Consider the following 57,671-nt stretch of genomic DNA (forward strand, 5'->3'; position numbering starts at 1 on the left):
GTTGAAAAACCCAGCATCTAATCGATGCAATGAACCTTGAAAACTTAAGGTACGGGGTTCTTGCCAGGAATGCTTTGGCCATATAAAACCTTAAAGCACCAAGTACAGAGAATCAAGCATTTTTTTCTCAAGTACGGTAGGGCATACCGAAACTATCTCTGAAATGAGATGAACGACTGGGGAGACTCACCCCTCTGGAGTTGATTGGGAAACCAGTTGGCTTTAAGGGTTGTCAATGAATCAGTAATCCAAAGCCGTGAGGCTTGGAGAATCCCCTTTCTTTAGAAATGGGGAGTATGTCAATCAATGACAAGAGCAACAAAGGTCTTTTCAACAAGCACCCCAACCCCCTCGATCAATCTATTGCTTGTGGCTATACCCCGGTTTTTGACTTTTGACCCCCTCTTTTGACCTTCTGAAGCTGAGACTTCCTACAGGCAAGAATTTCTCAGACAGATGGTAGTCCGCTAAGTTATAGTGGAGTTAATCTGGCAACCTAGATCCGGGTTCTGGTTTCTGTGAGTTATTGCCTTAATCCCAACTGTCCAAGTCCGACTGATCCGTCGAATGCTAATCGACGTGTTTGTTGTCAGTGCGGTTCAGATTTGTTACTCCAAGGTCGGTATCGTGTTAGCAGACAGCTAGGTGGTGGTGGATTTGGTAAAACCTTTGAAATTACCGATGACCATACACGTACTGAGAAAGTTTTAAAAGTTTTGCTCAAAGAGCATCCAAAGGCTGTGGCTTTATTTAAGCAAGAAGCCAAAGTTTTGAGCCAGCTTAGACATCCCGGTATTCCGATGGTTGAAAAGGATGGTTATTTTACCTTTATGCCAAAAGGAGGCAAAGAACCGATTCATTGTCTGGTGATGGAAAAAATAGAAGGCTCTAATTTGCAAGACTGGATGAAAGGTCGCAAGAAAGAGCCGATTTCTCAAGAACAAGCGATTGAATGGTTAAAACAGCTTGCAGAAATTTTAGATAAAGTTCATAGCTTAAACTATTTCCATCGGGATATTAAACCGCAGAATATTATGCGAAAACCTGATGGGCAATTAGTCTTAATTGACTTTGGTACAGCTCGGGAAGTTACAGATACTTTTATTGCCAAGGTGGAGGGAGGACAAAACGTTACAGGTATTGTTTCTCCAGGCTATACTCCACCTGAACAAACCAACGGGAAAGCCGTTCCTCAGTCTGATTTTTTTGCTTTAGGACGAACGTTTATTTATCTTTTAACAGGTAAACCGCCAACAGCTTATCCAGAAAACCCTAGAACAGGAAAATTACTCTGGCGAAAAGGGGCCCCGAATATTTCTCAACAATTAGCAGATGTTTTGGATTATTTGATGGCACCGTTTCCGGGAAATCGGCCTCAAAGTCCTCAAATGGTTTTGAAGTGTCTCAAAGAAATCGATCTGACTCAACAAAAAGAATCGAAACCTGAACCCCCGAAACCGAAACCTGAGCCGCCACCTAAGCCCGTTCCTCAGAAAAAACAGAGAACAACAAAAATATCGGTTCCTTTATCCCGTCCTTTTCAATTTAATTTTCCGTTTAAGTTCCTCTGGATGATGGGAACTGTTTTGTTAATTGGAGGAGTGTTGTACACTCAAATTGACGGTTATTTACGCTACGGATTCATTCCGGCTAATCCGATTTTGATTCTTAAAAGTATACCGAGCAGTTTGTGGCTACAGGGATACAAAAGTGCTGTCGGTCAAGTTTATACTGTGGTGATTAGTCCAGACGGTCAAACACTCGTGGCGGGAAGTTTTGGAAATATAACGATTTGGAATTTAAAAACGGGGGAATTGCGGCATACAATTGCCGCCCATTCAAGTTGGGTTAAAACTCTGGCAATTAGTCCTGATGGTGAAACTTTAGCGAGTGGAAGTAACGACAAAACCATTCGGATGTGGGATCTCAAACAAGGAATTCGCCTGCGGACGATTGAAGGTCATACAGCCAGCGTCAATGCCCTCGAATTTAGCCCAGATGGTCGTACTCTCGCCAGTGGAAGTGATGATCAGACCATTCGGTTGTGGGATCTCAACACAGGGGTACGGATATTAACGATCTCAGCTCATGATGGCCCGGTCAATACGATTGCCTTCAGTCCAGATGGTCAAACCTTAGCCAGTGGAGGCACGGACAGAACCATTAAACTGTGGACTTTGACTCAAGGGACTCGAAAATTAACGATTTCTGGTCATGCAGGGGCAATCAATACGATTGCTTATACGACCGATGGTCAAAGTTTAGGGAGTGTCAGTGATGATGGTACAACCCGCTTGTGGAATCCGAATACGGGTGATCAAGAACGGTTGTTTTCCGGTGATGGGGGTGCAGTGAAATCGATGGTGATTAGTCCAGATGGTCAGACTTTAATGAGTGGTAGCGATCGGATTATGATTTGGGATCTAAAAACGGGAAAACCGATTGCGACGCTCTGGGGTCATGCACAAACGGTTAATGCTTTGGCTTTAAGTCCTAATGGTGAAGTTTTAGTGAGTGGCAGTGAAGATAAAACGATTAAGATTTGGCAAGTTCCAGTTAACAACTAAATGGAACTCCACCTGCTTTTGAAAGTCTGACTATAGCGCTTCGCGCTAGGGAACAGGGAACAGGGAACACCGGATCAGTAGACGGTGAAGGGGTTTTAGGATTTAGAAATGTCCTAATGTATTCGCTTACTGCTATATTTGTCTTAATTTTTGATAAAAAAAGAGGGGAAGTTAGGCGAATAATTCTCCTATTTCCCCTCAATTTAAACTTTTATAATTAAGCCTCACCCCAACGCTAAACGGGTTTGAGTGAGGCTAGGCATTCTCTATTTAGAATCGGAATTGAGTCCGGAATGTTGTCACGACCATCGTGTCGTTCTCATCCGTATGTTCGGGGTCTGTGACAATGTAAACACCAGGAATCAGAGCAACGTAGTCATTGACCTGATAGCGATAAAACGCTTCGATGTGAATTCCTGTTTTATCTTCTTCCAAACGCTCAAGGGTGTGATAAACCACTTTAGGCTGCATACCCACGATGATACCGCCTAAACTGCCTTCTCGGAATAAGTCAGGAAAGGCTAGGGTGATGGCGAAGTTCAGGATAGTCGCATCAAGGTCATCACCGTCGCCGCTACTCGCCTTGTCATCAGCCCAAGCCACACCCAACCAACCGCCTAACTCAAACTTATCTGCGATTCTCCAGTTGGTCTGGAAGCCTAAGTTGTCGGTTGTTGTGGCGGTATCTCCAAACGGACGGTTGGCGAGGAAACTTCCGGTTCCCCCACTAACGTTTACGTCATCTTCGCGGAAATAGCGGCGGTTGTAATCGATAGCGATCGCTAAATTATCCAAGGGTTCGTAGACGAATTGCAGGAAAGCCGAGTGACCGCCATTAAATAAACCTCGACCTTCAGACGGATCTGGTGAATCCCCATCATTGGCGAGATAACCCAAGTTCAGCCGCATTCTTTCATTAAGCTGATACTTGAGGGCCGCACCTGTACCTTCATTTCCCCGGAAGGTCGTGGGGTTATAGCGTCCAAAGCGGGAAGCCGCACCTGCACCTGTACTCTGGAAGGGGCTAAGAGGATCTTGAACGTCGTCTAAGTCCAAACTCTTCGCACCGAAGTAAACTTGACCTTTACCGTTCATAATCGGGAAGCGATAGTAGAGGTCATCGAGGATAAAGTCCCCATCTCCGCCATCCGTACCCAAACGGCTCATCAGCGTATTGGTTAAGTTTTCGCGGCTCAAGTTGGGAATGTCTCTGGCTTCCAAACGAGTTCGCAGTAAATCTTCCCCAGTGAAGCTGGTATCAAAGTTTAAACGCGCCCGATAACCGAAATAGCTTTGAGTCGGGTCTTCTTCTTCATCAACGTTCGGGCCACCTGCAACGGTATATTCAGAGCGATCGCCGAAGGTATCACCAATGAAGAAGATCACTTCCCCTCTCAACTTGGTCGTTGTGGAGAACTGATTGGCTTCCAATTCAGCCGTGCGTGCTTCTAAAGCTAACACCCGACCGCGTAAAGCTGCCAATTCCGCCGCAAATTCTTCTTGTAAGCGTTGCAAAACGGCTAAATCTTCTCGAGTGACCAAATTCGCAGTAGAGGCCGCAATCAACTCGTTAACCCGTTCTAAACAAGCGTTTAAACCAGCCGCAAACTCGTAACGAGTCATCGCCCGGTTTCCTTTATAGGTTCCATCGGGATAACCCGCAATACAACCGTAACGCTCAACTAAAGATTGCAGGGCTTGGAACGCCCAGTCTGTTGGTTGTACGTCTGAAAGCTGGGAAACCGATGTCACCTGATCCATGACATCTGTTTCTTGGCTGTAGAGTTCCATCTGTTCGATCTCTGAGATCCCCACTTGAGAACTCGCTGCTGGGTCTGCGGTTTCAACTTGAGCCAGTTCCAACTCAGCCGTTTCCGGGGTGGAAAGCGCTTCTGAAGTTGCGGTCTGAGCTGGAGCCTCACCCTGATCGCTTTCTGTGGCCGTGGCAACCTCAAGATTTTCAGATGCGTTTGCGTGATAGTCTAAGGATTGAATATCAGAAACGCTGAGTTCCTGAGTCGATAATTCTGAATGCTCTGTTTGCTGCCACTCCACTGAATGAATCGCTTCATTCCCTAAGTCAGAGGGTGAACCGAGCCTCATAGATGAGGTTTCGGTGGCTAGGGCGGCATTAGTTAAGACAAGGGCAGCACCCAGAATACCTGGACTCTGCTTAAGAGTGTTCCATAGAATTTTGTTCATCATCTCAAATCTCACACCGACTTAAAATACCAAAAGCAAGGGAGTCCCCAGCTCAGTTGAACCAATAGTATCACAATCTTAACAGGAGTTTTCTGACAGTCAAGCGGGTCTAACAGTGGCAGTTACTTCTGTGTGTTTAATCTCATTGGTTCATTTTGAGTCTGAGTTCCCCCATTCATCCTACACAATTTGTTTGGAATTGAGGCGACGAATTGCGACAACCCCAGGTAAAGGTGGACTGTTTGCTGTTTTACTCGGCCAGTTTGAACCAATTGGAACGAGCCGAGTTTGCATAAACTCCTGAGCGTCTGTGGTTCGCATCGCAAACTGACGCTCTTGTGAAGCCATGTTTTGACGAATTCCGTTGGCTTCTCCAGGGTGTTGGGCTGCGATAAACAAGGTCTGTTGATCCGGACTCAAACATGGCCCGGTCATCTCACATTCCATCGGCCCAATCGCAAATAGATAGGCATTTCCCGCATTCTCCCCCGAGGTGGGTAAAAACCAAACCGAATTATTGCCATACACCCCTAATAAATCTGTTTGACTCAGAGGTTGACCTTTTTCATCAACTCGACTGGAGGGTACGGGTTGATTCTGTTTACTGGTAGACATATCTGTGACCATCCAGACATTTCCCTTCCCATCAAATAGGAGGTTATCGGGGTTGGCAAAACCGGAACCTCCATCGGCGACTTCCCCCCCCGTAGCAAACATCTGCCAACTAAAGGTCATCGCATCAGGTTGATTGTCTTGTTCACTCAAGCGCATAATATTAAACTAAGCAAGAAAGTCACCTTTCCTACTCGTCTTCAGAACCGGACGTGAGACTTTCACCTCATCCGGCTCCTCAATGACTTGGCTCTTGTCACGAGTACCTCTTAAACTTCCGTCGAAACGGGTCTTTTCATCGTGGCAATGTCTATGTAATAGTTGCAGATTTTTATACTCATCCTTTCCGCCTTTCGACTTAGGAATGATATGGTCTACTTCCATCACATCATCCTCTCGGAAGTGTAAATTACAGTGAGCGCATATCCCTTTTTGTACCCTCAAAAGCCTTGCAACTTTTGTTGGCATTTCTGGATTTTTGCCCATTCGAGAACTCCAGTATATTAGATTACCGTCGTAGGGTGAAGCATCGCTTTTTACTTTCACATGGCGAACGATTGGTGTCGCATTATGTTTAAGTAATTGAGCCGTAATTTCTCCATCTTTTATGGAACAAAAGACCCAATTGGCGTTACCTACTCTGTGCCAATATTTATTGGCTACCCATTTTTTCCCTTTGTTGGAGTGACGACGGTTCGCCCAAGATTCTAGCTTTTGGTACATGAGGTGATCTAATTGTGAGTAAGCTTCTTTACTTACTTGTGACGCATAATAATTACTCCATCCTCGGATAATTGGGTTTAGATGTCTTATTAGTGCATCCTGACTGACCGATTTGTGAGAGTCTATTACTTTTGCGATTTGGTCGTAATGTACCTTTATGCTTTTCTTGCTTGGGGTGATGATGGTCTTAAAGCCTTGCTTCGAGTGATATTTTCCTACGTTAAACTGTCGGATGTTGAAACCGAGAAAATTAAACCCCGGTTCTTCTTGCCCGTAATTGTTTAGCGTGTGGGCTAACCTCGTTTTACTTGGCTTTAGTTCCAAACCCATGTCTTTTAACCACTCAGAGATTATCTCTTTACATCTTTGGACGGCATTTATGTCTTCGTGGAGAATCACGAAGTCATCAGCGTACCGGATGAGGGTCAATGATTGCACCTTCATTTGCCAACTTTTTTGACAGCCCTTATCATTTTTCATGTCAAGGGTTTTGGCAAACTCTTTTATCCGATATTCCATACCGTGAAGGGCAATGTTAGCCAGTAACGGAGAAATGACCCCGCCCTGTGGCGTACCCTCAGATGTAGGGAACAACTCTATCCCATCCATGACACCCGATTTTAACCAGGCTCGAACCTGTCTTCGTAGGGTTGGATAAGTATTTAATTTTGATAAGAGTCGTTTGTGGTCAATACAGTCGAAGCATTTTGCAATATCAGCATCTAGCACATATTTGGGCTTTCTGTTAATTGCTGTATGTATTGCTACGATTGCATCTTGACATGATCGGCCTGGTCTGAACCCGTATGAGTTAGGCTCAAATTTCGCTTCCCATTCTGGCTCTAAAGCCATTTTGACAAGCGATTGCAATGCGCGGTCATACATGGTAGGTATTCCCAAAGGTCGCTTCTCATTCTTCCCCGGTTTATCTATCCAGACTCTCCGGGTCGGGCTGACCTTTGAACCCAGTTTGAGTTTTCCAGTCAGGGCTATTCTTTGCTTTGGGGTCAGCGATTTAACGCCATCCACACCAGCAGTTTTTGCCCCCTGGTTATCCTGGGTAACTCTACGCACCGCTAAACATCTTGCAGACCAAGACCTCATCAGCGTTTTTTGGAGTCGGCGAACTGCTTTTACATCACCACGATTAGAGGCTTGATAGATACGTTTTTGGAGCTTATAAACGCGCTTTTCTAGCTTGCGCCAGTTAATCGCATTCCATTCCACCCTAGTGTCATTAATTGAACTGGTTTTAGACATTTGTACTCCTACTTAAGTCTCTATCTTCCAATTCATCGGATGTACGTCAGCTTATCTAGAAAATTACTTCTAGCATTTGCTTTTTACATCATCTTTCCTACTAGCAGCATACGGGAACGCACCTACTTGTAAATCGACCTTACAAGAGCATACTAGAGGTTACTTCGTTCCAAGTGTTCATATTTTATGTACCTTTAGAGTGATGCTTATACGCCGGGTTTATGGGAAGTGCTTGTTGGTCGCGGCTGGATTGCCAACTCCCTATCCTTTACCTTTTGGTTCCAGCTTATCAGCCTTATTTAGCTGGTTCGAGCTATCGACGTTTTAAACACATCTTTACTTTCGTTACTCATGGGTACTTTGCTCAGAGGGATTCCAGTTTTAGGCTACCAGTTACCTCCTTTTCATCCCGCTTTTCGGATTGATGGCTAGTCGCTACCGAAGGGATGATGCTGTCACCACTGCACCTGTGGGGCAGGACTGGGTAACAATCCTAATGATGTTACTTACACCTGCATAAACACTTAGTTGTCAAGGATTAACATCCTTGCTGGTAGTCCCCCTAACACATTAGATGTGTTGGTTTATACCAAACGAATCACACCCAACCATACTCATAGGCGGTTTCCCCAGTGGGACTTTTAAACACCCGTTGGTCTGGGCCTCCTGTTTTGTCATCCCCAGAACCCGAGGTAAAGGCAATAAATAAGGAACCATCCGGCGCAATGTCTGTATCTTCGGGACGGGCTGTACAAGTGGCTCCCACTGCACTGGCGGCTAAATGAGCATCGATTAAGATGGCACCCTGAACTTCTTCGGGATTTTCCCCTTCATATAAATCGGCTAAGGTTTTATACTGCTGTTTGAATGCGATCGCTTCGGAATCTTTTACCGCCACGACAGCGCCGCCTTCGGGTCGTTTGGGTAAACTGATCTTTCCCCCGACATGAACACTGGGTAAATCGGGATTAACGGGTGTATTCGCTTTTAAAGCAATCCAACGACCTGTCCCATCTTCATTAAATTTCGCTGCATAGAGCATTCCTTGTTCGAGTAAGCTAGAATTGGCTTGATCTTTGGGGTCTTTAACGCGATCTTGACTCACGTACTTATAAACGTGTCCGCCTCGGCGATCGCAGCCCGAATAAAATGCCAAGGGTTTACCCGCTTCTACCCGAATTCCTACGGCTTCGTGACGATAACGACCTAACCAGGTATGCTTCGTCCCATAATCATTACGATTTGCTGGATCAACTTCCACCATCCAACCATATTTATTTCCCGCTAATCCGAACACATTACCCAACCCATCTAAATTTCCTGAAAAGGGGTTCTTACTCGGATCAACAGACGTTCCATCGGGGTAGACGGGTTCAGGAACATGGGTTTGAAAGTTTTCTTCGGCACTAAACACTGTTCCCCAAGGGGTGGTTCCCCCTGCACAATTGCCAAAGCTGCCAATAATGCGATCGCCTAAGCGGTCATTATAACCTTTACCTTTTTTGCGAAATACGGCCGCGGCTGGCCCCGTTGACTTTAGGTAACGGCGATCTTTCCAACCCGAAATTCCGGTAATCCGTCGATCTTCGGCTGAGTAGGTGCGTTCCCATTTGCCTTCTGAGTTGCGACGAATGGAAATGACACCGATTCCCATGTCGATTAACCCTTGTTCGGATAGTTCTCGAATGGCTTGGCGCACGGGGTTATTGGCGGGCAGTGCAAAGGCATTTATTTTGGGTTTTTTCTCGGCTTTTAGAGCCGCTTCAATGCTTTTAAGCGGTAAGGTTTTGCCGATTACTTTTTCGTAGGTTTGCACCCAAGTTTCGGAACTAATATACTCAAAATTGACGGTTAAATATCCTTCATTTTCACTCGTTTCGATGAAGGATAAATAATCATTATTGTAGCCAAACCTAGAATCACCGACGGGATCACCCCAAGCCGCAATTAGGTCATAAGTAAACCCTTCGGGAAGAACGAGATCATCAACAATTTCATAGGTTTTATAGGCTTTAATTTGTTGTTCTGAAGCTGAAACTGTGCTAATAGGAACCCATTCTCCAACTTGAGTTTCTGCGTAATCTGTTGCTAACGGCATCGGCCCTTTTACGGGTTTAAAACTCAAGGGAGTTTTAGGGGGTTTGAGGGAAGATTTGGGGTCAAGGGGAAGATTTTTATCTTCACAAGAACTCAAGCTAGCTGTCGTTAAGCTAGCACCGAGGAATAGCAAAAATTCTCGTCGTTTGAGTCTCATAAAATATTAGAGGAAGGTAGAAGCTGGCAATCTAACCATTGATTATTTTAACGACGATCAATGAGTTTTTGCCACTCAAGGTTCTAGCCTATCCAAACCGATATCCAAAGCCGCGCACGGTTACAATATATTCAGGATTACTAGGGTCAATTTCTAGTTTTTCTCGCAACCAGCGAATATGAACATCAACGGTTTTGCTATCTCCAATAAAATCAGGTCCCCAAATCAAATCGAGTAACTGTTCACGAGACCAAACTCGCCGGGGATAACTCATAAATAGTTCTAACAAGCGGAATTGTTTGGGGGAAAGCTTCACTTCTTCACCCCGAGCCACAACCCGGCATTCTTCTTGATAGAGGATAATATCTTTGTATTGCAACATTACTGGTCCCGGAAGCTGACACAAGCGTTGACGACGCATGAGAGCGCGACATCTGGCGATAAATTCTCTCATTCCAAATGGTTTGCTTAGATAGTCATCTGCTCCCGCTTCCAGGTAAAAAGCACAGTTATTTGCTGTTTCTTTTGTTCCAATGATTAAAATGGGGACGGGGTTGCCTTGATGCCGTAACATTCGGCACAGATCAAGACCATTGACAGCATCTAGAATCAAAAGGTTGAATGGAAATTCACTCATCTTAGATGAGGGACTATGAACGGCTGGGAGAGCTTCGCGTCCGTCTAAAGCAATCACAACAGTATAGCCGTGTTCTTTGAGGGCTAAAGACAGGATATCCCGCCAGGGTTCTTCATGTTCAAGTAACAAGATTTGACCTGTATATCTTAGGTCAGAACGATGAGAACTCTTGCCTAAGTCGGGGGAAAACATAAATATCAGTTCCTACTGGTTGGATGGTGTGAAATTGTCATTTTAATCAGACTTAACTTTTAGGCTGAGTGACTTTTAAGGAAAGTTAATTCTTGACAATCCATCCAACGTAGATATGCTGCCATTGATCAATCGGCCCACATTGAGAGAACAGGGGTAAAACAGGTTGAAAATCCCCACTCACAAAAGTGAGCCATAAGCCTTTTACTCGCTCATCTACTAAGTGCGATGCGAGCTTTCTAAACATTATCTACTCCAAATAGGCTCGGTCGGATTAATAAAGGGGATATAGCTTTGATTGTATGGGTGGAAGGTTAAGGTTAGGTAAACTGTTGGTAATGATTAGGTTAAGTTATTATCAAGGGTTAAACCGTTCTGAGCTGGGCTTGGGGTTCAATCCAGCCGACTTGACTGTTGCACTCATCTGGTGTAAACCGAACTTAACACTTGAATTGACAGCCCACTGTTTAACCTCTTTAACTTCATATAATGTTACTCCATTTAAGTACCTGGCCCGAGGTCGAAACCTATTTATCCCACTCAACTGGGATTATTCTCCCCATTGGTTCGACTGAGCAACATGGGCCGACTGGACTGATTGGCACCGATGCGATTTGTGCTGAAGCGATCGCACGAGGAACAGCAGAAGCAACCCATGCTATCGTTAGCCCGACTCTCAATGTGGGAATGGCACTTCACCACATGGCTTTTCCTGGGACTATTAGCTTCCGACCTAGCACGTTAATTAACGTAATCACTGATTATATCACATCTTTGGCGAGACATGGTTTTAACAAATTTTTCTTCATCAACGGTCACGGGGGAAATATTGCCACGTTGAAAGCCGCTTTTGCTGAGACTTACGCCCATCTTGGGGACCTGCAACTCCCCAACGCGAATCTTGTACAATGTCAGGTGGGAAATTGGTTCATGTGTAGATCGGTTTACAAACTCGCCAAGGAACTTTACGGCGATCAAGAAGGGTCTCACGCAACCCCGAGTGAAGTGGCTGTGACCCAATATCTTTATCCTGAAGCCATCAAACAGGCGACCTTATCGGAAGAAGTGGCTAAAGGTTATCCAATTTACGGGGCGGCTGATTTTCGCCGTCATTATCCCGATGGTCGGATGGGATCAAACCCAGCATTAGCTACTCCAGAACATGGAAAACAACTCTATGAACTTGCTGTCAAAGACCTGAGTCAGAGCTATCTCGAATTCTTGAATCAGACTTAAAAACAGTTGAGATTAATTTTCAAGAATATCCACATCTGTGGGAGGTGGAACGTTAATTGGAGTCGATGCGGGTTCCGCCTTAAAAATATCTTCTAAGGCTTGTTGTAAACTCGGCCTCATAACAATTCTATTGTTATAAAAAACAATTACGCGGGCGAGAGTCGGGAGGCTATTTTCAGTCGCTTCTAGATAGATCGGTTCGACATAAAGCAATGATCTTTCAATCGGAATGACTAATAAATTCCCCTGTACGACTCGTGAACCCTGGCGATTCCACAGGGAAATTTGTTCAGAAATTTCGGGCGTTTGATTAATCAAGGCTTCCACTTGTTCGGGGCCGAAAATTAATTCTTGCTTGGGAAAACGATATAATAATAGTTTACCATATTGTTGAATATCGGAGCGAGCTGCCATCCAAGCGACTAAGTTAATTCGACTAGCAGGTGTAAACGGTTGTAGGAGAATAAATTCTTCACTGCTTTCTTCAGGAAGCCGCATAATTAGATAGTAGGGTTCTACCGATTGCGCTTCATTTGCATAAATTTCTTTGGGAATTCGCCATTGGTCTTCTCGATTATAAAAGACTCGCACATCATCCATATGATACGTCAATAATTGTTCGGATTGAACTTTGAATAAATCAAAGGGATAGCGAATATGTGCATAGAGGCTTCCCGGCATTTGTTGAATGGGCTTAAACAAATCCGGGAATATTTTTCGCCAAGTGGTTAAAATCGGATCTTCTGGGTTATCTAAATAGTAAAAGCGAACCGTACCATTGTAAGCATCAACGACGACTTTAACGGAGTTGCGAATATAGTTAAATTCACCGTTTCCAGGGTCAGAATAGGGATAGCGATCGCTTGTTGTATAAGCATCAATAATCCAATACAAATAGTTAGGGGGGGTTAATTCTTCTTGAGGTTGAGACTCGTTAAAATTGGCATCCGCAACCACTAAATAGGGATCGCTATCGTAGCGCAAAAAAGGCGCTAGCATTTTTACTCGTTCTTTGATGTTGCGACGAAAGAGTAACTTTGTATCCGGTAAAAAATTTCGGGTAAACAGCATTTGCCAGTTTTTCAAATGTTTAGCAAACAGTAACCGTCGCCATCCCTGACCAATTGTAATCCCACCCTGACCGTCGTAAGTATTATAAATATTCTCATTTCCGACGGGATAATCTAACTCCTCAACTAGGGTAGAAGTCATCACATCGGTTTCGGTGAGTTCACCATAATAAATACGTGGTTTTCCGATAGGGATACTATATTGAATTCGTGGATCTACAGCTAGGGTACTCTGCGGATCAAGTTTTGGATCGGCACCAATATCTCTAACAAAATAATTTGGAAGTCCTCCCTCGCCAACGGTATTGACAGGAGATAACGTGAAACCATAACCATGAGTGTAAACTAAATGTTTGTTCACCCAAGTTTGAGCTTCATCGGGTACGGCATCGTAGTTTAACTCCCGTGCTGAAATTAAAACTTGTTGTTTTTCTGTGCGACCGATTGGGGTTTGTTCGGCTTGGGCTTTGAGTAAGGTGTAGCGGTCAATATTGGCATCTGGAAATTCGTAGTATAAGCGAATTTGCTGTAACTGGCGGTTGGTTTGTAGAAGGGGACGTTGATCCCAAAGACGAATATTTTTGATGGTGAGATCATTTTTTTGAATGTCATTGTAAGTAAGTTCACCTTCGAGGGGAAAGATTTTTGAGTTAATGACATCGAGGTTAAAAGCTTGTCGGGTGTAGCTGATACTCCGTTCAATATAGGGGGCTTCTCGTGCTAGTTCGTTGGGTTGTACGATGAAGCGTTGTACGGTTTGGGGTAATAACCAACCTGCAATAAAAGCAATGGTTAAATACCATCCTAAAATTGCTCGGAGTGAATAGCTATCGGCAAATAATCGTGTCTGAGTCTTCGGAAAAAATTTGCGTCGGCGAATACGTCGCTTCAAGAGTTTTAAACTAAATAGCTTTAAACCCACTTCAATATAAGGTTCAATGGCTTTGACGGAGAAAAAGGCTTGCCATAATAGAAAAATTGCAATGATCACGGCGATAATACATAACATTAAGTCAGCCGGAGCTTGTACATTAATATCGGTATAGCCTGCACCAAAAATCACACCTCGTCTAGAATAAAGGAGTTCATATCGAGATAGCCAATGCTTTAAGGCAACACTCAGCATGAACATTCCACCCAGGGCGTGTAAGTGTCGCTGTTGAGGTTGGGAAAAACCAGGAAAACGTCCTTGGCTCATGCTGTTTCCAGAGTGAAGATAAATTAAACTACAAGAGACTAATCCACACAAACACAACCCAACGAGCCAGAATTCTAGGAGGTGTGCAGCAGGTAAGGTGAAGATATAAAAGCTAATTTCTTGTCCAAAAAGATCATCAGCTTTATTAAAAGAGGTTGGATGAAAATATTGCAGAATATTCGGCCAATGGCTGGATAAAACCAAACCAAATCCTAAACTCAGAAATACAGCGATCGCGATCAGGGTAAAATCAAGTTCAACGACTAATAATATTACAAGACCCGCGAAGAGTCCAAATAACCACCACTGAGAAAATAACTGTTGAGTAAGCTTCAATAAAGGTTCTACATCAAAGCGATTAGGGAGTTGAGGAGCGACTAGGGGTTGAGTAAAATCGGGTTGCCAATATTGACTGAATACTTGTCCATAATGTAAGACAACTAAAGCCAACAACAGGCATAAACTGATCACAAATCCGAGAAGCCAACCAAACTCTAATGCGGGAATAGAGGGCGGTTTTTCTAGGGAGAAAAAGGGGATTTTATCAGGCTTTAGGGTGGGGGAAGGAGGATATTTGTAGCGGTTGGCAATGAATTGATTTCCCAGGAGAAAACCTGCGGTTACACTCAAGCCGAAGAACCAAAGCATTGCTTGGGTTGTTAAGCGCAACCAATAGACTGATAAATAGTTCAATTCCTCAAACCAAAACCCTTCCGCTAGGATCTGACTGACTAAATCAGCGAATAGCCACAATCCAAATAGGATGAGAATTGCTTTGAGAATCGGGGATTTACTCACCATTGAGAGTCAAGGGGTAAAATGCTAAATTCCAGATGTTCTGCTCACTCAGCAGCCCGACTTTTGATTGTAGGGGGTCTGACAGCCAGAGTTAGCCTCAAGTTTACCATAATGTCTTATTTTACCGTAAAAGTTAGAAAAATGATATTAAGTTTTTTAAAAGGGGGAGATTTCCGTTCAATTTTTAAGCTGTTATGGTGAACTCAATTCAGCAAAATTACAACGACAATCTAGAGACAGCAGGACAATCTGCAATATACCATCGCAAAGGTAAATCCGTGCCTTTGGTAATACCAATCCGAGTCGTTTGTACAAACTCTATTTTCCCAGAGTTCACTGCTTGTTGAAAAGGTCGCTTTTTCAAAGGTCTTGCTGAATACCCGAAGTTCAAGAAAAAAGGCAAAAATGATAGCTTTACTTTAGATAATTGTGGCAAAGTAATGAGGTTTTCACCGAAGGAGGTTAAAACTTCCTTTCATTGGATGGGTTAACACTTACGAACCCCTTCCCGAAATCCAGACTAAACGAGTTACAATTAGTCGAGTAGTTTTTGCGCTATAGATTCTATCCGTCAACTAAGACCTGTTCAAGTTGCGGTCACGTTCAAGAAATGCCACTGAAAGAACGAGTTTTTAACTGTTTAAATTGCGGTGTAAGCGTTGAGCGTGATTTGAATGCCAGCCTGAATTTAGAAGGTTATGCCGAGGGCTTCTTGGTGAATTGCCTGTCTGACCGGGTGCTGCCGACAGTCCGGGGTGATGCAGGAAGTAAACGTTAACACGGTTTATACCGCGTTATATCAGTTTTATAAAGCAGTACAGCCCAATAATTCTAACGCTATGGTAGGAGATGGACGAGATAGCCAAGTCGCGTCTACAATCTCATTGAAAATTGTATTGATTACAGGAGGTTTAGTCATGGATGTCAAGTTAGTTTTAGCTGGATTAACTGTTTTGTTTACCATTTCCTGTTTGTTCTTCGGAACGAAAAACGGGTTCTATGATAGCGATGACTATCATGGTAATGGTTGCGCCCATTAGACAGTGATTAGGGGACAGTCACCCATCATGTAGGGGCGGGTTCGGTCAAAATGTATGTCTTCCCAGAAGGAACCTACATAAACCCGCCCTCAACAGTGACCAGTTATCAGTTATCAGTGACCAGTGGGGACAGTCACCCATCATGTAGGGGCGGGTTCGGTCAAAATGTATGTCTTCCCAGAAGGAACCTACATAAACCCGCCCTCAACAGTGACCAGTTATCAGTGACCAGTTATCAGTGGGGACAGTCACCGATGATGTAGGGGCGGGTTCGGTCAAAATGTATGTCTTCCCAGAAGGAACCTACATAAACCCGCCCTCAACAGTGACCAGTTATCAGTGACCAGTTATCAGTGGGGACAGTCACCCATCATGTAGGGGCGGGTTAGGTCAAAATGTATGTCTTCCCAGAAGGAACCTACATAAACCCGCCCTCAACAGTGACCAGTTATCAGTTATCAGTGACCAGTGGGGACAGTTATCAGTTATCAGTAAACAGTTTCTCCCCTGCTCCCCCCGCTCCCCCGCTTCCCTCTTGCCTATTGCCTGTTGCCTGTTGCCTGTTGCCTTCTGCCTTCTGCCTGTTGCCTTCTGCCTGTTGCCTAAAAAAAGTGATAGACACTTGACATTTTTCTGAAAATCCGTAACAATAGATACAGAAAGAAAAAATAAAACGTTCATCTCTCGGATCTAGAGAACGCTGATCTCAGTAAAGTCAGGAAAATCATCGAGATCAGAGAGACGGAAGTAGGGAAATCATCATTCCTGAAGGAACGCGCCTCACTTTGTCAACCATCGCATCAAAAAGGAGAGGCGATCAGATGAAACTAACCTATCGTGGTATCGATTATCAATACAATCCTCCACAAGTTGCCACTGCAACTGGAGAAGTAGCTGGAAAATATCGGGGACAAGATTGGCGTTTTTGCAACTTGAAGAAACCCCCAGTTTTACAACCCAGTTATAATCTCACCTATCGGGGGGTTAAATATAGCAATAATCCCGTTTCGGCGGTTAGCGGTACAGACAGTCCTTTAAGGATTTCTGAGAAAGCGCGAATTCTGATGTTGAAGCGGGAACGCTCAGAAATTCAACGGGATCAGTCTATGCTGAACCGTCTGGCCGATGAAGTCGGACTGAATCTCAACGATACAGGATTCTATAACCCAGCATAATAGCAGGATTGCGAAATCAACCTCTGTTGTAGAACTACGCACCCCCTTGTGGGGTGTTTTTTTGTGGACGATTACCCAGAAGTTGCCCTGATATGGCACACTTATAGACTAAGCCAAAATGCTGGTCGTTTTCCCTTTTAGCTGATTCCGGGTGTAAGCTCAAGGAACGGGTTTGAGGATAATCTAGTCGTGGTGTGTAGTGGACGAGGAAACAGAAATTGGTCAGATCTATGAAAAGCGTTGTCCTCCGCCGACAATTGCTAGAGAGTCAGTGGTCGATCAAACTGAACCTACTGATTACCCTAGTACGGCGAGATTTGGAAGCCCGCTATAAAGGTTCTATTTTGGGGAATTTATGGCCACTGCTTAATCAGCTTGTGCAATTGCTGATTTTTACCTATGTTTTTTCAATTGTCTTACAAGTTAAATTGAATATACAAGGGGTTCCGGCGGACAATAAACTGGCGTTTGGGTTGTGGTTGTTTGCAGGATTGTTACCCTGGTTAGCCTTTACCAATGGACTGACGCAAGCCGCGACTTGTGTTGTGGGACAGCCCAACTTAGTTAAAAAAGTCGTGTTTCCATTGGGCCTGCTTCCTCTGGTACCGATTTGTTCAGCGTTTATTGAAAGTACCTTTGGGCTAGTTGCTTTAATCACCTTGGTTTTGATTATTATTCCTGAACCTGCTGTTAGTCTCTGGCTGTTACCTTTTGTGTGGATTCCGCAACTTCTCCTCACCGCAGGTTTAGGATATTTAACCGCAGGTTTAACGGTCTTTTTGCGAGATATTCCTCAAAGTTTAGGCGTGATTCTCAATCTCTGGTTTTATGCGACTCCCATTGTTTATCCTGCCTTTAAAATTCCAGAAGCGTGGCAGGTTTGGGTGTTTTGGTTGAATCCGATTACAGCGATCGCTGAGACTTACCGTGATATTGTACTCAAGGGTCAGATTCAACACGGGGGAGAACTTGCTACAGCAACAATCGTCTCTATCATTATATTTTATGGAGGCGTGTGGGTCTACAAACGTTTGCGTCCAGCTTTTGCTGATGTTTTGTAGCAATGACTGTCTTCTTCCGACCTCACCTCACTGACGGATTACGATATCTCGGTAGCTAGTAAACGACGAATGTCCGAAATTGCAATTTCAGTTAATCACGTTTCCAAGTGTTTTAAGCGGTATCGACATCCGGTTGACCGACTTAAAGAGATTTTTTTGCCGCGTCAGCAACTCGCTGAGAATTTCTGGGCGTTACGAGAGATTAATCTACAAGTTTATCAAGGGCAAACGCTAGGAATTGTTGGTCGAAATGGTTCGGGAAAAAGTACGCTGTTGCAAATTATTGTAGGCACTCTCACTCCTACTAATGGCAACGTAGAAGTTCAGGGTCGAGTGTCGGCTTTGTTAGAACTCGGTAGTGGGTTTAACCCGGAATTTACGGGACGGCAAAATGTCTTTTTTAATGGTCAACTCCTGGGATTAAAACACCAGGAAATCGAACAAAAGTTTGAAGAAATTGTCGCGTTTGCCGATATTGGAGACTTTATCAATCAACCCGTTAAAACCTATTCTAGCGGAATGTATGTGCGGTTAGCGTTTGCGGTGGCAACCAGTTCTGAACCCGATATTTTAGTGGTGGATGAAGCCCTTTCTGTTGGGGATGAAGCCTTTCAACGCAAATGTTTTAGTCGTATCCATGAAATCCAAGATCGAGGCGGAACGATTTTATTTGTTTCTCATGCGGCTTCATCGGTTACTCAACTTTGTGACTCAGCAATTTTGATGGATCGGGGTGAAATACTGTTAGAACATAGCCCCAAAATGATTATATCAAAATATCAAAAAATGATCTACGCTGATGCGACAGAATCGGAACGATTGCGAGAGGAAATTCGCCATCTCAAAGCTTCATTTAAGCCCCAGGAAGTCTTTCAAAAGGTTGAGTGGAAAAAGTATCATCGCAGCCAAGCGAATCAACATCAAACTGAATCTAAACAAGCTGATTATTATGACTATTATGACCCGAAATTAGCACCCGATCATCCGATTCAATATCCCTCTCGTGGCGCAACCATTACTGATCCTCATATTGCCACCCCTAAAGGGGAACGAGTGAATCATATCATTGCTCGAAATGATTACATCTATTCCTACACTGTAGAATTTCAAAAAGCCGCTTCACACGTCCGCTTTGGAATGTTAGTCAAAACCATCAGTGGGTTTGAACTTGCAGGGGCTTCTTTCCTCGCGACCTCCCAATTTATTAAACACATTTCCCCCGGTACTCAACTCGTGTTAGAATTCAGGTTTAAATGTTTACTCGCACCGGATGTTTACTTTTTAAATGCTGGAGTTTCAGGAATTGTAGAGGGTGAATTTACTTATCTTGATCGATGTATTGATGTTGCCATGTTTAGAGTTCAACCTTGTGAGAGTTCTTGCGGTACTGGAGTTGTAGATTTGCTCGTTGAGCCAAAATTAACCGTCACTTCGGGTCAAATCGAACAGGAGCAAGAAATACAACAATATCTTTAAAATATCTTAACCTAAAATTCGGTTAATGTTGGGGCGGGTTCCGAACAAATATCTGTCTCTAACAAATAACCTTTATAAACCCGCACCTTTTTTCAGGAAACAGTGAACATGGAAGTCAATTGTTTTGTTGAAAATAATCCGATTGTTGAAACCTTAATTCAGCATTTTGCTCGATCTCCTCAAACATTTCAGCCTCAAATTGCCGCCGCAGATGAGATGTTTTTGTATCAGTTGGATGAATTAGAATATCAAAATTTTGATCTAGCTTTGGTTAATTATTATAGTTTAGGTCGGACATTATTTGATTCTATCCAACAGATTATTAACGTATATTTTGGCAGTTTTGAACAGATTTCATCCTTTTTGGATTTTGCTTGTGGATATGGTCGGTTTATGCGGTTTTTAGTTCAAGAAATGCCTGCACCAAAGATTTGGGCTTCTGATATTTATGCGGATGCGGTGAGGTTTCAAACTGAATATTTTGGGGTGAATGGTATTGTTTCTACGCTTGAACCTGAAGATTATCAAGTCGAACGAAAATTTGACTGCATCTATGCCGGGTCATTTTTTAGTCATATGCCGCCCCGAACGTTTAAAGCTTGGATGCAGCAACTCTATGATTTATTAAATCCTGAAGGATTGCTCATTTTTAGTGTATTAGATGAGGCAATTTTACCTGGGGCTATCGAGATGCCATCAGAGGGAATTCTTTTTTCTTCGGATAGTAGTGAAAGTCAATTTCTTGACCGAAATGACTATGGTACAACCTATGTTAAAGAAGCTTTTATTCGAGAGTTAATTCAGAAAGTTAGTCAAAATAAAGCTTCTATTTTTCGCATTCCTAAAGGACTCAGTAACTATCAAGATTTATATTTGGTGACGCCTCAGCAAAATCGAGACTTTACCGCCTTAGACTTTAAATATTATCCAGAAGGTTATCTAGATGGGTGTAATATTACTCCAACCGGAGACATTCAACTCGAAGGCTGGGCGGTAGATTATTGTAACCCTAAAGGTTGTGTTGAGACGATTCAAATGATTGTCAATAACCAAGTCATTCAACAGTGTAAACCCAGTCAAGAACGTCCTGATTTAGTTGAACATTTTAAAACCTCTCAAGCTTTAAATTCTGGATGGAATTGTTCGATAGATTCGGGTAAAATTTCACCCCAAGATATTATTATTATTAAAGCAGTTAACACAGTTGGACTAGAATGGATTATTGCTGTAGAAACTGTTAAAAATATGATGGTTAGAACTCGATGGCGAGATGATCTTTTAGAAACGCAGAATCAGTTAAAGCAGCGTGAAAGTAAACTCCAAGAAACACAATCTCAACTCGAATTAACAGAATATACCCTAGCCCAAGCGAGAGATAAATTAACACAACTAGAAGCTAAACTGGGTGACTGTCAGTTGGAACTTTCATCTAGTCAATTTCTGCTAGAACAATCAAAAAATCACATTCAAGCGATGGAAAGTAGCAAGTTTTGGCAACTGAGAACCCAATGGCTTAAACTCAAACAAACTTTAGGAATTATCCCAAAAAATCCAACTAAATAGAGCAATTATCCAACATTCAACATTACAACTATGGAAACTAATCGCTTTGTTAAAAACAACCCAATTGTTCAAACGGTAACACAACATTTAGCACATTCGCCGCAAACTTTTCAGCCGGAAATTGCAGCCGATGATGAAATGTATTTGTATCAGTTGGATGAGTCTGAAGACCGTAATAGCGATCACGCTTTAGTCTATTATTATCTATTAGGACGATCTATTATTGATTCGATTCGACAAATTATTAATGCACACTTTGGCAGTTTTGCTCAAGTTTCTTCTTTCCTCGATTTTGCCTGTGGTTATGGACGTTCGACGCGATTTTTAATTCAAGAAATCCCTCCCGAAAATGTTTGGGTGTCTGATATTTATGCCAATGCGGTTAAATTTCAGATGGAAATCTTTGGGGTGAATGGCATTATTTCCACTCGTGAACCGGAAGATTATCCAAGTGATCAAAAATTTGACTGTATTTATGCGGGGTCGTTTTTTAGCCATATGCCGCAGCGAACCTTTACCCGTTGGATGCAGCGACTTTATGACCTTTTAACGCCGGAAGGTTTGCTAATTTTCAGTGTATTAGATGAGGCAATTATGCCGTCCCATGTGCAGATGTTACCGTCAGGAATTGTCTTTTCAACTGAAAGTAGTGAGAGTCAATATCTTGACCGGAATGAGTACGGCACAACCTACGTTACAGCAACCTACATTCACGAATTAATCGATAAAGTCAGTCAAAATAAAGCGACGATTTATCGGGTAAAAAAAGGATTGAGTAACTATCAAGATTTGTATGCTGTTACTCCCAAAAAACATGATCAATTTACAGAATTAAACTTTAGTTATCATCCGCTTGGGTATTTGGATGCTTGCCAAATTCAACCGAATGGTAATCTTTATTTAGAAGGTTGGGCGGTTGATTTGAATCCGGGGAGTCAGGTCAAAACGATTCAAATGTTAGTGAATAATCAACTGATTCAACAGTGTCAACCGACAATCAAACGACCCGATTTAGTTGAACATTTTCACCAAGAAGAAGCGTTAAACTCAGGTTGGTGTTGTGAAATTAATAGTCATCAGATTTCACCGGAAGATATTCTTTTAATTCGAGCAGTTAATCCTGCGGGTTTGGAGTGGATTATTGAAACAGGTTTTGTCAAATCCCTCATTTCTCAAACGCAATGGCAAACCCATCTTATTTCATGGCGAACTCAACTGCAACATCTACAGGTACAATTCAATCAGTCTCAGAAACAATTAAACTTAACCCAAAATCAACTCGAACAGTCTGAGGCTAAACTAGCTGAAACTGATGGACAATTGGGGAAAACTCAAGCCCAACTTTTGCAAACGGAAGCAAAACTTGACTTTGTGCAGGCTCAACTTAGACAATGTGAAGCGAAACTCTCACAGACTGAAACGGAACTGGGTCAATGTCAATGGCAACTGGAATCAAAGCAAACTTTGTTAGAACAGGCACAAAACCGCATTCAGGCAATGGAAAGTAGTAAATTTTGGAAATTGAGGGCAAAATGGTTTAAACTGAGGCGTGCTATGGGTTTATCTCAAGATTAAGAGATCAAGATTTGAGGGAGAAAAAAGGATTATTAACTACTTTTGAAAAACCACCGACAAAACTATGGATAAATCAGACCGTAACTCACCGATTATTGTTGCTGGAATGCACCGTTCTGGAACTTCCCTAACGGCATCTTTACTAGAACGTTTGGGGGTGAATATTGGCAAACGGCTCGTTGGGGCGAACTATGGGAATGTGAAAGGACATTTTGAAAATATTGATTTTGTCGAATTTCACAAGGCGATTTTACATGACCATAATATTGATGAGTTGGGTTGTACCTTTCAGTCGAATATTTCCCTAAATTCCCGACAGATTGAACAAGCTCAGAGTTTAATTCAACACAACCAAGATTCTCAACATCCTTGGGGATGGAAAGACCCCAGAACCACTTTGTTTTTGGAGTTTTGGCAGGAAATTTTACCCGAAGCACATTTTGTTTTTGTTTATCGTTCCCCTTGGGAAGTTGTTGATTCCCTTTACCGTCGTTCTACCGATTTAACGCTAATTAAATCCCCCGAATTAGCCGTTAAGATGTGGATACATTATAACAAAAAAATTCTCAATTTTTATCGAGAAAATCCAGAAAATAGTTTATTAGTCAATGTCTATAAAGTTGGGACAAAACCGCAAGACTTTGTTCAAGCACTTAATTCTAAATTTAACCTGAATTTACCCTCCCCTCCTGAAGATAATTTTGATCCTTATTTATTAGTTGATAATATTTTAGCCACTCCGCGACCCCAACTGATTAAACATTGTTTTCCTGATTCTATTGACCTGTATCTACAAATCGAAGCCTTAGCAGAAAATCTCAGTCGCGGCTTAACTCCGGTAGAGTCACAAGTTTTAAACCAGTCTAGCTCATTAACTTGGGTCTTTAAAGATTGGTCACAGGTGCGGTTGTTAGAAAAAGACAAAAAAATATTAACCCAAGAAAACGACCAGTTAAAAATAGATATTGAACAATGGCAAGATAAATTTCAAGAAGCGGTTGATAAATTAGTAAAAACTGAAACCGAACTGGGTCAAACCCAACTGCAACTTGATGGCGTAGAAATTCGTTATCAAGAAACCCTCGATAAACTGATTACCACAGAAGAAGAACTCGGTCAAGCCCAACTGAAAGCGAACACCGCCGAAAATACTCGCAAAGAAGCCGTTAAAAAACTCACCACTGTCGAAGAAGAACTTGGCAAAACCCAACAACAACTCGAAGGAACACAAATTCAGTTACAGGGGACAGAAATACACGCCCAAAACTTAGAAAAAAACTTTCAAGAAGCGGCTGAGAAGTTGATGTTAACCGAGACGGAACTCGGCAAAACCCAAGGACAATTAGAACAAGTTCAAATTCAATACCAGGAAACCCTAAGCCAACTCGCCCATACCGAAACTCAACTCAATCAAAATAAATATCATTTGGCGACACTTCAGCAAAGTTTGTTAGCATCTCAAGCCCGTTTTCAAGAATCCCTAAACAAAATTTATAGCCTCGAAAATGAACTCGGTAAAACTCAACTCGAACTCGTGCAAACCCAAGGCGAAGTTAACGCGATAAAATCGTCTAAACTTTGGAAAATTCGAGAAAAATGGGTTGACTTTAAACGCTTTTCTCGTCGAACACTCAAAGCCGAATATATCCATTACATCGAGACTCCGACACAATGGGAATTTATCGGCAATGGTGACACATTTACCCAAATTGAAGGCTGGTGTTTCCACACGGGAAAACGTAATTTTACCGGAATTCGTGCTAAAATAGGATCAGAAACGTTTACCGGGGTTTATGGGATTGAACGCTTGGATGTTGCCCAACAATTTGATTGGATAGAAGCCGCTCAAAATTGCGGATTTCGCCTGGAAATTCCCCTGAAAGTTGGCAATCAAAAAGTCCATTTAGAACTGCAAAATCGCAACGGAAAATGGCAAAAATTTGCGACCTATTCCCTGCAAGTTTGCCCCATCCAAGCCTCCCTAGATGTTCCATCTCCTGGCGAACAACGACCCGGACAAATTCTATTTGCAGGCTGGTGTTGTCATCCCGAATATCGCATTACTCAACTCACTTTATATTGTGGCGAACGTTCGATGCAATGTGCCTATGGGTTGCAACGTCGGGACGTGGGCGAAGTCTTTCCCGACTGGCCCGGAAGTGCAAATAGTGGGTTTGAAGCGCTGATGGATGTTCCCGTTGGTCAGTGGCCTATGAGGTTAGAAGCCGAGTTAGAAACCGGAGAAACCGTTACTTATCCCTTCAGCCAGCCCTTGACGGTAAGGCGTTATGGACTCTCCGCCCAAAGTTCGGCCAAAATGCGACAATTATCAGAATTTGTTGCTGCTATTCGTCAACGGGCCGCCGAACGCAAGCAACGCCTCGGACGCCTGCTTCCCCTACCTGGCGAAATTCCTGCTATTATTCGCCAAGCGCGGCTGATGTACCGCAAAACCGAAGCGACGACAGACCTCGCCCTTCTGCCTCCCGGCTTTGAACTCCCCAAACCCATCGACCCCTACGACGCTTGGTTGAGTGCGAACCAATGGACACAACGCAGTTTAGACCATTTACAAACTCGACTGCAAACTTATTCGGCGCAAAAATTGCCAAAAATTTCGGTGGTGATGCCTGTATATAATCCCCCGATAGAATTTTTAGAAAAAGCCATTGAAAGTGTAATTAACCAAGTTTATTCTAACTGGGAATTGTGCATCGCTGATGATTGCAGTACCAACCCCCAAATCGCCCTAACGCTGAATAAATTTTCCCAAGAAGATGAACGAATCAGGGTGATTTTTCGCCCAGAAAATGGCAATATTAGTCGCGCGACCAACTCCGCCGCAGTTCTCGCCACTGGTGAATTTATCTTATTACTTGACCACGACGACGAACTCACGCCGAATGCGTTAGGAGAAATCGCGATTTACCTGGCTGAACATCCTGAAACCGACGTTCTCTATACCGATGACGACAAAATTGACACCCAAGGAAAACGATTTGCACCTCAATTTAAACCAGACTGGTCGCCGGAATTACTCCTATCTTATATGTATATGGGTCATGCGTTAGTTCTGCGACGCAAACTGTTTGAAGAAGTGTCAGGAATGCGATTAGGATTTGAAGGTTCGCAGGATTATGATTTAGCCCTGAGAATCACAGAAAATACTCGTCATATTGCTCATTTACCTTTGGTATTATATCACTGGCGAACGGCTCCCGGTTCAACGGCAATTTCAGGCGCCGCTAAACCTGCGAGTTTTGAAGCAGGTCGCCAAGCGGTTCAAGATGCGTTAAACCGTCGAGAAATTGAGTCAAATGTGTATCAACCTCGTTGGGCGGTTGAACAAAGTTTGGGGATTTTTTCCCATGAATTCCCCGATAATGGGCCGTCTGTTACCGTTATTATTCCCACGAAAAATCAGCTAAAATTATTGCAAGCTTGTTTAAAATCGTTGTTAGAAAAAACGACTTATCAAAACTATGAAGTTCTGATTATTGATAACGAAAGCGACGACCCGAAAACCCTTGAATATTTTGATTGGATTTCTCAGGCTGAAACTCAACCTAAAATATCGATTCTCAAAGTTGCCAATTCTAACGGTAAATTTAGCTTTGCAGCGATAAATAACCGGGCGGTTGAACAGGTTAAAACTGGATATGTTCTCTTTTTAAACAACGACACCGAGATACTTTCTCCCCAGTGGTTGAGTCAGATGATGGGGTATATTCAGCTAGAAAAAGTTGCGGCGGTAGGGGCGCGATTAATTTTCCCCGATGACCATATTCAACACGCCGGAATTATTCACGGGTTACACCACAAATTGGCGGGGCATGCGGTTAAACTCTCTCATCGAGACTATTTTGGATATTTGGCTTATTCTAAAGTTGTGCGGAACTATTCTGCGGTAACTGCGGCTTGTTTATTAACGCCTCGTCAACTGTTTTTAGACTTGGGTGGTTTTGATGAACAAAACTTCGCTGTTGCTTATAATGATGCGGACTACGGCTATCGTTTAACAGAAAATAATTATCGCTGCGTTTATTGTGCCGAAGCGGAATTATTACACAAAGAAGGAACCTCCCGAGGGTTTAAAGATGACCCGAAAGAAGTGGCGAATTTCCGTCAGAAATATGCCGATAAAATTGACCCTTATTACAGCCATCATTTATCCCTCGCTAACGAATGGTTCCACGTTCAACCCCGACGGTTTAATATACAAACTTCTCAGGTAAAAATTAAACCCCGAGTGTTGATGTGTAGCAACGCTTTAGAATATACAGGCGCACCCCTACATCAATATGAAATTGCTGTACAATTAGCCGCACAGGATAAAATAGAACCTGTTATTTTTTGTGTCAATGATGGGCCGTTGCGCGAAGCTTATGAACAAAAAGGTATTCCGGTTATTGTACAAGACCATCCTTTAATTAACATCTATCAACGGGAACAATATGACCTCGCCCTCCAAGATTTTGCTGAACAAATACAACTCAATTGTTATGATGTCGTTTATGCGAATACTTTAGAAAACTTCTTCATGGTAGACTGCGCCCAAAAAATGGGGGTTCCTTCCGTTTGGAATGTTCACGAAAGCGAAGCTTGGCAAACTTATTTTAATGGGTTTGGGGGAGAAATAGCCGCCCGAGCGTTAGAATGTTTCCGCTATCCTTATCGAATTATTTTTGTGGCGGATGCAACCAGAAACACCTATTTACCTTTAAATAGTCATCACAATTTTACCGTTATTCACAATGGAATGGATGTGGAACGGTTTAAATTAGTCGCTGAACAATGGAACCGCAAAGATGCCAGAGAAGCGCTACAAATTAAAGCTTCCGAAGTTGTCATTCTATTACTTGGAACCGTTTGTGAACGCAAAGGTCAGAAAGATTTAGTCAAAGCCTTAGCATTATTACCCCCAGAATATTATAGCCGCATTCGTTGTTTTATTGTTGGCGATCGCCCGAGTGTTTATAGTACACAACTGACCACATTAGTCAAGCACCTCCCGCCGATTTTACAGTCTAAAATATCCATCGTTCCTGAAACGCCTGAAACCCCGAAATATTATCAAGCTGCCGATATTTTTGTTTGTACGTCTCGTATTGAGAGTTATCCGCGAGTTATTCTCGAAGCAATGGCGTATAATTTACCCATTATTACTACTCCCGTTTTTGGCATTTCCGAACAAGTTAAACCGGGAGTCAATGGTTTATTTTACACTCCCGATAAACCCGAAGAATTAGCCAAAAATTTGATTAAACTTCTCGATAATGAGTCGGAACGTCAACACCTCGCGGATAACGCAAAATATGTTCTCGCCTCGTTAAATAGTTTCGAGGAAATGACCCAGGAATACCAGCAAATTTTTGAGGAAGCTTACTTTATTAACCCCCATCCTCATCAAACGCTTCCCCCCCAAGAATTTATTCAACCTGTGTCAACACCTGAAGCCGTTTCACAACCCACAAAACCCACTCAAGATAAAAGTTATTGGGAAGCAAACCCGACTGCGGCGAGTGCGAGTGAATGGATATCAAACCCCATTATTGAGGATGTTATTCATCAGCGAATGTCAGGCGGTCAAACAAATAAATATTGGTTACGATGGTTAATTGAAGATTATTTTGCCGGAAGAACCTTTAATAATTTGTTGTCCTTGGGATGTGGAATGGGAAACCATGAAGTCACCCTCGCACAAGCAAACTTTGCCCGCAGTATTGATGCGTTTGACTTCTCGGAAGCATCCCTAGAAATGGCAAAACGTCGGGCGGAAATTGCCGGAGTTAAAGTTAACTTCTACACCGATGATTTTAATACCTTTAGCCTCGATAGTGGGAAGAAATACGATATTGCATTTTGTTCTGGTTCATTGCATCATGTCAAAGAATTAGAGCGATTTTTAGAAATTGTTCATCGTTCTTTGCATCCTGAAGGGTATTTTATCGTCAATGAATATATCGGCGATAACTACTGTATTTACAACCGAAAAAAAGTTGAGTTAATTAATCGTTTGTATGCTTGCTTTAACGAACTCTTGCGTTCAGGACTGCAAAGCGAATTTATCAACCCAACCATTTATCAAGTCTTTAATACTGACCCCTCGGAAGCCGTTCGCTCTAAGTTAATTTTACCCTTTATTGAATATTATTTCGACATCGAAGTTTATAATCCTTTTGGGGGCGGAATTTTACATCCGCTTTATCCCTTGTTAAATCATGTTCAACTCTTACCGGGAGAACCCAAGGGAGAAACGATAGTTCGACTGTTGCTAGAATTTGAAGAAATTTTAATGGAAATTCCGGGGGGTTTAGAATCTGATTTCTGTTTGTGTATCTTGCGCCCAAAGAAATTTTAGCAACGATGTTTAAAGCTAAATTGTTACCGAAAAAATAGTCAGGAGAAAAACTTGAACCCCCAAAATATCAATCCATCTGAACGCATTGAACCGCCTCATTTTATCATTTTAGGAACACAAAAAGGCGGAACAAACTCCCTGTATAACCATCTGTGTCAGCATCCTCAGATTTTACCTGCAACCCAAAAAGAAGTTCATTTTTTTACCTTACACTATCACAAGGGAATAGACTGGTATCGATCTCAATTTCCCTCAACAGCCGATGGAAAACTCTTGCTAACCGGGGAAGGAACCCCTTATTATCTGTTTCATCCTGGTGTTCCTCAACGGGTTTATAATCACTTTCCACACATGAAATTTATAGTGTTACTGAGAAACCCTATAGATCGAGCGATTTCTCATTACTATTGGGAAGTTAATTTAGGCTATGAAATGTTATCCTTAGAAGAAGCCATTAGCCAAGAACATAATCGTCTTCTGGGAGAAACCGAAAAAATCCTAGCCGATGAAAATTATTATAGTTATAACCATCAACATTATTCCTATCTTTCCCGAGGAATTTATATCGAACAACTGGAAAACTGGATGAATTTCTTTCCGCGAGAACAGTTTTTAATCCTCAAAAGCGAAGACTTTTCGAGCCAATCTCCAGAGATCCTCAATCAAGTGTTTGATTTTCTCAATTTACCCCGTTTTCAACTGCTGAATTACAAAAAATATAATGTCGGAGAGTATCCATCCGCCCCGCAAAAAGTCCGAGATAAACTCTCAAAATACTTTCAACCGCATAATCAAAAACTGGTAGAATTAATCGGTGAAGCGTTTGAATGGAAAGTCGAAGAATCAACGCCAAAATCGGAATCCGAAAACTTCTTGAGAGAACAGACGAGAGAAATGAATTCTTCTCCCTTATTTTTGTCTACTACCCAAATCAAAAAACCGATGATGAACGAGTCGAAAATTGATTATGAAGGGGCTTGGGATGACTATGTTAAAAATTGGCAGAGTACCGACTCTGAATATATTTATCCCGGCGATGAATGGATCGGGTTAGCCGCAGGTGCCGCTCAAACTTTAGCCGAATATGAGGCGTTAATTGAAAACCAGTTTATTACGCCTTATATTAAACCCCATCAAACCGTTTTAGAAATTGGAATAGGGGGCGGAAAAACCGCCGCATTACTGTTAAAATATTGTCAAAACGTAGTTTGTGCAGATATCTCCGAAGGAATGTTGCAAGCAACCCGCGATCGCTTAGGGGAAGAACGAGTCAGCTATGTCAAACTGGATGGTTTAAGCTTAGAAGGTGTTGACTCAGGTTCAATTGATGTCTGTTTCTGCTACGATACGATGGTGCATATAGAACCGCGAGATATCTTTAACTATCTCACCCAAATTCCTCGGCTGATGCGGGGCGATCGCCTCTGTCTTTTTCACCATACAAATGTTTTAAGTGAATTGGGATGGAAGAAATTTCTAAGTGATTGGGATAAGAACTTATTGGGGCGCCGACATGGAACGGCATTTTCAGTGATGACCGACTCAATAATGGAAAAATTTCTCACCCATCTCAACTATGAGATTCTATTAAAAGATACTCAATCCGTTCCGAGAGATTGTGTTTGGGTGTGTCGAGCGCCCGCCGAATTTTAATGAATTTCTCTGTGATCTGCTGAAGTTTGTAGTAATCTTAAAAACCCATTTTACATGAATCATGCGAGCCTTATTTTTGCATCCGAACTTTCCTGCTCAATATCGTCATATTATCACCGCATTAGGAGCTGATCCGAAAAATCAAGTTGTGTTTGGGACGAAAAATGAGCGTCCCGAGTGGAACATTCCCGGAGTTCGCAAAGCCCTATTTAAACCCTCTCGCGATGCCAGTCCCCAAACCCATCAGTATGTCCGCGCCCTAGAAAGTGCCGTGTTGCATGGACAGGGTGTATTTAGAATGGCCGAACAACTGAAAGCCCAAGGGTTTGTCCCTGACGTCATCTGTGGTCATTCCGGTTGGGGGCCAACGCTGTTTGTCAAAGAAGCCTTTCCCGATGTTCCCCTACTGTGTTATTTTGAATGGTTCTATCACAGTAAAGGATCGGATGCAGATTTTGACCCCGCCGATCCCCTAACCGTTGATGATATGGCCCGAATTCGGATTAAAAATACTCCGATCCTGGTCGATTTGTACACCTGCGACTGGGGACTTTCTCCCACCTATTGGCAGCGAGCGCAATTTCCCCCGGAACTGCAAAGCAAAATCTCCGTTCTCCATGATGGCGTCGATACCAGCTACTTTAAACCCGATCCGGGAGCAAAACTGGTTCTTCCCAACTGCGATTTATCAGGTGTAGAGGAACTGGTGACTTATGTAGCCCGAGGAATGGAACCCTATCGAGGTTTTCCGGAATTTATTGAAGCAGTGGCGTATATCCAGGAGCGTCGGCCTAACTGTCATGTGGTGGTGGTGGGTTCGGAACGGGTTTGTTATGGCAAATCCTTACCCGATGGGGTCAGTTACAAAGAGCATATGCTCAAGAGAATTCCCTTGGATTTATCGCGAATTCATTTTGTCGGGCCATTGCCTTACGGCCAATATTTAAAAGTGATTCAAGCATCTGACGTCCATATCTATCTAACGCGACCCTTTGTGCTGTCCTGGTCAATGATTGAGTCGATGTCTACGGGGTGTTTAGTGGTGGGTTCGGATACGCCGCCGGTCAAGGAAGTGATTCGCGATGGCGAAAACGGTTTATTAGTAGACTTTTTCTCCCCCAAACAGATCGCCGATCGGGTCTGTGAAGTCCTCGATCACCCAGACCACATGGCTGAAATCCGTCTCAAAGCACGCCAAACGGCTTTAGAACGCTATGATTTAGCGAAACTGTTACCCCAACAGTTAAAACTGATTCAGGACGTGGCAAATCGTTCCTTAAGCGTTCTCCGGCTTGGAAATTGAGTGCATAGCATCCGTGTGTTCATTCGCCTTACGGTGGTCTAAGCGTCCAGGGGTAATGTGAGGGGATGACAGAGGATCAACTGGAACCATTCGCAAACCCACTGCGTCTAGAACGGTTGGGTACTCGACATAACTTTATAGAGAAGTGATTAGCAGACACTTAGAGGAAGGTCAAGTTTGAAAACATTTAAGGTAAACTACTGCCGTATAAACAGTCACCGACAGCCAGTAGACAGAACTGGTTGTCAGGCACTAGACTTGCTGAGGGCGGAAAGGTTAAACTACTGCCGAACAAAGTATGGTGTCTCAGGCAGTGTCTGTAGTCCCAATGGTTTTATTGACATGATTGCGGAGGAGTGAAAAATCAATGACATCACAACCAATCGGTAATCCGACAAGACTTGACGAAATACTCGGCTCGGGTCCTAATTTTTGGGATCAAAATTCGATAGTGGCGGTGAAACCGGATACTGTTTTGGGGGGAATCGGCAATGATACGATTCTCTCAGCCACTTTGGGCGGCAGTCAAATCGAGGGCAACCAAGACAACGATATTCTCACCAGTAGAGGCCCTAACGATACACTTTTCGGGGGTCAAGGTAATGACTCTCTGATTGTCGAAAACGTCTCAACAGCAGTTGGCGATGACGGTCGCGATACCCTAACCGCTACTTCAACAGCTACCCTGTACGGGGGCGCTGACCGAGACTTTATGATCGCCCTGTCGGTCAACAACTTGCAGTTCGGAAACGAGGGGAATGACACCATCTTAGGGGGTGTCCAGGGCGGTGACTCCATCTATGGCGGTAAAGACAACGACCTGATCGGGTTCTCGACCACTGGCGGTGGCAGTAACATCGGCATTTCCATCGGATCTCAAATTGCAGGCGTTAACCAAGGTCGTAACTTCGTTGCAGGAAACCTTGGTAACGACACGATTTTTGGTACAGGTGAATCTGAAAGCCTTTACGGGGGTCAAGATGACGACTCCATTGTTGGGGTCGGTAGCAACAGTTTCGTCGGTGGTGATTTGGGTGATGATATTGTCGTTATCCAAAACCGCATCGAACAACGGACTGCGATCGGCGGAACATCGGCAGCAGCCTCTACTGTCGGTATCAGCCGGACAACCCTTGAAGGGGGCGATGGTGACGACCTCCTCAGAGGCGGTATTGGCTTATTTGGCGAAGGTAGTAACCTGTTTAACGGTGGCGCGGGTAGCGACACGATCCAAAGTTTCGCTGTCCAGGATTCCATCTTTGGGGGCGATGGGGATGACAGTCTGATGACAATGACCTCAGATGTCCTCACCGCTCAAGGTGTATTCAGCAGTTTACCGGGTTTTGCCGGAGAAAGTACCCTCGATGGCGGTGAAGGCGCTGACACCCTGACAGCCGCTTTTGAGAGCGATTTCATGCTTGGGGGTGGCGGTGATGACCTCCTCAGAGGCTTGTTCACTCTGATGGATGGCGGAGACGGCAATGACACCCTCGATGGTTCTGGCTTCGTTAGAACTGCAACCACTTCACTCGAAGTCAGTCTGTTTGGCGGTGCAGGTAATGACATCCTGAGTGGCGCGTCTCAAGCTGCAACCGCAACCGGTTTAATCAATACCTTTGCGGGCGGTTCCGGAGACGACACCATTACCCTCAATTCCACCAGTGATGTCTTACTCACAGACTCCGCAAACCTGGAAGGAAATGACAACATTACTGCCAATTATCAATTTGAAGGGAATCAAGCCCCAGAAGGTGAAGTTTTTGTTCTGTTTGACACCTTGGGCGACAACGTGATTAACGGTAGTATAGGGGATGACAGTATCCGAGGCGGTGCGGGTGATGATATCCTGCGTGGCGGTACGATTGTAGGTATTACCAGTGACAATACCGAAGCATTGCCATTTATCGGTGCTGGAGATGACACCATTGTAGCAGGGGGTGGAAATGACTTCCTCTTCGGTGGCCAGGGCGATGACTCTCTCGTTGGTCAAGATGGAGATGATACCCTCCAAGGTAGCTTCAACTCCGACCCTGTTACAGGTGGGCCTTCTTTTGGAGATACGTTAGTTGGTGGAGAGGGAAGCGATTCCTTCTTCTATCAGTTTAAAGATGAAGTCTTCCAAAGTAGCGGAGCAACAAGCACGATAGGTGACTTGATTGGGGACTTCACTGTTGGCGTTGATAAGTTAGTCTTTACTCGTCGGGGTGCAACTACCAATGGTGGCTTCAACTTTGCTTCCACTGGACGCCCGAACGACGATGAGTTAATTGAACTGAGTCCTACTCAAACTTACCTAGCCTCTGGAACCAGTACCGTCACTGGTGTTGTACGGGCAGAAATCAATACAGGAGTTCTCGTTTACCAACGCCAAGGCGGTATCTTACAGTACGATCCAGATGGTCTCGGTCCTGATGCTGCTACGACTGTCGCTCGCTTTAGTTTAGTCGATGGACGTGGCCCTGATTTGTCTCGGACTGACGTTACCTTTATCTAAACGTATGAGGCGCGTTCTCTGGAATTCTCAATAAAATTAAGTAGGATGGGCATTGCTCATCCTATTGTTTTTTGAGTTGGGATACCAAATCCGATTGGTAGAGTAGCACTTTAAATTCCTCCCAAATTTTGCATGAACGCTGCGATTACCTCTTGCCTTTTGCCTCTTGCCTTTTGCCTTTTGCCTCTTGCCTTTTGCCTTTTGCCTCTTGCCTTTTGCCTCTTGCCTCTTGCCTTTTGCCTTTACTGACTACAATGGCAAACTGACTTTCAGACAGGGATTTTAATCGCTAGTTTCAGGATTTTGAAATTTAACTTGTTTACCAATTAAATTCAAAAAACTTGAGCCAAAATGTTGAATTTCCATAAAATTAGCATGACTGGGAGCCGCTTTATAGATTTTAAAGGTTTTCATAATTCCTAATGTTGCCGCGCTTTCTAACGGCCCCACAAAGCTACAATCTCGGTCTAAAAAATAGGGTTGTTTCACCCAATATTCCATCTGTTCAGCATTTAAAAAATAACACCCAGAATGAGGGTTTAAAGCCCGTTGAAACTTAACAGATTGTTCCATGACTTTTCCCACAAATTGCGGTTTTTCCTGTACATTTTGAAACTTAGCCGTTAGATGAGGTAAAAGATCGCCATCCACATAAGCTTTGGCGACTTTACCATTCGGAGAAATTTCATAGCGGTTTAATTGCAATAAACATCCATTTCCTGCATGATGAGTGAACCAACCTAACTTGACAAATAACCAAGGATCATGTAATATTAAATCATCTTCTAAATAGCAATAATAATCGTACTTACCCAAACCCTCTCGTAAAACCGCTTGACATTCAAACCCCAACAACATCGGTTCAGCTTGAGTTTGATGATGTTTGTAACTTCCCGCAGGAAACGGAAGATGGGCTAATAAATGAGCGTTTTGGGTGGTACAAATCACAATATCAATCTCGTTTCTGTTGGTTTCGTTAGCCGGAAGGGTAACACATTTAGCAATATCAATTGTGCATTGAGACTGGCTATACAACCCCCGCAACGCTGTTAACGCCATACCTAATGCCATCATCCGGGGACGAGGATCTTTATTGAGGGAAGCGTGTTTTCCTTCGTCTGTGGCTTTGTAAAAATGGGGAAGAGTAAATAAAATTCGCATAATATTAAGAAATAAGGGAACGGGGAACAGGGGGGAGTAGGGAGTGGGGAATAGTTACAAATTTAGACAACGGGGAACAGGAGTCAATGTTCTAACTTCTTAATAAGAGCAATAATCATTTGACTTTCTTCTCGGAGAATAGTTGTTATCAATTCTATATTGGCTTGGTTACATAGTCCAACTCTTTCAGATAAAATCAGATGAGTTTCTAACTCATTAATTGAACCTTGAGCAATATTCAGAAATCTAATATACTCCGCCGTTGATCTTCTACCATAACCTTCTGCTATATTAGCAGGAATAGATGCCGAAGATCTTCTGATTTGTTGTACCATCCCATACAACTCATGTTTAGGGAAGACTTGAGTCAAAAAATAACACTTTTCAGCTATATCTATACCTTTTTGCCAAATCTTTAAGTCTTTAAAATCATTAATTTGGGACATTTAAAAACCTCTTAATGGACTATTTTCTGTTCCCTGTTCCCTGTTCCCTGTTCCCCTAGATAAACAATTCCGGTACACGCTGGCGTAACTGTTGATTTAACTCCGGTAAGCGATCGCGCATTTGCAAATACCAACTTCGTCGTTTGGGATAATGTTGACAAAGTAGACGATGATTTCTCACCCATTCATAGGCATTCGCGGCGAGTTGTTGTCGGACTGTCGGATTAACAATTAATTCATCGAGTTGCGTTTCAAACTGTTTAATTGTACGATAAATTAATCCCGTTTTTCCCTGGATAATCGATTTTTCATAAACCGTTGGACTGGCTAAAACCGCAACCCCATGACCTGCACATTCTAGAAATTTTAAATCAGATTTCATTAAATTGACGGGTGTAGCAGCCAAGGGTAATAATCCAACATCACAAGTATGCAGAATATTTTGATACCGTTCATAACTGCAAAAGGCTTCAAATTCTTTGTGAGGCGTTTCTAGGGAGTCAAAAAACAAGCGATCATGAATCACCTTAACTCGGACTTTATTTTGATGTTTCGCTAAGACTCGGTTTAACGCCTGAATAATCGGTTTCCAGTCTTTTTCGCGGTTTAACGCCCCAAAAAATAACGTCACAGTTTCCCCTTGATCAATTCGCGGAGGGGGTAAATAAGCCAGTTGATTTTGAAAGACAGCAACATGAGGATTAAGTTGTCGTAAAAAAACTGCTAAAGCTTCCGTTGAGGTTTGTACAGCATGACATCCTCGATAACTTAAATAACGATTTTCTGCATATTCTCGTCGTCGCAGGGGATTATCATCAATTTCAGCAATAATCAGATAACCTTCTTGCAGTAACTGTCTTAATTTAGGCAGATAATCTTGATAAGACATAATTGCTCTCTGCCATATTATCACCTTTTCTTCTCCCGGTATTGGTGCGACTGTCGGAAAAGATTTGACTCCAGAAACCGCACGAGTTCCCGGTTGAGTTTGAGTGAAACGATCCGGTTCTAAAACACGCAGGCGATCGCAAGCAGTTGGCGCCATCATTACCGTTTGAATCAGTAAGCGACGGAGGGGTTTCAAGGAACGAGTTGCTCGAATTAAATAGCGTTGGGCGGCTGTTTGAGTTGCAAAACGATTGACGTCTAAATTTAAGGCTTGAATGATCGGTTGAATGAGTTGTAAAAACTGTTGAAATTCCTCATCTTTTTGTCCCCTAGTTTGGATTTCATAAATTTGCAGTCCCGCAGATTGAAACAAATGTTGAATTTTTTCTAGAGTAAATTCCTGTTGAGGTAATTGCTCGAGTTGAGATAATGTTTGATCCTCTGTTATTCCCCATTTTCCCTGTAACAAACCCACAATCTTCCGCCAATACTGGACGTTCGGAATACAAGCCACTACTTCTCCATCTGAGTGTAACCAATGGGTTTGATGCTGGAGAATTTTAGCCGGATTTTTCATAAACGGTAGACTATTATCATAGACCAAACAATCAACCGTTCCTGATGTTATTCCGACGGGGAGATATTCAAATTTTTGCTCGACTTCAACCGTTTCTAAATTTGATACAATTTCGAGATAGGAACAGTGAGGGTTAATTTGTTGATACTGACTTGCGGTTGTTCCTGTTTGATATCCGACTTCAACAATGACTTGAGCATTGGCAGGTAACAAGCAGAGCAAATCAGAAGGTTGAGAGAACGGATCTAAACGTTCTTCTTCTCGAGTTGGGGAGCTAGCTACATTTGTATTCATTCGTTTAACAGCCAGACTCAGCGCAATGTTCGCTCAAATCCTTGAAACTGAACTGAACTCTATTTACTGTATCATAAACTTGATGTCTTTTTTCCAGATTGACAAGTTCTAGGAGTACCTGACGGGGGGACACACTCACCACTAAGACACAAAGACACGAAGATTGACTTTAAACGGTGATTTCTATTTAAACTTTATCTCGCTTAATGATGCCACGAGTTTCTGTTGTTATCCCGACTTATAATCAAGACGCCTATATTTCTCAAGCGCTTGATAGTGTTCTTGCTCAAACCTATCAAGATTTTGAGATGATCATTGTCAATGACGCCTCTACGGATCAGACCCTTGAGAAAATTTTAGACAAAAAGGATTCTCGAATTCGACTGTTTAGCTTGGAACAAAATCAAGGCGAAAGTGCAGCCACTAATTATGGTATTGAACAATCCCAGGGCGAGTTCATAGCCATTCTTCATTCTGATGATGTCTTTGTTTCGTACAAGCTCGAAAAACAAGTTCGATTTTTAGATGAACATCCGGAATTTCAGGCGGTTTTGAGTTATCCTCAGCTCATTAACAGTCAAGGGGAAATATTACCTCCGTCAAACTCTTTTCTAGATACTGTATTTTTTCAGGCTAACCGTAGTCGCTTTCAATGGCTGAACAGCTTTTTCAATAAAGATAACTGTCTCTGTCAAACCAGTTCCCTGATTCGCAAAGACTGTTACTCAAAAGTCGGTTTATATGACTCTCGCTTCCGACAAATTCCTGACTTTGACTTTTGGGTAAGATTTTGCATGAAATACGAACTTTATATCTTACCTGAACCTTTAGTAAACTATCGAGTTCATCCGTCTAATATTAGTGGAATCAAACCCGAAACCGTTATTCGTCACAACTTTGAACTGTCTCAAATCTTAAAACGATACTTCTGTCAAGACGTTTACGAAAACTTACTGAAAATATTTCCCGACTGTCTAGAATCCGGTGAACAACTCGAACCGCGTTTAGCTGATTTTTTAATCGCCAGACAAGCCTTAAAAGTTGAACGTTCACCCCATCGATATTTAAGTTTAGAGACTTTCTTTAACCTCTTGGGAGATTCTGAAAAATCTCGCCTAATTAAACAGTATTACAACTTCGACTATTCCCGTTTGGCGTATCTCACCGGAAGTTCAGATATTTTCAACTTAAGTGCAGTTCAAAAACTCAAAACTCAACAACCGAAACCGCCAACAAAAGTTCAAGCTAACTCAACCTTTTCTCCCTCAACCCTGCAAAGCCGCCCTGAATTTCCTCTCGTTAGTTTAATCATTCCGACCTACAACGGAGAAGCGTTTCTTTCCGAAGCCTTGAATAGTGCGTTATCTCAAACCTATCCTCATTTAGAAATCCTGATTTCTGATGACGGATCAACTGATAAAACCCTAGAAATTGCTGAAGCCTTCAAACAAAAAACCGCTTTCCCGTTTTTGATTCTCTCTCATGTAAACTATGGCTTAGTGAAAAATTTGAACTTCTCCATTTCCCAAGCAAAAGGAAAATATATCAAGTTTTTATTTCAAGATGATTTACTCGAACCTCAATGTATTGAAACCCTGGTGAATCTGGCTGAACAAGATCCAGAAATGGGTTTAGTCTTCTCCCCCAGGCGAGTGTTCATTGCTGCTAATTCTCTATCAAACCCAACCTGTCAAGCCGCTTTAAATGGAGGTAAAGATCTCCATCAAAAATGGTCAAACCTCAAACCCATTCAGTGGGGGAAAGAGCTATTATCTGATCCTAACTGTTTGAAAGGACAACTCAACAAAATTGGTGAACCCACTACCGTTTTAATTCCCAAAGCGGTTTTTGAAACAATCGGCGGTTTTGATCCCAACCTTCATCAACTTTTAGATGTAGATTTGTGGTTGAGAATTATGGGAAAATATCAAGTCGGTTTTGTCAATCAAACCCTTTCGAGTTTGAGAATTCACGCCCAACAGCAAACGCAAAAAAATATTTCAACTGGTCAAAACCTCAAAGATTATCAAAGACTTTATCAAAAGATCCTGTTTGATCCAGTTTATAACTTTCTAAGCCCTGATTTTAAATCTCAGATTTTCCAAAAAATCCTGACTCAATCTCCAGAGTATTTTTCCTTAACCCAACTCCTGATCGAAAACTCTCAAAAAAATCCGCTTGATCAATCAATTTCCACCTATCTGCGTCAAATTCGTCAAATTCTCGCTCAACGATGGTTAACCTTATCCATAGACCAACTCAAACAAGCCTATCAAGGAGATTGGGGTCAAACTCATCGTGCTTTAATCAGTTGTGGTTTACTCGAAGAACAACAAACAAACTCCGAACAAATCTTTGTCCGACGATTAACTCAACAAGTCGCTCAAGGATTTCAAGAAGTGACAGGAATTCAAGTCGTTTTAGCCGCCATGCTTTATCAAAAAGCTTATCAACTTCCCCTACAATATCAAAATGCTTTAATTCCTAAATATATCTTTAAAGATTTTCTGGAATTTTTATTTGGGGGAGTTCGAGTTTGTCCAGAATTTGGCGAAATTGAACAGTTCGTTGAGTTCATGCAAAATTTACTAAAATATGTTTATCATCACCTGATGACGGATACCACAAATCCCGTTTGGCTGCATATTGCTTCAGTTTATAGTCAAGTTTCTCAAGGAGAGGTTTGGAAACTGTGTCCTCACCCCCAGAATTTAAAAGCCTTATGCAGTTATCGTGCGGATATCATCGAAACCTACTTGAAACAAACAGGTCATCGAATTGAACAGGATTTTCCGCCGAAAAAGTACCATAATTCTAAAATTTGTTTGGGAATTTTCATCGAAAAAATAGGCTTTAATAGCGATACTTTTGCGATAATTCCTATTCTTAAAAAATTAGACTTGACACAATTTAAACTCATCCTGTATACTTTTAGTATTGAAAAAGATATTTTGGGGCAACTGTGTCCAAACTCAATAAATCAGCCGATTCAACTGCCAGAAGCCTTAACGGAAGCTGTTTCCCGCATCCGCCAAGACTGCCTCGACTTCTTGTTAATCGCGTCTGATGTCACCGCCCAAACCAACAAAACTTTTAAACTGGCATTACATCGACTCGCCCGCCAACAACTAATCACCGCAACCTCGGGACTGACAACGGGAATTCGCCACATCGACTATATTCTCACCGGAGAACTCACCCAAGCCTCAGCCGAACCAGAACAGTACCGAGAGCAAGTGATCAGCCTCAACGGATCAGGATTATGTTGGAATTATCCCTCAACGTTACCCGAAGCGACGGTAGAGCCGACACGTCAAAGTTGGGGAGCAACCGAAGATAGCGTAATTTTTGCCATCAGTGGAAAACTCAATGCGATCGCCCCAGAGTTCAGACAGACTTTGATGCAAATCTTGGTTAATGTTCCACAATCAATCATCCTCTTACTTCCGCAAACCTCAGAAGAAGCCCAAAACAATATTATTAGCCCCGTTTTCAACCGCATCCAATCCGATCTCAGCCAAGCCGGAATAGATGGGAAACGATTTGTTAGGGTCAAGCCCTTAAATTCAGTGGCAGACTTGAGAAAATATATGAGTTTAGCCGATATTTATTTAGACTTATTTCCCTGTAACGAAACCCTAGCAATTGTCGAAGCATTACTCGCTCTCGTTGTACCGATCGTTTACGAAGGTCAAACCCCTCGCCACCGACAAAACGCTGCCTTGTTAAAGGAACTGGGAATTCCTGAACTGATTACCCAAACTCAGGAAACCTATCTTCAACTCAGTATAACAGTCGCAACCCAGCCCAACTTCCGCCAACAATACCGCCATAAAATTCAGAATACCCTGAAAAAAAATCCGCCCTTTTTAGATAGTCAAGCCTATGTTAGTCAGCTAGAAGTCATGTTACAAAACCTCAACCGATAACGACTCGAAAACTTAGAATTTAAGCGTTAAACCTCAACCCAATTTTCAGCCCGACTCGGGAAAAATTAAGAAGAAAAACCACAAAGATACTAAGACACAAAAAGAGAAAATCTTGATCAGTTTGTATTTTTTGGAAACCCATACTAAAATGAGAAGGACGCCACCCAACAAAGTTCTGAGATTTCCTACGCACTCAACCCCCATCCTGAAAACACTGCCTCAAACCTGTCTAGTTAATTTTAGAGAATAACTCAGATTTCTGTGAGTAGTAGACCCACTCTAGGGTAGTCTAAGACAAGAGGCAACCTAATTTAATAGTCTTAAGCAATAAAGCTAGGTAATTCTCCTGAAAAGCAATAACCTGGGTGTATCCCTCGCTGAGGGTTAGTTGTGTCTGCTATTATCGGGACAGTAAGATTATGGTATTAGGGGTCGCAGTGGCAGTCCCACAGTCAGCTAGAAAGGCATAGTGCAAGTCCGTTGGAGAGTCCAATGACAGGAGTGTATAAGGTCGGAGAAACCGTTATCAAAGCCGAAGAAATACCATTACTGCTGAAGCGTTATCAGCTTATGCCTCAATTTCTCAGAGAGGTAATCATTGATGGCGCGATCGCGGGGATAGACTGTAGTGAAGAAGAACAAAAAACGGCATTAGAAAAATTTGCCGCTCAACATCAACTCACCTCAGCCGAAGCCCAACAAGCATGGCTGAAAAGCCAAAACCTCACCACACAAGATCTACAAGCGATCGCCGAACGTCCTGTTAAACTGGAAAAATTTAAGCAGAATACTTGGAGTAACAAGGTAGACAACTATTTTATTAGCCGAAAAAGCAGCCTCGATCATGTGGTTTACTCGCTCATTCGGACGAAAAACTCAGGACTCGCTCACGAACTGTACTTCCGTATTCTAGAAGGAGAACAATCCCTTGCAGAAGCCGCTCGTGAATACTCCGAAGGGCCAGAGTCACGCACCGGAGGATTGTTAGGGCCAGTGCCATTGTCTCAGCCGCACCCGGCCATTAGTAAACTGCTATCGGTCAGTCAACCGGGACAACTGTGGGCGCCCCGTCCTCTAGCAGAATGGATGGTGATTATCCGACTTGAAAAGTTTATCCCGGCACAATTAGACGAGTCTATGCGTCGCCGTCTAATTGATGAACTGTTTGAAACCTGGATGCGCGAACAACTGACGGCAGTCGGTTCGCTTGAACCCCTTCAAACCTCAGTGTCTTCTGTATTATGACCACAACTACCGTATCTCACACTCAGATTCAAGCCTTTTTAGCAGAAACCAGTCCTTTTGATCGGTTGTCAGAAGCCGCTCTTAAAGCCATTCTGCCCAAATGTCAACTGTTGGGTTATCGCACAGGTCAACCCATCTTTGAACGGGAAAAAATGCCCACCCAAGTGTCGATCATTTATCAGGGACAAGCCCGGTTATTGGGTTATGACCTGAGAACGCAACGACACATGAGTTTGCGACTGTTGGGGGCAGGAGAAATCATCGGCTGGCCGGGTTTAATTCGCAGTATTCCTTGCGAAACGGCGATCGCCTCGACAGATATGATTTGTATTACCCTGCCTGCTGAAGAGTTTCTGCAATTAATCAGTCGAGAACCCAACTTTGGGGAAGCCTTCCGCGATCATGCCAGCATTAGTGAAGTGTTTGAGCTATTAAGCCAGGAAGTCCAACGACGGGCTAATTTAGGCGGAAACCTCAAGGAATTGAGTCTGGATGTCTGGCCCGATGCCGTTGTTGTTAACCTGCTCAACGGTCAAAAGCGAGTACAGGACTTAGCCTCGATGCTTGACCCGGATCGGGTTTGGCTGATTAGTAAGGGGTCTGTGGGTGAATTAACCACCGGAAATCGACTGATTTTAGAGGGACTGCAAGGCTCCCTGAAAATAGAAGGAGCCTCCGGTGGAGTGCGGTTAATTGGAGTTCGTCCAACCCTCAGTTCTCAACCGGAAGAAGCCTACGCAGCACCCAATGGGGAAACCCCAACCATTCACAAACCCCTGGACTTGTCGGAAGTTCCTGTTGCTCCCCTGACTCCCCCCGATCCCGAACTCGAACTGGCTCAAGCTTCTCAACGTTTCCCAATTGTACGGGGTTCAGGACAAATTGACGCCCCCTTGGCTTGCTTTAATATGTTGAGCAAGTATTACAAGGTCAACTTTCGGAAAGACCTCGTGCGCCGGGTTCTAGAAAATCAATTCACCACCGTTGGTTCTATTAGCCTACAAGCCTGCGGTGCTGTTGCTCAAATGATGGGCCTCAATGCCCAGTTAGCTCAAGTGCCAGCCAAAGCCATTGGTCGCCTCAGAGCGCCTGCTCTGGTGTCGTGGAAAGACAGCTTTGCCATCCTCTACCACATCACTGAGCGAGAACTAACCATCGCTACACCGGAACGGGGTCTCAAACGGATGCGTCCGTCTCAATTTGCCGAGACTTGGGGCGAAGACGGACAAGTGTTACTGCTGCAAGCCCCCAAAGTCGAACAAAAAGAACAGTTTAGCTTCTGGTGGTTCTGGCCGGCTTTGATGGAGCATCGCACGGTATTTCTGGAAGTGCTGCTGTCATCGTTTTTTGTGCAGTTGTTCGGGCTGGTTAACCCCCTGATGACCATGATCATTATTGATAAGGTCTTGGGACAGCGAAATATTGACGCCCTGAATATTTTGGGGGTTTTGATGTTGGGGGTGGCTTTATTTGAAGCTTTGCTTTCCGCCCTACGAACGTATTTATTTGTCGATACGACAAACCGCCTGGATGTCAAACTCTCGGCGGAGGTGATTGATCACTTACTACGGCTTCCCCTCAACTATTTTGATAATCGTCGGGTTGGAGATTTGGTCGGTCGGATTGGAGAGTTGGCCAATATTCGCAGCTTCCTGACTGGAACCGCTCTGACGGTGGTTTTAGATGCGGTGTTTTCCGTCGTTTATGTGGCGATGATGTTCTATCTGAGCATCCCGATGGCGGTTGTGGCTTTGGCTCCCTTGCCTCTGTTTGCGGGCATTATTATTATTAACTCTCCGATTATTCAGCGATTACTCCGCAAAAAAGCCGAACGTTACGCCGACTCTCAATCCTACCTCGTAGAAGTGCTAAATGGCATTCAAACGGTTAAAGCTCAAAATATTGAACTGAAATCTCGTTGGGAATGGCAAGGACGCTATGCTCGGTTTATGAGCGCTTCTTTCAACACCATCTTGACTCAAACCGCTTCGAGTTCGATTAGTGGCTTCCTCAACAAACTCTCTGGACTAGCTCTGTTGTGGGTGGGCGCTTATTTGGTAATTGATAACCAACTGACGATCGGGGCTTTAATTGCTTTCCGAATTATCGCCGGAAACGTCACCGGATCGCTGTTACGGTTTGTGAGTGTTTGGCAAAGTTTCCAAGAAGTGGGAATGTCCGTTGAACGTTTGCGGGATGTGTTCGACTCTCCTCCAGAAGTTGATGCAGACGATCGCAATAATATTCCTATGCCTGAAGTTTATGGGGCTGTGACTTTTGAGGAAGTGTCCTTCCGCTTCGGGGAAAGTGGGCCGTTGCAAGTCGCTAACGTGAATTTAGAGTTTCCTGCCGGATCATTTGTGGGAATTGTGGGCTTGAGTGGTTCGGGTAAAAGTACCCTGATGAAACTCGTACAACGCCTCTATCCGCCTCTGTCTGGCCGGATTAAAATCGACGGCTACGATATTACCAAAGTCGAGATGTATTCGCTGCGTCGTCAAATTGGAGTGGTTCTACAAGATACCCTGCTGTTTAATGGTACGGTTCAAGAAAATATTGCCCTGAGTAATCCCGAGGCGGGGAGTGATGAAATTATTCGGGCTGCTAAAATTGCTGCGGCTCACGATTTTATTATGGGTTTGCCCAATGGGTACAATACTATCGTGGGAGAACGCGGTGGATCTCTGTCCGGTGGACAACGACAACGAATTGCGATCGCTCGTACCGTTTTACAAAATCCCCGCTTGCTGATTCTCGATGAAGCCACCAGCGCCTTGGATTATCAGTCTGAGCGCCTGGTTTCCGAAAATTTAGAAGAAGCCTTTGAAGGTCGAACGGTGTTTTTTATTACTCACCGTTTGCCTACAGTCAGAAATGCCGATTGCATCATTATGATGGATCAAGGCTCCGTTGTAGAGCAGGGTAGCCATGATGAACTGATGGCACTCAAAGGGCGTTACTACTGTCTATTCCAACAACAGGAATCACAACAATAGTCGGGTATTCAATGAGAAAAGCTGGATTAATGATTTTAGATCGATCTCCCCCGAACCCATAAAAACTTGGGGTAGGAGTGTTGGCGGTGAGGGGTAAAGTGAAACAGATACTTACAAGAAAAAACGGATTCACTCGATGTTGGGACTCAGAAATTGGTGATTCCAACAGTTAAGTTAATCCGTTCAGAGGCTCAGTATCCGTTTTGAAGTTGATCATCAATTGAATCAAAAGCAAACCACGAACCATATAAAAAGCGAGATAACAATGAAGTCTTCTATATCACTTTCCGATCAACCCGTCATTTTAGAAAAACCAGCCTTTTGGTCTCATATCTTTTTGTGGATGATCATGCTGGTTTCCACTTCTGCGATCGTTTGGGCTTATTTCGCCCGAATTGAACAAACGGTTCCGGCTGTCGGACAATTAGAATTTTCGGATGGGGCGCGGGAAATTCAAGCCCCAACTACAGGCGCAGTCGTGAGATTACACGTGGAAAATGGCGATCGCGTGGTCAAAAATCAACCCCTCCTCACCTTTAGTCCGACAAATCCCAGTGCTGATCTCAAGTCTTTAGAAGAAGTTAGAAAAACCCTAGAGCAAGAAAATCAATTTTATCAAGGCGTTGTCGGAGGTCAAGCCAACGGACAATCTTCGCCGGAATTACAAACTTTAATTAAAGAACGAGAAGCTCGCATCGGGGAAAATCAAGCCCTGCAATCGCTGCTTGATGAACTTTATAATGGTCAAGGCGGAATCGGCAATTACAATCCAGCCCTCGCGGGTTTGGTGTCGAACTACCGGGCTGAATATTTGTCTCGGATTAATACCGTGCAACTGCAAATTCAAGAGTTACAAAAACAACTCAATCAAGCTGAAGATTCAGAATCAGCCGCTCGTCAACAGTTGAGGTTCGCACAAGATCAGTTGGCTTCTGCGGAAAATCAATTGACTTACTCTCAAGAACAATTAAATTCTTCCCGAGAACAGCTCGAACTTGCTAAAGGACAACTGGAAAAATCAAAAGAAGTTTTAGGTTCTAATGAACGGATTCTCGGTAGACTTGATCCGTTAGTTGCTGAAGGTGCGATCGCAGAACTCCAAAAAGATCGTCAACAGCAAGAAGTTCTCAGAGGGGAAACTGAAGTCCTCCGACAACAAGATCAAATCGAAGCCCGTCTCGGAGAAATTAACCAGCGCCAAGGGGAAATTAATACCCGCAGAGGAGAAGTGAATGCTCGTCAAGGTGAAATTTCACGGGTTGAAGCTGAAATTCAAAATCAAATCGGAGAACAGGAACGCCTTAAAGTTTCCATGTCCCGAACCGCAGAACAATTGCAAAATACAAGAGATGCTTGGGCCAGAGAACTTTATACTCGTATTGAAGAAAACAAAAAAGCGATCGCCAGCACAGATGCTCAACTCGGTCGATATAAACTAGAAAACCAAAAGCGGTTGTCGGAAATTAATGCTCAAGTTGAAAAAGCAGGACAACAGCGAGATACTCAAATTCTCCGAGCGCCCGCCGCAGGGATTATTTATGAATTGGCACCTTCGACGAAAGATGACTCGGAGTTAGATCTCAATCAAGATGAGATTTGTCAGTATATTGTTTCTTCTATTCTCCAGCCCGGAGATCCTCAACCGAAACGCTGCGAAGAAGCCTATTATGAAGCGCAACAAACCGAAAAATTACTGCAAATTTTAGATGATGATGGGGGTTTGGAAGCCGTTGTTTATGTTCAAAATACGGATGTTGCTCTGGTGTTGAATGCGCTGCGAAACAAGCGAGAAAAGCTGGTTCCTTACAATAATCAGGAAATCGCTGGAGAAGTGATTGAATGTACACCGGAGAAAGACTGTATCTGTCCTGAGTCTGAAGAAGCACGTCAAGAAATAGGTTTGAATGATCGCGATTGTCTTCCGGTTGAACTGAATATTGATGCGTTTCCGGCTGGGGAATTTGGTACCGTTCCGGGTGAGTTAAAATGGATTAGCCAAGAAGCGATTCCACCCGATGAACTGCGTCAATATTTTTCGTTTAAAGCTAAGGTTAAGTTAGAGCGTGAACACTTTGTTTTAAATAAAGAGGAAGATATTCAAGTCGCTTTACAAGCAGGTATGGCCGTAAACTCCAAGGTTAATATTGGTAAACGGACGGTTTTACAAATGCTGTTTAGCCGACTCACTGGACAGTTTAATAGTGTTACGGATGTGAGATAATTCGTAAATAGTTAACAGTGTAGGGGCGGGTTCGACAAAGATTTATCTCTTACCGAAAACTTTGATAAACCCGCCCTTACTTGCAGTAAACTGGGAGTGAGAAGGCGGGTTTATCTAGGTGATCAGTGAGTGACAGACATCAATGCGGAACCCGCCCCTACAAAACGGTTTACTGACACCTGAAACCTGACTATAAATATGGATGTTAAAACAATATTTCAGACTTTCTAAAACTGATTTAATTCTTCTCGCTTTCTATTTTATACCCTTTGTTATTGTTATTGGATATATTACACAGTTTGGGGTTAATATTCCTGTCTATGATCAATGGGTTTTACCGAAACTGTTTGAAAAAGTAGCGTCAAACAAACTTCATTTTAGGGATTTATTTGAACTCCATAATAATCATCGAATTCTCTTTCCTCGCCTGATTTTTATCGCTTTAGCTTTCCTGTCAGATTGGAATATTAAACTCGAAATGTTTTTCAGTCTGGGGTTAGCGGTTCTCACATTTATTGCTATTTATATTCTCGCTTCTATTACTTCATCCCCCAAAGATCGCAACTTATTTCATGTAGCTAATCTTTTAACCGGCTGTTTAATTTTTAGTTTAAATCAAGAATGGCTTTGGGGGTTTCAACTTCCTATTTTTTTGATTAACTTTTGTTTGATTCTGGCTTGTCTCGTTTTATCATTAAAATGTTTAAACTCTAAAAATAAACTGATTTTAGCGGCTATTTTTTGCTTTGTTGCTAGCTTTTCTTCGGTTCAAGGTTTAATCACTTGGCTAGCCGTTATTCCCCTAATATTATCACAGGATGAACCCCAAATCTCTAAAAAGAAGCAATTGTTAATTTGGCTAACAGGATTTATTTTATCTGGTGGAATTTATGCCATAGGTTATCAACAAGAACCCCGAATTATCAACCTATCATTCACTGAATATCTATTAACAGCAATTCAGTTTTTTCTAAATTTATTAGCCGCACCTATTGTAAAAATCCCAATTTTATCGACTCTTATTGGAGCGATAATTTTTGTTCTATTTATCGGCATATTGATCTATTGTTTGAAAACCTATTCCTTAAACTTAACCTGCCCCCCAACTCCTCTCTATCCCCCCTGCCCCCCTTTAAAAGGGGGGTTAGGCGAGGGGAGTCATAAAATCGAGGAATCATTAACCACACTTCCTATAACAAAAAATCCCGATAATCAATTTTATCCTTGGTTATCTATTGGTTTATTTTCTCTCTTGACTTCTCTGTTGATGACTTGGGGACGAGTGGAATTTGGGGGAAATTATCCCTTGACAGCCACTCGATATACAACGCATACTTTATTATTAATTGTTTCTCTTGTTCAACTGTGTAGACTGTTAATAACTCATTCTAAAAAAATCGGGAATTTCAACAGAGAAAATAGAATTTTAATCTATAGCTTTTTTGGGGGAATTCTATTGAGTTTAATTGCAGTTATTTCTCAAACCGCTATGACTCAGGCAAAATTAGAACTTCCCAACAAACAAAGTAGTCAAACCTGTTTCAACCTCTTTTATTATCTAGAAGATTCGGACTTTTTTAAAATCTCACCTGATAGATGTTTACTTCCGATGAGTAAATCAACCTGGTGGATTCGAGATGGGGTAGAATCATTAGATAAAATCCAGATGAGAAGCTTTGCTGAAAATATCCCGTTTATTTCTCAACCTCATCAAGTTCACGGCTATATTGATCAACCTTCAACACCATTAAAGCTTAAAGTTAATCAGATCCTTCGTATAGGAGGATGGGCAATTTTACCCGCTCAAACCCAACAACCCCGTTTAGTTTTTTTATCTTTCGGTGAACAAAATTCATTCTTTGCAAATGCTGATATCATAGGAGAAAGTCCCGATATCGCCGAATTTCTCAACTCTCAGCGCTACGGTTTAGCCCGTTGGGAGGTGATGTTTTCCGCCGAGTCCTTACCCATAGGGGAAACGAAGATTTCGGCTTGGGTTTACGATCCACAGCAACAGCAATTTGTACGGTTGCAGGGAGAAGTCAAACTCAGCATTACGACGGAATAAGCCCGTTAATTGGGGAAAAATTAAAGATTTAGTCAAATTTTCAGAAAAGTATAATTTCTTTGTTAAGATGTAAAGTGGCGAATCGCTGCTTAGATAGGGCATGAATGTAATTCCCACAGAAATCCCGGATGTGTTAATCCTAGAACCGAAAGTATTCGGAGACGAACGAGGATTTTTCTTTGAAAGTTTCAATCAGAAAGTTTTCGCAGACAAGACTGGTGTAACAGCAGCATTTGTTCAAGATAATCACTCCCGATCCCGTCAAGGCGTCTTGCGAGGCTTGCATTATCAAATCGAGCAAGCCCAAGGTAAACTTTTACGGGTTGTTCAGGGTGAAATTTTTGATGTTGCTGTTGATATCCGCAAAAGTTCTCCCAGCTTTGGACAATGGGTGGGCTGTATAATTTCGGCGGAAAATAAACGACAATTCTGGGTTCCACCCGGCTTTGCTCATGGATTTTTAGTCGTCTCAGAGATTGCGGAAGTTCTGTATAAAACGACAGACTATTACGCCCCGCAACACGAACGTTCAATTTTGTGGAATGACCCCGATTTAGGAATTAATTGGCCTATAGATGGGATCACTCCAATGCTTTCAGCCAAAGATCAAGACGGTACAACCTTGAAAACTGCGGACGTTTTTCAATGAGACAAATATTACTCATCGGTAAAGACGGCCAATTGGGTCAGGAATTACAACCGTTTCTCGCCCCCTTGGGAGAGGTGAAAAGCTTTGGACGAGAGAGTTTAGACTTAGCAAACCCAGAGGCGATCGCTAAAATTGTTGCTGATCATAAGCCCGATTTAATTATTAATGCAGCAGCCTATACAGCCGTAGATAAAGCCGAAAGTGAACGGGAATTGGCGCTCGCCATTAATGGCACCGCTCCCGGTATTTTGGCGAAAGAAGCCCAACAAATCGGGGCGACATTGATTCATGTTTCCACAGATTATGTCTTTGATGGAACCCAAAGTCATCCCTATTTAGAAACGGATCAAACTCAGCCTTTGGGCGCCTATGGTCAGTCAAAATTAGCCGGAGAACAGGCGATTTTGAAAACAGAGGCAAATGCAGCTATTATTAGAACCGCCTGGGTTTATGGCGTGGGAGGGAAAGGAAATTTCGTTAAAACCATGCTGCGACTGGGGGCGGAACGAGAAGAATTACGAGTGGTTTGTGATCAGGTAGGAAGCCCAACTTGGACGGGGGATTTAGCCGTAGCGATCGCTCAATTAAGTGAGAAAATTCATTCAGAAACCACCGGAATTTATCACTATACAAATAGTGGAGTTACCAGTTGGTATGATTTCGCCGTTGCTATTTTTGAAGAAGCCAAACACCTGGGTTTTCCTCTGAAAATTCAACGAGTTGTCCCCATTTCTACGGCGGAATATCCAACTCCCGCACGTCGTCCGGCTTATTCGGTTCTCAATACCCAAAAAATATCGGCAATACTTGGAACATATCCTCCCCATTGGCGACAAAGTTTGAGAAAAATGCTCTCAGAGTTGGCAACCAAGGGTTAATCAGGTTAGGTTAGATTTGAGGTTTTTGGGGTAGGTGGAGAAGCAATTCCCATCAAAAGCCTACCCAAAAACGAGCTTAACATTTCCCGTGCAAACATCAAAGACTTGACAAATTCTGAGATTTTTTTATGAAAGCACTCATTCTTTCTGGTGGTAAAGGTACTCGTCTTCGTCCTTTGACTTATACAGGAGCAAAACAGCTTGTTCCTGTTGCGAATAAGCCGATTTTATGGTATGGAATTGAAGGAATTGTTGCCGCAGGTATCACCGAAATAGGGATTGTGATTAGTCCCGAAACAGGAGAAGAAGTCAAAGCGGTAACGGGAAATGGAGAACGTTTTGGTGCAAATATTACCTATATTTTACAGGATCAACCAGCAGGTTTAGCTCATGCGGTTAAAATCTCTCAATTCTTTTTAGGGGATTCTCCCTTTGTGATGTATTTGGGAGATAACCTGATTCAAAATCCATTGAATCCTTTTGTTGAACAGTTTAAATCTAAACAACTCGATGCCCTCATTTTACTACGAACTGTTGAAAATCCTACCGCTTTTGGGGTTGCAGTCGTCGATGAACAAGGACGAGTTTTAAAGTTAGTTGAAAAACCGAAAGTTCCTCCTTCAAACTTAGCTTTGGTGGGGGTTTACTTTTTTGATAAAACGATCCATAATGCGATCGCAAATATTCAACCTTCCCCTCGGGGCGAGTTAGAAATTACCGATGCCATTCAAAAACTGATTGAAACTGAGAAAAAAGTTGAAGCCCGTAGCTTAGATGGGTGGTGGTTAGATACCGGGAAAAAAGATGATCTCTTGAGTGCGAATCAGATTATTCTCGATGAATGTATTCAGCCTTCTAACTTGGGTGAAGTCGATGAAAAAACTCAAATTATCGGACGGGTTAAAATTGGTTCGGGAAGTAAATTAATTAACTGTAGTGTTCGTGGCCCTGTTGTAATTGGCGAGAATTGTCACTTAGAAAACTGCTTTGTCGGCCCCTATAGTAGTATAGCCGATGAAGTGACCATTATTGAGGCAGAATTAGAGCATAGCGTCATTTTAAAAGGGTCAAAAATTGTCAATATTCATCCTCGAATTGTAGATACATTAGTTGGGCGACGTGCTGTATTAACAACCAGTCCTCAACGTCCCAAAGCCATGCGGTTTATGATTGGAGATGACTGTCAAATTGAACTCACATGATTTACTGGATAACGGTTAATTATTACTCAACTTCATTAATTGAGCAATTAATTAACTCAATTCCAGTTCAAGATGAAATCAATGATCGAGTTATCATCATTAATAATTCTCCTGATGATAGCTCGATTTATGGTTTGAAAACTGAGTGGGTTACTGTTCTAGATTCTCCAGAAAATATTGGTTTTGGTCGAGCTTGTAATATTGGATTAAATTGGGTTTATCAACAAAATCCTCAAGCCATTGTTTGGTTAATTAATCCCGATGCGTATTTAACAGAAAATAGCTTGAAACAAGTAATTGAGTTTTTCACAGCCTATCCTGAAATTTCGATTTTAGGAACAATTGTTAATGAACCGACGGGAAAAATATGGTTTGGGGGTGGAGAGTTTAACGCAAAAACAGGACAAATTATTGCTTTAGATGCGATCGCAGAAAATCCGAAATCTAATCTACCTTATATTACCATGAAATGGGTAACAGGATGTAGTTTATTAATTAATCTCAAACGATTTTCAGAATGTCCTCAGTTTGACCCGGATTATTTTCTATATTACGAAGATTTTGACTTTTGTTTGCGCTATGGAAAACAAGGACATCCAGTGGTGATGTCTTCGGAAATTAGAGTCATTCATCAACCTTCATCCATTACGAAGCAAAATCAACCCTTAAAAATTCAGCAAAGTATTTACAGTTATCTTCTCAGCTTAGAAAAACATACAAACTTTTGGGTGTTGGGATATCGTTTGTTGAGAATGAGTCTGGTTTCTCTTGTTTCTTTACTCATTTCTCCTCAACTTTCCCGTCATAAACTCATCGGAATTTTGCTTTATTGTCGAAGAATGCACCCTCTCAATAGAATTTATAAACCTTAGCGTTCATCTGATTCGTTGTCATGTTTTAGCGGTAACAAAATCTCAAATTCAGTCCCCACTCCCGGTGTAGAATTTAAAATCAATTGTCCGCCATGCTTTTCGACAATAATTTGATGGCTAATTGCAAGTCCGAGTCCTGTTCCTTTTCCCACTGGTTTGGTCGTGAAAAAACTCTCAAAAATTCGATTTTGAATTTCTACAGGGATTCCTAAACCGTTATCAGCGATTTGAATAGAAATGTAGTCTTTAACCTGATCATCTGAATCTGATAATTGTTTGATTTCCGTCTGAATTCTAATTTCACGAGATTCATCCCTATCTGTTTTTAGGCGTTCTTCTACAGCATCAATACTATTGGCAATTAAATTCATAAAAACCTGGCTTAACTGTCCGGGATAACAAGGAACTAAAGGAATGTCTTGATAATTTTTAATGACTGTAATTCCCATCTTGAGACGATTTTTTAGAATTAATAATGTACTGTCCAAACACTCGTGAATATCAGTTTCTTTTCGATGGGAGCCATCCATATAGGAAAAACTTCGTAGACTACTAACCAGTTGATTCATCCGTTCGGAAGACAGTTGAATACTTTTAATTAAATCAGGAAAATCTTGTTTTAAAAATTCGATATCTAGCTCTTCTTTAAACTGTTTTATGTCTTCATTTTCAGCATCGGGAAACTTCTTTTCATAAACCCCTAAAACCGTTAATAGAGTCTGACAACTATCTTGAATAAACTTAGAATTTCCCGAAATACAATTGAGAGGATTTCTCAGTTCGTGAGCGAGTCCAGCGACCATTTGACCTAATAAAACTAGCTTTTCTGTTTGAATTAATTGTGCTTGTGTTTTTTGTTTGAGTAACTGAGTTGCGAGTTGATGAAGATGAGATTGAGCCAATAATAACTGTTGAGTGTCAAGCACCTGATATTCTTCAGGAAACAGACGAACAACAATCGGTTCATACAGCATTTCTGTATCTCTTTGCACCGCTCTATTAGCTGCTTCTAAAATCGGAGTATTACCCGATAATATTAACAATTCATCCGTCACAAAACGATGTAATAATCGAATACAACGATTTAAAAACAGTTCTCGTCCATAGGGACGACTCAACATTCTGATAAATCTACGCTGAGAAATCATTCCGACAAACTTTCCTTGATCAGTCAGGATGATACCCGGAAGAAATCGATGGGTTTCAAAAATGCGAGTCAAACTAATTCCGGGTTCTTCCAGATCAACTTGAAAACTATACAGGGGAAGATCTTGTACCGTTGATTCTAAATGGATCTCTTGCGTTAAAAAAACAGAGGAAGTAGAGAATAAAGATTCTGACATCATAACCATAATAAACGGGGATTTTTATATGCAAATACTGGACTGAACGCTCGCCTAAACCGGATGTTTTTTGATCTCAAGAAAGTTCTTCAATCATTTAATCCAGCTTTGAATCAAGATAATAGATCAATTTAAGTTTAGCTAAATAACTCCCCCAATTAGGTTAAGACAAGGTTATATTTTTTCCGATGTGACTTCCCTCTGGGTTTCAGATCGAGTTTTCGGATTGAATTTAAGAATCCTTTACAGTTAAGGAGATTTCCCCGATCATCCCTGTAGCAGAACTTGGCGATCGCATCCGTAGAATCACTGAGATTTTCACAGACTGTTAATCACATTATTACTGTGAGGATGTCTTGATTTTTGAGTTTCATCAGAATCCCAAAAATTAGAAATATTATTAACTAGATCTTCAAATAGATTGAGAGTAGAATGATCATCTATAGCAGTGTGCGCTCCTATGAGGTACAAACCAGAAACCCGGTTTCTAGCAGAAACCGGGTTTCTACACAATAGTAGATCTTCAAATAGATTGAGAGTAGAATGATCATCTAAACACTTCACTTCTTTTTAAATTTAGAGATCAATTTTATTAACAGAAGTCAAAAGTCACTGAGTCGAGAGTGACTGGTCACTGCTAGGGGGGTAATTGATCAATCACCCCGACCAGACAGTTCACTGTTCTTGATGGATGCCTCTAATCCTGATAGTCTAAGAAAGACGGTGGTTCGAGTCCTAAAAATAGCATCGGGTTGCACCGTCTCTAGTACCAACAGAGCCGAATCGCAATCTACTCAAGAACAGCAAAACATGGTAGAACCTCACTCCAAACAACATCCCATAGAGCAGAAAACGACTGCGGTGAAAGCCCTGCAAGCCTTAGCTCGTCCTAACATAACCTCTCCTTTGGAAAAATCCCCCTCTGCGGTTCCCTTCTTTCAACAGAAAACAATCACTTTAGTCGGGATCACCCTACTGGCGAGTCTAGCTGTATTGAGTACCCTGATCGCCATTAGCATCGGGCGGGAAAATCATCGACTCAGCGATCGCCTACAAGCCGAACAGTCCCGCCAGCAGACGCCTTCAGAACAAGAGAAAAAACAACAGTTACAGCAGCAAACCCTCAACACTCGTCAATGTCCAGAATGTGATCTCAGTAGTGCGAACCTACGATCGGCTGACCTGCGAGACGCCTACCTTTGGAAAGCTAACCTCAGAGAAGCCGATCTCTCCAATGCTTACCTCGAAAAAGCCGACTTGCGTGGTGCCAACCTGCAAGGGTCTGACTTGGGTTATGCTAGCTTCAAAAACGCTAACCTGGGTTATGCCAACTTTATGGGGGCCAAACTCACCAATACCGATCTCACCGGCGCCAATCTCTGGCAAGCTAACCTCAGAGAAACTCAACTCGTTGGTGCTAACTTAGAACAAGCCGACTTGCGTGGCGCCAAACTCGAAAATGCCAACCTCACCTCCGCTAAACTCAGTCAAGCCAACTTCGGATCAGCCCTGTTACTCGGCGCTAACTTAGAAGAAGCGAATCTACATCAAGCCGATCTCCAACAAGCCAATCTAACTAAAGCCCGACTCACTCGTACAGATCTAAGTTCAGCGAACCTGCAAAAAGCCACTCTCGGCGATGCTCAACTGATCGAAGCCAATTTAGAAAACGCCGATTTAACAGAAGCTAAACTCTGGGTTGCTCAACTCGAAAAGGCTAACCTCAAAAATGCCATATTAGCAAAAGCCAAACTCGGTTATGCCAAGTTCAAAGGCGCAAATTTAGAAGAAGCTGACTTAACCGATGCCATCTTAGAAGGCGTTATTCTAGAAGATGCTAACCTCGAATCAGCCAACCTCGAAGGCGCAAATTTAGAGCGGGCTAACCTGATTGGTGCCTATCTCAAAGATGCTAATCTGAGGGAAGCCAACCTACAAGGTGCTGATTTACGGGGAGCTAACCTCCAAGACACCAATCTCAGAAATGCTTATCTACAAGGTGCCAATTTGCGCGGGGCTAACCTCAAAGGTGCTAGTCTCAGAGGTGCGAATTTGCGAGATGTGGATCTAACCGGGGCAATTTTACCGAACGGGAAAGTTTCTCCCTAGTCAAGAGATTTTCATACTTATTCACACAATTGTATGGATTTGTATCGGCAGAATTTTAAGGGATTCAACAGATGCAATAATGATCAACTTGATCAGACTGAGATCAAACTGAGAATTAAAGCCACAGTTTTTCAAGCTCAGAGTTAGCATTTCTAACGCAATTTTTGAGATCTATTATGAGTCACTCCTCTCGCTTAAATCTAGTCCAACGCCCTCGTCGTCTTCGTCGTACCGATGCTCTGCGACGCATGACTTGTGAAACTCAACTCACGGTTAATGACTTAATTTATCCCCTGTTTGTCATGGAAGGGGAAAATACGAAAGTCGAAGTGGCTTCAATGCC

Annotated in this window: 36 protein-coding genes, 1 pseudogene and 1 riboswitch (1 of these 38 running past the window's edge); of the genes and pseudogenes, 25 read left to right on the top strand and 12 right to left on the bottom strand. The window is 42.6% G+C overall.

The window, feature by feature from the left end; all coding sequences use genetic code 11:
* Positions 1 to 518 precede the first annotated feature (518 nt).
* A complete protein-coding gene (locus tag WN50_RS28310; protein ID WP_082172590.1) occupies positions 519 to 2,567 on the top strand; it encodes a serine/threonine-protein kinase in 2,049 nt (682 codons plus the stop codon).
* A 270-nt stretch (positions 2,568 to 2,837) separates the two neighbouring features.
* Here WN50_RS28310 and WN50_RS28315 read toward each other — a convergent pair whose 3' ends face one another.
* From WN50_RS28315 to WN50_RS34950, 6 genes are all read right to left on the bottom strand, one after another.
* Positions 2,838 to 4,769 carry an iron uptake porin gene (locus tag WN50_RS28315; RefSeq protein WP_046281654.1) on the bottom strand — a complete coding sequence of 644 codons (1,932 nt, stop codon included), beginning with the start codon at positions 4,767 to 4,769 and terminating at the stop codon, positions 2,838 to 2,840.
* 180 nt (positions 4,770 to 4,949) lie between these two features.
* Positions 4,950 to 5,540, bottom strand: a complete 591-nt coding sequence (locus tag WN50_RS28320; RefSeq protein ID WP_046281655.1) for an alkaline phosphatase PhoX — start codon at positions 5,538 to 5,540, stop codon at positions 4,950 to 4,952.
* Positions 5,541 to 5,549: 9 nt separating this feature from the next.
* On the bottom strand, positions 5,550 to 7,364 hold the full coding sequence (ltrA, locus tag WN50_RS28325) for a group II intron reverse transcriptase/maturase (RefSeq protein ID WP_049561485.1): 1,815 nt from the start codon (positions 7,362 to 7,364) through the stop codon (positions 5,550 to 5,552).
* 598 nt (positions 7,365 to 7,962) lie between these two features.
* Positions 7,963 to 9,618: a PhoX family protein gene (locus WN50_RS28330; protein ID WP_046281661.1), complete on the bottom strand. Its 1,656-nt coding sequence runs from the start codon at positions 9,616 to 9,618 to the stop codon at positions 7,963 to 7,965.
* Between the two features lie 88 nt (positions 9,619 to 9,706).
* A complete protein-coding gene (locus WN50_RS28335; protein WP_046281656.1) occupies positions 9,707 to 10,447 on the bottom strand; it encodes a winged helix-turn-helix domain-containing protein in 741 nt (246 codons plus the stop codon).
* Positions 10,448 to 10,532: 85 nt separating this feature from the next.
* On the bottom strand, positions 10,533 to 10,694 hold the full coding sequence (locus WN50_RS34950) for a hypothetical protein (protein ID WP_160315455.1): 162 nt from the start codon (positions 10,692 to 10,694) through the stop codon (positions 10,533 to 10,535).
* Positions 10,695 to 10,936: 242 nt separating this feature from the next.
* Here WN50_RS34950 and WN50_RS28340 point away from each other — a divergent pair, with 242 nt between their 5' ends.
* Positions 10,937 to 11,683, top strand: a complete 747-nt coding sequence (locus tag WN50_RS28340; RefSeq protein WP_046281657.1) for a creatininase family protein — start codon at positions 10,937 to 10,939, stop codon at positions 11,681 to 11,683.
* 12 nt (positions 11,684 to 11,695) lie between these two features.
* On the opposite strand, the gene WN50_RS28345 is transcribed toward WN50_RS28340, so the two are convergent.
* Together WN50_RS28345 and WN50_RS32945 are read right to left on the bottom strand one after the other, a co-directional pair.
* Positions 11,696 to 14,752: a UPF0182 family protein gene (locus WN50_RS28345; protein ID WP_063847429.1), complete on the bottom strand. Its 3,057-nt coding sequence runs from the start codon at positions 14,750 to 14,752 to the stop codon at positions 11,696 to 11,698.
* Between the two features lie 214 nt (positions 14,753 to 14,966).
* Complete coding sequence (locus tag WN50_RS32945; RefSeq protein ID WP_235441164.1) at positions 14,967 to 15,086, bottom strand: DNA-3-methyladenine glycosylase; 120 nt, start codon at positions 15,084 to 15,086, stop codon at positions 14,967 to 14,969.
* Between the two features lie 16 nt (positions 15,087 to 15,102).
* Here WN50_RS32945 and WN50_RS37930 point away from each other — a divergent pair.
* The 12 genes and pseudogenes from WN50_RS37930 to WN50_RS37025 form a co-directional block, all read left to right on the top strand.
* Positions 15,103 to 15,292: pseudogene (locus tag WN50_RS37930) on the top strand (RNA-guided endonuclease InsQ/TnpB family protein); the annotation flags it as partial.
* A 7-nt stretch (positions 15,293 to 15,299) separates the two neighbouring features.
* Entirely contained in the window at positions 15,300 to 15,527 is a 228-nt protein-coding gene (locus tag WN50_RS37935; protein ID WP_072075655.1) for a zinc ribbon domain-containing protein, read from the top strand.
* Entirely contained in the window at positions 15,508 to 15,789 is a 282-nt protein-coding gene (locus WN50_RS34955) for a hypothetical protein (RefSeq protein WP_053221615.1), read from the top strand. The genes WN50_RS37935 and WN50_RS34955 overlap by 20 nt, the downstream gene beginning before the upstream one ends.
* 672 nt (positions 15,790 to 16,461) lie before the next feature.
* A riboswitch (Glutamine riboswitch) is annotated at positions 16,462 to 16,569 on the top strand.
* A gap of 41 nt (positions 16,570 to 16,610) precedes the next feature.
* Positions 16,611 to 16,964 carry a DUF4278 domain-containing protein gene (locus WN50_RS28355; RefSeq protein WP_046281658.1) on the top strand — a complete coding sequence of 118 codons (354 nt, stop codon included), beginning with the start codon at positions 16,611 to 16,613 and terminating at the stop codon, positions 16,962 to 16,964.
* Positions 16,965 to 17,194: 230 nt separating this feature from the next.
* Positions 17,195 to 18,025, top strand: coding sequence for an ABC transporter permease (locus WN50_RS28360; RefSeq protein ID WP_046281659.1), 831 nt, complete (start codon positions 17,195 to 17,197; stop codon positions 18,023 to 18,025).
* Between the two features lie 69 nt (positions 18,026 to 18,094).
* Positions 18,095 to 19,501: an ABC transporter ATP-binding protein gene (locus tag WN50_RS28365; RefSeq protein ID WP_049561488.1), complete on the top strand. Its 1,407-nt coding sequence runs from the start codon at positions 18,095 to 18,097 to the stop codon at positions 19,499 to 19,501.
* A gap of 108 nt (positions 19,502 to 19,609) precedes the next feature.
* The gene (locus WN50_RS28370) at positions 19,610 to 21,064 is read left to right on the top strand and encodes a class I SAM-dependent methyltransferase (protein ID WP_046279709.1); all 1,455 of its coding nucleotides are present in this window, start codon (positions 19,610 to 19,612) and stop codon (positions 21,062 to 21,064) included.
* A 30-nt stretch (positions 21,065 to 21,094) separates the two neighbouring features.
* A complete protein-coding gene (locus tag WN50_RS28375; protein ID WP_046279708.1) occupies positions 21,095 to 22,639 on the top strand; it encodes a class I SAM-dependent methyltransferase in 1,545 nt (514 codons plus the stop codon).
* Positions 22,640 to 22,703: 64 nt separating this feature from the next.
* Positions 22,704 to 29,000, top strand: coding sequence for a glycosyltransferase (locus WN50_RS28380; RefSeq protein ID WP_049561492.1), 6,297 nt, complete (start codon positions 22,704 to 22,706; stop codon positions 28,998 to 29,000).
* Between the two features lie 51 nt (positions 29,001 to 29,051).
* Entirely contained in the window at positions 29,052 to 30,653 is a 1,602-nt protein-coding gene (locus tag WN50_RS32960; protein WP_072075656.1) for a sulfotransferase domain-containing protein, read from the top strand.
* Positions 30,654 to 30,714: 61 nt separating this feature from the next.
* The gene (locus WN50_RS28395; protein ID WP_046279707.1) at positions 30,715 to 31,956 is read left to right on the top strand and encodes a glycosyltransferase family 4 protein; all 1,242 of its coding nucleotides are present in this window, start codon (positions 30,715 to 30,717) and stop codon (positions 31,954 to 31,956) included.
* 367 nt (positions 31,957 to 32,323) lie between these two features.
* A complete protein-coding gene (locus WN50_RS37025) occupies positions 32,324 to 34,450 on the top strand; it encodes a beta strand repeat-containing protein (protein ID WP_046279706.1) in 2,127 nt (708 codons plus the stop codon).
* Between the two features lie 282 nt (positions 34,451 to 34,732).
* On the opposite strand, the gene WN50_RS28405 is transcribed toward WN50_RS37025, so the two are convergent.
* From WN50_RS28405 to WN50_RS28415, 3 genes are all read right to left on the bottom strand, one after another.
* Positions 34,733 to 35,611, bottom strand: coding sequence for a hypothetical protein (locus WN50_RS28405; RefSeq protein WP_046279705.1), 879 nt, complete (start codon positions 35,609 to 35,611; stop codon positions 34,733 to 34,735).
* An 83-nt stretch (positions 35,612 to 35,694) separates the two neighbouring features.
* Positions 35,695 to 36,057, bottom strand: a complete 363-nt coding sequence (locus tag WN50_RS28410; protein ID WP_046279704.1) for a four helix bundle protein — start codon at positions 36,055 to 36,057, stop codon at positions 35,695 to 35,697.
* A gap of 55 nt (positions 36,058 to 36,112) precedes the next feature.
* Positions 36,113 to 37,816 (bottom strand): glycosyltransferase family protein, encoded by a 1,704-nt coding sequence (locus tag WN50_RS28415; RefSeq protein ID WP_046279703.1) that lies wholly within the window; start codon positions 37,814 to 37,816, stop codon positions 36,113 to 36,115.
* A gap of 206 nt (positions 37,817 to 38,022) precedes the next feature.
* On the opposite strand from WN50_RS28415, the gene WN50_RS31220 reads away from it, so the two are divergent.
* The 9 genes from WN50_RS31220 (at position 38,023) to WN50_RS28460 (ending at position 53,876) form a co-directional block, all read left to right on the top strand.
* Entirely contained in the window at positions 38,023 to 41,745 is a 3,723-nt protein-coding gene (locus tag WN50_RS31220; RefSeq protein ID WP_082172591.1) for a glycosyltransferase, read from the top strand.
* A 492-nt stretch (positions 41,746 to 42,237) separates the two neighbouring features.
* Positions 42,238 to 42,990 (top strand): peptidylprolyl isomerase, encoded by a 753-nt coding sequence (locus WN50_RS28425; RefSeq protein WP_046277946.1) that lies wholly within the window; start codon positions 42,238 to 42,240, stop codon positions 42,988 to 42,990.
* A complete protein-coding gene (locus WN50_RS28430; RefSeq protein WP_046277945.1) occupies positions 42,987 to 45,986 on the top strand; it encodes a peptidase domain-containing ABC transporter in 3,000 nt (999 codons plus the stop codon). The genes WN50_RS28425 and WN50_RS28430 overlap by 4 nt, the downstream gene beginning before the upstream one ends.
* A 265-nt stretch (positions 45,987 to 46,251) precedes the next feature.
* Positions 46,252 to 48,207 carry a putative HlyD family type I secretion protein gene (locus WN50_RS28435; protein ID WP_046277944.1) on the top strand — a complete coding sequence of 652 codons (1,956 nt, stop codon included), beginning with the start codon at positions 46,252 to 46,254 and terminating at the stop codon, positions 48,205 to 48,207.
* 202 nt (positions 48,208 to 48,409) lie between these two features.
* Positions 48,410 to 50,275: a hypothetical protein gene (locus WN50_RS35550; protein ID WP_046277943.1), complete on the top strand. Its 1,866-nt coding sequence runs from the start codon at positions 48,410 to 48,412 to the stop codon at positions 50,273 to 50,275.
* 100 nt (positions 50,276 to 50,375) lie between these two features.
* Entirely contained in the window at positions 50,376 to 50,924 is a 549-nt protein-coding gene (rfbC, locus tag WN50_RS28445; RefSeq protein WP_046277942.1) for a dTDP-4-dehydrorhamnose 3,5-epimerase, read from the top strand.
* Entirely contained in the window at positions 50,921 to 51,802 is an 882-nt protein-coding gene (gene rfbD / locus WN50_RS28450) for a dTDP-4-dehydrorhamnose reductase (RefSeq protein ID WP_046277941.1), read from the top strand. Before rfbC ends, rfbD begins: the two co-directional genes overlap by 4 nt.
* A 128-nt stretch (positions 51,803 to 51,930) precedes the next feature.
* On the top strand, positions 51,931 to 53,004 hold the full coding sequence (locus WN50_RS28455; protein WP_046277940.1) for a glucose-1-phosphate thymidylyltransferase: 1,074 nt from the start codon (positions 51,931 to 51,933) through the stop codon (positions 53,002 to 53,004).
* A complete protein-coding gene (locus tag WN50_RS28460) occupies positions 53,001 to 53,876 on the top strand; it encodes a glycosyltransferase (RefSeq protein ID WP_046277939.1) in 876 nt (291 codons plus the stop codon). The genes WN50_RS28455 and WN50_RS28460 overlap by 4 nt, the downstream gene beginning before the upstream one ends.
* Here the strand turns inward: WN50_RS28460 and WN50_RS28465 are convergent.
* Positions 53,873 to 55,228, bottom strand: a complete 1,356-nt coding sequence (locus WN50_RS28465) for a sensor histidine kinase (RefSeq protein ID WP_046277938.1) — start codon at positions 55,226 to 55,228, stop codon at positions 53,873 to 53,875. The two genes, WN50_RS28460 and WN50_RS28465, sit on opposite strands and share 4 nt — an antisense overlap.
* Before the next feature lie 678 nt (positions 55,229 to 55,906).
* Between WN50_RS28465 and WN50_RS28470 the strand changes: the two genes are divergently transcribed.
* Positions 55,907 to 57,328, top strand: coding sequence for a pentapeptide repeat-containing protein (locus WN50_RS28470; protein ID WP_082172592.1), 1,422 nt, complete (start codon positions 55,907 to 55,909; stop codon positions 57,326 to 57,328).
* A 176-nt stretch (positions 57,329 to 57,504) separates the two neighbouring features.
* On the top strand, positions 57,505 to 57,671 hold the beginning of the coding sequence (gene hemB / locus WN50_RS28475) for a porphobilinogen synthase (protein ID WP_200906373.1). It continues 829 nt past the right edge of the window; 167 of the gene's 996 nt are visible here — the first part of the coding sequence; its start codon is at positions 57,505 to 57,507; its stop codon lies off the right edge, out of view.

It is taken from the genome of Limnoraphis robusta CS-951, assembly GCF_000972705.2.

Excerpts from the sequence above, each read along its gene's own strand:
- WN50_RS28315 (WP_046281654.1), bottom strand. The coding sequence starts at position 4,769 with ATGAACAAAATTCTATGGAACACTCTTAAGCAGAGTCCAGGTATTCTG.
- WN50_RS28320 (WP_046281655.1), bottom strand. The coding sequence starts at position 5,540 with ATGCGCTTGAGTGAACAAGACAATCAACCTGATGCGATGACCTTTAGT.
- ltrA (WP_049561485.1), bottom strand. The coding sequence starts at position 7,364 with ATGTCTAAAACCAGTTCAATTAATGACACTAGGGTGGAATGGAATGCG.
- WN50_RS28330 (WP_046281661.1), bottom strand. The coding sequence starts at position 9,618 with ATGAGACTCAAACGACGAGAATTTTTGCTATTCCTCGGTGCTAGCTTA.
- WN50_RS28335 (WP_046281656.1), bottom strand. The coding sequence starts at position 10,447 with ATGTTTTCCCCCGACTTAGGCAAGAGTTCTCATCGTTCTGACCTAAGA.
- WN50_RS34950 (WP_160315455.1), bottom strand. The coding sequence starts at position 10,694 with ATGTTTAGAAAGCTCGCATCGCACTTAGTAGATGAGCGAGTAAAAGGC.
- WN50_RS28340 (WP_046281657.1), top strand. The coding sequence starts at position 10,937 with ATGTTACTCCATTTAAGTACCTGGCCCGAGGTCGAAACCTATTTATCC.
- WN50_RS28345 (WP_063847429.1), bottom strand. The coding sequence starts at position 14,752 with ATGGTGAGTAAATCCCCGATTCTCAAAGCAATTCTCATCCTATTTGGA.
- WN50_RS34955 (WP_053221615.1), top strand. The coding sequence starts at position 15,508 with ATGCAGGAAGTAAACGTTAACACGGTTTATACCGCGTTATATCAGTTT.
- WN50_RS28355 (WP_046281658.1), top strand. The coding sequence starts at position 16,611 with ATGAAACTAACCTATCGTGGTATCGATTATCAATACAATCCTCCACAA.
- WN50_RS28360 (WP_046281659.1), top strand. The coding sequence starts at position 17,195 with ATGAAAAGCGTTGTCCTCCGCCGACAATTGCTAGAGAGTCAGTGGTCG.
- WN50_RS28365 (WP_049561488.1), top strand. The coding sequence starts at position 18,095 with ATGTCCGAAATTGCAATTTCAGTTAATCACGTTTCCAAGTGTTTTAAG.
- WN50_RS28370 (WP_046279709.1), top strand. The coding sequence starts at position 19,610 with ATGGAAGTCAATTGTTTTGTTGAAAATAATCCGATTGTTGAAACCTTA.
- WN50_RS28375 (WP_046279708.1), top strand. The coding sequence starts at position 21,095 with ATGGAAACTAATCGCTTTGTTAAAAACAACCCAATTGTTCAAACGGTA.
- WN50_RS28380 (WP_049561492.1), top strand. The coding sequence starts at position 22,704 with ATGGATAAATCAGACCGTAACTCACCGATTATTGTTGCTGGAATGCAC.
- WN50_RS28395 (WP_046279707.1), top strand. The coding sequence starts at position 30,715 with ATGCGAGCCTTATTTTTGCATCCGAACTTTCCTGCTCAATATCGTCAT.
- WN50_RS37025 (WP_046279706.1), top strand. The coding sequence starts at position 32,324 with ATGACATCACAACCAATCGGTAATCCGACAAGACTTGACGAAATACTC.
- WN50_RS28405 (WP_046279705.1), bottom strand. The coding sequence starts at position 35,611 with ATGCGAATTTTATTTACTCTTCCCCATTTTTACAAAGCCACAGACGAA.
- WN50_RS28410 (WP_046279704.1), bottom strand. The coding sequence starts at position 36,057 with ATGTCCCAAATTAATGATTTTAAAGACTTAAAGATTTGGCAAAAAGGT.
- WN50_RS28415 (WP_046279703.1), bottom strand. The coding sequence starts at position 37,816 with ATGAATACAAATGTAGCTAGCTCCCCAACTCGAGAAGAAGAACGTTTA.
- WN50_RS31220 (WP_082172591.1), top strand. The coding sequence starts at position 38,023 with ATGATGCCACGAGTTTCTGTTGTTATCCCGACTTATAATCAAGACGCC.
- WN50_RS28425 (WP_046277946.1), top strand. The coding sequence starts at position 42,238 with ATGACAGGAGTGTATAAGGTCGGAGAAACCGTTATCAAAGCCGAAGAA.
- WN50_RS28430 (WP_046277945.1), top strand. The coding sequence starts at position 42,987 with ATGACCACAACTACCGTATCTCACACTCAGATTCAAGCCTTTTTAGCA.
- WN50_RS28435 (WP_046277944.1), top strand. The coding sequence starts at position 46,252 with ATGAAGTCTTCTATATCACTTTCCGATCAACCCGTCATTTTAGAAAAA.
- WN50_RS35550 (WP_046277943.1), top strand. The coding sequence starts at position 48,410 with ATGTTAAAACAATATTTCAGACTTTCTAAAACTGATTTAATTCTTCTC.
- rfbC (WP_046277942.1), top strand. The coding sequence starts at position 50,376 with ATGAATGTAATTCCCACAGAAATCCCGGATGTGTTAATCCTAGAACCG.
- rfbD (WP_046277941.1), top strand. The coding sequence starts at position 50,921 with ATGAGACAAATATTACTCATCGGTAAAGACGGCCAATTGGGTCAGGAA.
- WN50_RS28455 (WP_046277940.1), top strand. The coding sequence starts at position 51,931 with ATGAAAGCACTCATTCTTTCTGGTGGTAAAGGTACTCGTCTTCGTCCT.
- WN50_RS28460 (WP_046277939.1), top strand. The coding sequence starts at position 53,001 with ATGATTTACTGGATAACGGTTAATTATTACTCAACTTCATTAATTGAG.
- WN50_RS28465 (WP_046277938.1), bottom strand. The coding sequence starts at position 55,228 with ATGGTTATGATGTCAGAATCTTTATTCTCTACTTCCTCTGTTTTTTTA.
- WN50_RS28470 (WP_082172592.1), top strand. The coding sequence starts at position 55,907 with ATGGATGCCTCTAATCCTGATAGTCTAAGAAAGACGGTGGTTCGAGTC.